This window comes from Paenirhizobium selenitireducens ATCC BAA-1503 (assembly GCF_900492185.1).
GTDB lineage: Bacteria > Pseudomonadota > Alphaproteobacteria > Rhizobiales > Rhizobiaceae > Allorhizobium > Allorhizobium selenitireducens_A.
Window position 1 is genome coordinate 451,638 of sequence record NZ_UEYP01000003.1, and the last position, 55,141, is coordinate 506,778.

Consider the following 55,141-nt stretch of genomic DNA (forward strand, 5'->3'; position numbering starts at 1 on the left):
CCGGCGCTCTTCCTGTTCGTCATGCCCAAGCTCGGCATCTGGGACAAGAAGCTGAAGGGTCTCTGGGAAAACGAACCGATCCCGTCCAACGTGCTGACCGAGGTCTATTGGGAGGAGTGAGGGCGGTAGCTAGACCGAGTTCCAGGATGCCTGTCTCCCCCTCTGGCCTGCCGGCCATCTCCCCCACAAGGGGGAAGAAGACCAAACGCAGAGCTCACCGTTCCAACGTCCACGATCGCGCGGTGGTGGGGTTTCGCTCAAGCACGGAGACATCAGACTGGAGGCGGGACGCCTGCCTCACATGCTCTCTCCCCTTATGGGGCAGATGGCCGGCAGGCCAGAGGGGGTGCCGCGCCACGGTGAGGGAACACCGATGCTGACCCTCATCGCCCGGCGGCTCGGAAGTCTCGTCCTGACGCTCGCCGCAGTCTCCGCCCTGATCTTCTTCATCATGGACGTGCTGCCCGGCGATCCGGCGGCGATCATGCTCGGCACCTCGGCAAGCCCGGACACGCTGGCTGCCCTTCGCCACGAGCTCGGCCTCGATCAGCCCTTGCCGGTGCGCTATTTCTTGTGGCTCGGCGGCCTGGCGACCGGGGATCTCGGCACGTCCTATACCTATGGCGTGCCGGTGGCCGGCCTGATCGCCGAGCGGCTCGCCGTCACCCTGCCGCTCGCCATGATGGCGATCCTGATCTCGGTGGCGATCGCCATCCCGCTCGGCGTCGCTTCGGCGGCCAAACGCAATTCGAGCTTCGACTATCTCGCCGGCGTGCTGTCCCAGCTGTTCATCGCCGTTCCCGGCTTCTGGGTGGCGCTTCTTCTGATCCTTGCCTTTTCGATCTCGCTCGGCTGGATGCCGGCCGGCGGCTTTCCCGGCTGGGATGCCGGCCTCATCGCCGGGCTTAAGGCCCTGCTCTTGCCGGCTGTGGCCCTTGCCCTGCCGCAGGCCGGCGTGCTGACGCGGGTGACGCGGTCCGCGGTGCTCGAAGTGGTGCACGAGGATTTCGTCCGCACCGCCCGCGCCAAGGGCCTGCCGCGACAGGCCGCGCTCTGGCGCCATGCCGTGCCCAATGCGCTGGTGCCCGTCATCACCATTCTCGGCCTGCAATTCACCTTCCTGATCGCCGGCGCCATCCTGATCGAGAACGTCTTCAACCTGCCCGGCCTCGGCCGCCTCGCCTATCAGGCCCTGACCCAGCGCGACGTGATCGTCATGCAGGACGTCGTGCTGTTCTTCGCCGGCCTCGTCATCGTCATGAACTTTCTGGTCGATCTTTCCTATCTGGTGCTCGACCCGCGGCTGAAGGGGCATGGCCGATGAGCGCGCCCGTCGACAAAACCACCACAAAGCCTGCGGCCTACAGCCCCTGGCTCTTGCTGCGCCGGCCAAATCTGGCGATCGGCGGCGCGATCATCCTGGCGCTCGTGGCGATCGCCCTGCTCTCGCTCGTGTGGACGCCGCTGCCGCCGGCCAAGATGCAGATCATCCACAAGCTGAAGCCGCCGCTCGCCTACGGCCTTCTCGGCACCGACCAGTTCGGCCGCGACATAGCCTCCATGCTGATGGTCGGCGCGTGGAACTCGCTGTCGACGGCCGCCGCCGCCGTGGCCCTCGGCGGCTCGCTCGGCACGGCGCTTGGCGTGCTGGCTGCCGCCCGAAGGGGGCTGACCGAAGCCTTCGTCATGCGGGCAAACGACGTGATCTTTGCCGTACCGCCGATTCTTTCGGCGATGATGCTCGGCGCGCTGATGGGCTCCGGCCGGTTCACCGCGATTATCGCCATCGCCGTCTTCATGGTACCGGTCTTTGCCCGCGTGACGGCCAGTGCGGCGCAGCAGATCTGGTCGCGCGACTATGTGCTCGCCGCCCGCGGCGCCGGCAAGGGGCCGTTCCTGATCACGCTCGAACACGTGCTGCCCAACATCTCCAACCAGATCATCGTCCAGGCGACAATCCAGCTCGGTTTAGCAATCCTGACAGAAGCGGGCCTGAGCTTCCTCGGCCTCGGCATGCCGCCGCCGGCCCCGACCTGGGGCCGCATGCTGGCCGACGCCCAGACCTATCTGGCGACGGCGCCATGGCTCGCCATTCTGCCGGGCCTTGCCATCGCTTTGACCGTCTTTGGTTTCAATATGCTGGGCGACGGCTTGCGCGACCTGCTCGACCCTCGTGAGAAGGGGAGGATGTGACGATGACCGACACCCCTCTCCTTTCCGTTCGCGATCTCTCGGTCTCCATCCGCCACGGCGACGGACGCCACCTGCCAATCCTGACCGATGTCGCCTTCGACCTGGAAGCAGGGGATACGCTCGGCGTCGTCGGCGAAAGCGGGTCGGGCAAATCGCTGCTCGCGCTGGCGATCATTGGGCTCTTGCCGGGCGTTGCGGAAGCCAGCGGCACGATCGCGCTTGCCGGCGAAAACCTGCTCGCCGCGTCGGAAGGACGGCTGTGCGAGATCCGCGGCGACCGCATCGGCATGATCTTCCAGGAGCCGATGACGGCGCTCAATCCGGCGATGACCATAGGCGACCAGATCGCTGAAGGGCTGGTCTGGCATCGCGGCCTATCCTGGCGCGATGCACGGGCGCAGGCCGTGGACCTGCTCGACCAGGTGCGGATCCCGGATGCGAAACGCCGGGCGAAGACCTATCCGCATGAAATGTCCGGCGGGCAGCGCCAGCGCGTCGGCATCGCCATTGCGCTGGCACTGAAGCCCGCCCTGATGATCGCCGACGAGCCGACGACCGCACTCGACGTCACGGTGCAGGCGGAGGTGCTCGACATTCTGGACGAACTGGCCCGCGAATACGGCATGGCGCTGATGCTGGTCAGCCACGACCTCGGCGTCATCGCCCGCATGTGCCGGCGCACCATCGTCATGTATGCCGGGCGCCGGATGGAGGAAGGCGGAACCAGCGACGTCCTGACGGAACCGCGCAATCCCTATACGCGCGGCCTGATTTCCGCCGTGCCGAAACGCATCGGCGAAGGCGGCCGGCTTTCAACCATTCGAGGCTCCGTGCCGCGCTTCGACCGGCTACCGGCCGGATGCGTGTTTTCCGACCGCTGTCCGGACGTGATCACCGCCTGCCATGCCGGCGAACCCGGATGGACCCGCTTTACCGACGAACGCGGCGTGCGCTGCATCCGGGTGGAAGAGGAGGTGAGATGATGGGTTGGTCCATTCCGAAGCTTTCCGTTTGTAGAGATGCCCCTCACCCTGACCCTCTCCCCGTAAACGGGGAGAGGGGACGGCCAAGGCAGTGCCGCTCGTCCCTTCTCCCCGTCCCGACGGGGAGAAGGTGCCGGCAGGCGGATGAGGGGCCAAGCCGATGCAAGCCATGACCCGTCCCCTCCTCGATATCCGCGCCCTCACCCGCGACTATGCGAGCCACTCCCTGTTCGGCGCTCCACACCACACCCGCGCCCTCGACGACGTGTCGCTCGCCGTCGATGCCGGCGAGATCTTCGGCGTCGTGGGCGAAAGCGGTTGCGGCAAGTCGACGCTTGCGCGGCTCGTTATGGCACTCGACAGACCGACCACCGGGCATGTGATCTTCGATGGCGACGATCTCTTTTTGCTGCCGCCGAAGGACCTCATGCGCAAGCGCGAGAATTTCCAGATGGTGTTCCAGGACCCGTTCGGCTCGCTCGATCCCCGCCAGAAGGTGGGCCGCATCGTCGCCGAACCGCTGCATGTGCTGGCCCGCAAGCCGGGCCGGGCCGAAATCAAGGACCGCGTCGTCGACATGCTGGAGAGCGTCGGGCTGAAGGCCGAGCACGCCGAACGCCATCCGCACGAGTTTTCCGGAGGCCAGCGCCAGCGGATTGCGATTGCCCGCGCTCTCATCACCGAACCGAAGCTGGTGGTCGCCGACGAGGCCGTCTCGGCGCTCGATCTGTCGGTGCAGGCACAGGTGCTCAACCTGCTGATGGACCTGCGCGAAAAGCGCGGCGTGACCTTCCTGTTCATCAGCCACAACCTCGCCGTGGTCGACTGCATCGCCGACCGGGTCGGCGTGATGTATCGCGGGCGGCTGGTGGAGACGGGGCCGGCGCATGCGGTCTTCGAAGAGCCACTGCATCCCTATGCGAAGGCGCTGGCCGACGCGGAGCCGAGCATAGAGCGGTTCGGCCGGCCGCAGCCTACTGAACGCGCGCCACCCCCTGCCCCGCTCGCCGAGACCGGCGGCTGCGCCTTCCGCAGCCGCTGTCCACTCGCCATCGCGCGCTGCGCCCACGAGCGGCCCGAGTTGCGGACGATCGTGCCGGGACGCCAGGCCGCCTGCCACAGGGCCGAGGACATGGCTGCCCGACCACGTTCGGCGGACTGACCAGAGACGATCAAGCCATTGCATTTGAGCAGAGACGGAATGTCGACATGACCGATTTACTGCATTTGACCATCAAGGGTCTCCTCGCCAATTTCCGGGCGAAAACGCTGTCCCCTTACGAATACTGGCTCGCGGTGGAAGCGCGTATCGAAACCTTCGAGCCGCACGTCGCCGCCCTCTATGCCTATGACCCGGAGAGCGCCCGCGCCCAGGCGAAGGCGTCGACGGAACGATGGCTGCGCGATGCGCCGCAGGGCATGCTCGACGGCATTCCCGTGTCGCTCAAGGAACTGATCGCCACCAGGGGCCAGCCGGTGCCGCTCGGTACGGCGGCGGTCGAACTGATCCCCGCCGAGACCGACGCGCCGGTCGCCGCTCGGTTGAAGGAAGACGGCGCGGTGATCTTCGGCAAGACCACCTGCCCCGATTACGGCATGCTGTCCTCCGGCCTTTCGAGCTTCCACCCCTTGAGCCGCAATCCCTGGGATCTCAGCCAGAATCCCGGCGGATCGAGCGCAGGGGCAGCGGCGGCCGGCGCCGCCGGCTACGGCCCCTTGCACATCGGCACCGACATCGGCGGTTCCGTGCGCCTGCCGGCCGGCTGGACCGGGCTGTTCGGCTTCAAGCCGAGCCATGGCCGCATTCCGGTCGACCCCTATTATGTCGGCCGCTGCGCTGGGCCAATGACCCGCTGCGTCGACGATGCGGCCATCGCCATGGCGACGCTGTCTCGGCCCGACTGGCGCGACGGCACCAGCCTGCCGCCCAACGACTTCGACTGGATGGACCACGAGATCGACGTGCGCGGCATGCGGATCGGCGTGATGCTCGACGCCGGGTGTGGCCTCGAGGCAGAGTCGGAGATCCGCGACGCGGTGCTGGCGGCGGCCAAACTCGTCGAGGATGCGGGCGCCTTGGTCTTCGAGGTCGAGCCGGTGATGACGCGCGCCATGCTCGACGGGCTGGACATGTTCTGGCGGGCCAAGTTCTGGGGCGACATTCGCAACCTCCCCGACGAGCGTCGCGCAAAAATCCTGCCCTATATCCACCAATGGGCGGAAAAGGGCGCCGATGTCACCGGCGTCGAGGCGGTGCAGGGTTTTGGTCAGACCATCGAGATGCGCAAGACCTGCGGCCGGCTGTTCACCACGGTCGATGCGGTGCTGACCCCGACCAATCCGATCGTCTCCTACCCGGCCGACTGGGCCTCGCCCACAAACGACCCCGAACGGCCATTCGAGCACATCGCCTTCACCGTGCCGTGGAACATGTCGGAACAGCCGGCCGCCTCGATCAATTGCGGCTTCTCGAAGAGTGGCATGCCGATCGGCCTGCAGATCGTCGGCCCACGCTTCGACGACATGCGGGTGCTGAAGCTCTCCAAGCTGTTCGAAACCTGGACCGGCGGCATCAAGACGTGGCCACAGCCTCCCGGAATATAAGCGCGGCGGCACTGTCGCATGCCTGTTCCAATTCGCTTCGGATTTCGTCGAACTGTCACGTTCGCACTATTGCACCTGCGAAGATGATGCTGTTTTAATCGAGTGATTAGAAATAAAGCTGAACCGCTCCCAGGGTCGGGAGGGTCCCGCTCTACAGGAGATCGAAGCGGTGAAACCAGCCAGCCGAAACGCGATCATTGTCGCCCTCGTCCTCGCATTGGCGGCCGGAGGCGGTTATTATCTCTGGCAGTCGCTGCAGGCCTCGGAACTGGCGGACGGCATCGCCAGCGGCAATGGCCGGATCGAGGCGGTCGAGATTGACGTGGCGGCCAAGACGGCCGGTCGCATCAGCGAGATTTTCGTCGACGAAGGCGATTTCGTCAAAGCTGGGCAGAAGCTCGCCCAGATGGATATCAAGCAGCTGGAATCGCAATTGCGCCAGGCCGAGGCCGAGAAGCGCCGGGCCGATATCGGTATCGAGACGGCGCGGGCACTGGTCGAACAGCGCAATGCCGAGAAGAAGGCAGCGATCGCCGCCGTCTCGCAACGTCAGATCCTGCTCGATTCGGCCGACCGCAAGATGGTGCGCTCCAAACAGCTCGCCAGTTCCAGCACCATTTCGCAACAGACGCTGGAGGACGACCAGGCCGCCGCCGAAGGCGCGCGCGCGGCCCTTGCCGCCGCCGAGGCACAGTCGGCCGCAGCCGATGCCGCCATCAGCTACGCCAAGGCCCAGGTGGTGAACGCAGAGGCCGCGGCCGATGCCGCGAAGGCCGCGATCGACAACATCGAAACCGTGATCGCCGACAGCACGCTCACCGCCCCGCGCGACGGCCGCATCCAGTTCCGCGTCGCCCAGCCGGGCGAGATCGTCGCCGGTGGCGGCAAGGTCATCAACCTGGTCGACCTCGGCGACGTCTACATGAGCTTCTTCCTGCCAACCGACCAGGCCGGCCGGGTGGCGATCGGCGCGGAGGTGCGGCTGAAGCTCGACGCCGCCCCGCAATACATTATTCCGGCGACCGTCTCCTTCGTCGCCAATGTCGCGCAGTTTACGCCGAAGACGGTCGAGACCCAGATCGAGCGGGAAAAGCTGATGTTCCGGGTCAAGGCCAAGATCAACCCGGAACTGCTGCTCAAGCACATCGAGATGGTCAAGACCGGCCTGCCGGGCGTCGCCTATGTGCGGCTTGACCCGACGGCGCAATGGCCGGCCGGCATCGAGGGCGACGTCGTCCGATGAGCGAGCCCTCGCGCCACGAGGTGGCCGATTTCTCCGGCCCGGTGGTCGGACTGAAGGACGTGTCACTGTCCTACGGCAAGACCCAGGCGCTCACCAACATCACGCTCGACTTGCCGAGCGGCCGCCTGATCGGCCTGATGGGACCGGACGGGGTCGGCAAGTCGAGCCTGCTGTCCCTGCTCGCGGGCGCCCGCGCGGTGCAGGCCGGCACGGTTCAGGTGCTCGGCGGAGACATGGCCGATTCAGGCCACCGCGCGCGCACCTGCCCGCGCATCGCCTATATGCCGCAGGGCCTCGGCAAGAACCTTTATCCGACGCTCTCGGTTTTCGAGAACCTGGACTTTTTCGCCCGCCTGTTCGGTCATGGGCGCAAGGAACGCCAACGCCGCATCGCCGAACTGCTGAAGAGTACCGGGCTTGCTCCCTTCGCCAATCGCCCCGCCGGCAAGCTGTCCGGCGGCATGAAGCAGAAGCTCGGCCTGTGCTGCGCGCTGATCCACGATCCCGACCTTTTGATCCTCGACGAGCCGACGAGCGGCGTCGACCCGCTGTCGCGCCGCCAGTTCTGGGAACTGATCGATCGCATCCGCGAAGGGCGTCCCGGCATGACCGTGGTGGTCGCGACCGCCTACATGGAAGAGGCCGCCCGCTTCGACTGGTTGGTCGCGATGGACGACGGCAAGGTCCTGGCGACGGGCACGCCGAAGGATCTGCTGGAGCGCACCGGCGCACCGAACCTCGACAAGGCCTTCATCGCCCTTTTGCCGGAGGAGAGACGCCGCGACCACGGCGAACTCTCCATTCCGCCGCGCAATCCGGAACTCGACGGTGAGATCGCCATCGAGGCCAGCCACCTGTCGATGCGGTTTGGCGATTTCACCGCCGTCAACGACGTGAGCTTCCGCATCGAGCGCGGCGAGATCTTCGGCTTCCTCGGCTCGAACGGCTGCGGCAAGACGACAACGATGAAGATGCTGACCGGACTCCTGACCGCCAGCGAGGGCACGGCGCAACTTTTTGGCCACGCCGTGGACGGCTCGGATCTCGCCGTCCGTCGCCGCATTGGCTATATGAGCCAGGCCTTTTCGCTCTATGGCGAACTGACGGTTCGACAGAACCTCGACCTGCATGCCCGCCTGTTCGACCTGCCGAAGGAACGCATCGCCCCGCGCGTCGCGGAAATGGCGCAACGCTTCGACCTCATCGACGTCATGGATGCCATGCCGGATGCGCTGCCGCTCGGCATCCGCCAGCGCCTGTCGCTCGCCGTCGCCATGGTCCATGCGCCGGAAATCCTGATTCTCGACGAGCCGACCTCCGGCGTCGACCCGATCGCCCGTGACGATTTCTGGCAGATCCTCGGCGAGCTTTCGCGCAAGGACGGGGTCACCATCTTCGTCTCCACCCATTTCATGAACGAGGCCGAGCGCTGCGACCGCATTTCGCTGATGCATGCCGGCACCGTGCTGGTCAGCGACACGCCGGACGGGATCGTTAAGAAGCGCGGTGCGGCCTCGCTGGAGGAGGCCTTCATCGCCTATCTCGAGGACGCGATCGCCGGCAATACCGAGTTCGCAGCCGAAGCGGCGCCGCAGACGGTCGAAGTCCCCGAGCCGGCGGCGGTGGCCAAGGCCGCGCCGCAGCAATCGCTGCTAAGCCGCTTCTTCGATTTCAGGCGGATGATGAGCTATTCCCGCCGGGAGGCGCTCGAACTGCAGCGCGATCCGATCCGCGGCACGCTCGCGACCATCGGCAGCGTCATCCTGATGTTCGTCATCGGCTACGGTATCAATCTCGACATCGAGAAGCTGAGCTTCGCCGTGCTCGACTACGACCGAACCACGATCAGCGACGACTATGTCGCCCAGCTTTCCGGCTCGCGCTACTTCGTCGAGCATCCGCCCCTCAAGGACTATGACGACCTCGACAAGCGCATGCGCAGCGGCGAAATCAGCCTGGCGATCGAGATCCCGCCGAATTTCGGCCGGGACGCCCTGCGCGGCGACGCGGTCGAGATCGGCGCCTGGATCGACGGCGCGATGCCGACCCGCGCAGAAACGGTGAGCGGCTATGTACAGGGCATGCACGCCCACTGGATCACGGAAAAGATCCGCGAAGCCTATGGCGAGGAGGCGACCAAGGGCAATTACACGCTGGAAACCCGCTATCGCTACAATCCCGACGTCAAGAGCCTGGTGGCCATGGTGCCGGCCGTCATTCCGCTGCTCCTGTTGCTGATCCCGGCCATCCTCGGCGCGCTCAGCGTCGTGCGGGAAAAGGAACTCGGCTCGATCATCAATTTCTATGTCACGCCGACCACGCGGCTGGAATTCCTGATCGGCAAGCAGCTTCCCTATGTCGTGCTCGCCATGATGAACTTCGTGCTGCTGACCGCCTTCGCCATCCTGATCTTCAAGGTGCCGTTCACCGGAAGCTTCGTGACCTTCGCCGTCGCCGCCCTCTTCTATGTCGTCTCGACCACGGCGCTCGGCATGCTGGTCTCGACCTTCGTGTCGAGCCAGATCGCCGCCCTGTTCGGTACGGCACTCCTGACCCTCATTCCCGCGGTGCAATATGCCGGTATCATCGACCCGGTTTCGTCACTCAAGGGCGCGGGCGCCTTCATCGGCAGCATCTATCCGACGACCCATTTCGTCACCATCGCGCGAGGCACGTTCTCAAAGGCGCTCGGCTTCGCCGACCTGCAGCAACAACTGATCTATCTGCTGATCGCCATCCCGATCCTCCTCGGGCTGACCGCCGTTCTCCTGAAGAAACAGGCGAGGTAAGGCCATGCGCATCCGCCATATCGGACATCTCATCGTCAAGGAATTGCGCGGCCTGGTGCAGGACCGCATGCTGCTGGTCTTCATCCTCTATTCCTTCTCGCTGTCGATCTACACCGAGGCGCGGGCGCTGCCCGAGACGCTCAACATGGCGGCCATCGCCATCGTTGACGAGGATCTTTCGCAGCTGTCGCTGCGCATCCAGGATGCCTTCTACCCGCCCTATTTCACCAAGCCGGAAATCATCACGGCCAACGAGATGGACAAGCGGATGGATGCGGGCCTCTCGACCTTCGCGCTCGACATCCCCACCAACTTCCAGCAGGACGTGTTGGCCGGGCGCGTTCCGACCATCCAGCTCAACGTCGACGCCACCCGCATGACCCAGGCCTTCAGCGGCTCGGGCTACATCCAGAGCATCGTCAACAGCGAGGTGAGCGAATTCGTCAACCGCTATCGCAGCACGGTCGACCTGCCGGTCGATCTCACCCTGCGGGCGCGCTTCAATCCGCAGCTGAACAATGTCTGGTTCGGGGCGATCAACAACATCATCATGAACATCACCATGCTGTCGATCATCCTGACCGGCGCCGCCCTCATCCGCGAGCGCGAGCACGGCACCATCGAGCATCTGCTGGTCATGCCGGTGACTGCCTTCGAGATCATGGTCAGCAAGGTGCTTGCCATGAGCCTGGTGGTGCTGGTGGCGTCGGCCTTCTCGCTGGTCGTCGTCGCGCACTGGATTCTCGAAGTGCCGCTGCAGGGTTCGCTGCCGCTGTTTATGGCCGGCACGGCGCTGCAGCTCTTCGCCACCACCTCGCTCGGCATCTTTCTGGCGACCGTCGCCGGCTCCATGCCGCAGTTCGGCCTGCTGCTGATGCTCATCCTCTTACCGCTTCAGGTGCTTTCCGGCGGGCTCACGCCACGCGAAAGCATGCCGGAGATCATCCAGCTGATCATGAACTTCGCACCCAACACGCATTTCATCGCCATGGCTCAGTCGATCCTGTTCCGCGGTGCCGGAATGGATGTCGTCTGGCCGGATTTCCTCTGGCTGATCGCGATCGGGACGGTGCTCTTCCTCTTCTCTCTCGGCCGCTTCCGCGCCTTCCTGAAATAGGCAGGCGGGATCAGCCCACCGATTCAGCCGGGGGAAAGGTGACGGTCGCCTTGAGGCCGCGCCCACTCGAACCCTGCGCGAGGTCCAGACTGCCGGCAAAGAGGCGGGCGATCTCCTCGACGATCGGCAGGCCGAGGCCGGCACCTTCGCCCTTTTCGCCGCGGGAAAAGCGCTGCCGCACCGAGGCGAGTTTTTCCGCCGGGATGCCCGGACCATCGTCCTCCACCTGGAGGCAGACGCCTTCGGGACGGGTAAAAACCCGGACCGTGACCTCCGTTCCCGATCCGGCATAGGCGATCGCATTGGAGATCAGGTTGCCGAGCAGTTCGCCGATCAGCAGCGGCTCAGCCAGCACGAAGGCCGTCCCCTCGCCCTCGAAGCCGAGATCGATGCCGCCCTGGGTGGCCTTCGGTACGCTGTCGGCCGTCACCTCCTGCGCCACCCGGACGAGATCGATCCGACCAACAGGCGGACGATGATCCGAACCGGCGGCATCGATCTTCGCCATCAGCAGCAATTGCGCCAGCACGTGCTCGGCATGGCCGACGGCCCGGTCGCCCTTCAGCGCCGCGGCCCTCGCTTCCTCCAGCGTCGTCGCCCGGGCCGAGAGCGCCAGCTGGGTGCGTATGATGGCGAGCGGCGTGCGCAGCTGATGGCTGGCATTGCCGGTGAAATTGCGCAGTGCATCGAGCGCCGAGCCGAGGCGGATCATGAAGGAGTTGACGGTGTCGACCAACCCCTGGACTTCGGTCGGCACGGATTGCTCGATCGGGTGGAGGTCGTCGGGATTGCGTTCGGCGATGGCCTCGCCGAGGCGATAGAGCGGCCGCAGGGAATAGGTGACCGCAATCCAGACGATTGCGCCCGCGCCGCCGATCATCAGCGCCAGACGGGCGGCCGAGCGCAGCAGGATCGCCTGCGCCAATTGCTGGCGGGCGATGGTGGTTTCCGCGACGGTGACGGAGAACGGCACGGAATCGATGCCGGTCGAGGCCGAGCGTTGCAGCACCGCGACCCGGATCGGCTCGCCGCGGAAGATCGCGTCGGTGTAGAAGGAGGACTGACCGCCGAGGTCGGCGAAGGTCGGCAGGTTCTGGTAGCCGGTGATGAACTCGCCGGGTGGACCGTCGACGCGATAGAACACACGGTCCTGTGCCGCCGAGGTCAGCATTTCGAGCGCCACATAGGGAATGTCGACTTCGAGCGTCCCGTCCTCGGCGACGATCACCCGCTCGGCGATCGCCATGGCGGAGCCCGCGAGCACCCGGTCGGAAACCGTGTTGGCGGTGCGTACTGCCTCGCGATAGGTATCGATCAGGGCGACGATGCCGAGGACGGCGGTCGCCAGCAGAAGCCAGCCCAACAATCGCCTGCGCAGCGAATAGGCGGCGGCGGTCATGCCGGCTCCGCCGCCTTGTCGAGATAATAGCCGATGCCGCGCGCGGTGCGCACGGTGAGGCCATAGGGCCCGAGCCGCTTGCGCAGGCGGCTGACATATTGCTCGATGGCATTGGCACTGAGATCGTCGTCGAAGCCGGCCAGCGACTGGATGATCGCATCCTTGGGCACCACCTTGCCGGCCCGCATGAACAGAACTTCGAGAATGCCGAGCTCGCGCGCCGGCAGGTCGATCAGCACGCCATCGGCGGAAAAGGTGCGGGAGGTCAGGTCGAGGGACACATTGCCGTATTGCACGGACGAGGAATGCAGCCCGGCGCGCCGGCGCAGCAGAACCCGCACGCGCGCCTCCAGCTCGCTGACGTCGAAGGGCTTCGTCATGTAGTCGTCGGCGCCGAGATCCAGCCCCTTGACCCGCTCCTCCGTCGTGCCGCGCGCCGTCAGGATCAGCACGGCCGCCTTGTCCTGGCGCGCCCGCATGGCGCGCAGCACCTGAAGGCCACCCATTTCCGGCAGGTTCAGATCGAGGATGACAAGATCGAAAGTTTCCGTGGCCGTGACCGCGTCGGCGGAAGCGCCGTCACGCACCACGTCCACGGCATAGCCGCTGCTACGCAGGATGGAGCTCAGGCCGTCCGCCAGCGTCTCATTGTCCTCGACCAAAAGTATGCGCAAGATCGTCCCCCTCGCCGCCACTCTAACGGCGACCCTGCGGCTTGTGAACGCCTGCCAGCCACGGCATTATCAAATAATGCGCACAGTCCTCCTCATCGTCCTTTTCATCCTTCTTCAGTCATGGGCCGCCCGGGCCGGCACGACGCTCTTTCCCGCGCGCTCGGCAGGCGGCGACGCGCGCACCCTCGTCGTCTATTCCTCGCTCGACGAACCGGTCGCCCAGCCGATGATCGAAGCCTTCCAGCGAGCCCATCCTGACATCGCCGTGCGCTACGAGGACATGCTGACCGGCGAGATCTACGACCGCATCGTCAAGGAGACCGACAGCGGCGCCCGCACCGCCGACTTCGCCTTTTCCTCGGCCATGGACCTGCAGGTGAAGCTGTCCAATGACGGCTATGCCCAGCGCAGCGACCTGCCGATGAGCGCTCGCTGGCCAGCCTGGGCCAACTGGCGCAACACGGCTTATGCGCTGACCTTCGAGCCGGCCGTCTTCGTCTATCACAAGCCGAGCTTCACCAAGGAAAAGCCGCCCGCCACCCGCGCCGAATTCGTCGACTACCTGAAACGCCAGGGCAATGCCGTCTACGGTCGCATCGGCACCTACGACATAGAACGCTCCGGCGTCGGCTTCCTGTTCATGGCGAGGGACCAGGAGCAGTTCGGTGACATCTGGTCGGTGATCCAGACCATGGGGGCCGCCGGGGTGAAGCTCTACTCGACCAGTTCCGCCATCCTCGAGCGCATCGCCGACGGCCGCTTCGTGCTCGGCTACAACATCCTCGGCTCCTACGCCGCCGACTGGGCCTCGCGCCATCCCGATCTCGGCATCGTCCTGCCCAAGGACTACACGGTCGTCATGTCGCGCATCGGCCTGGTGCCGCAGGCCGCCGCCTCGCCCGACCTCGGGCGGGCCTATCTCGAGTTCTTCATGTCGCGCGAGGGCCAGACCATCATGGCGCGGCAGTTGCAGATTGCCGCGGTAAGCCCCGACGTCGCCGGCGAGAACACCGCCACCACGCTGCAGGAACAGCTCGGCAAGCAGCTCAGGCCCGTCCCGGTCAGCCCCGGCCTCATGGTCTATCTCGACCAGGTGAAGCGCGCGCGGCTGATCAGCCGCTGGAACGAAGTCTTGCGGCTGCAATAGTCCGGCGTATGCTTTTCCCCAGTCCCGGTCGCATGACGCGAGAGCGTCCGCGATGTCAGGCAAATGTCAGCTTGATATGATCTTATTCGAGTGCAGTCACGCGTGGAGGCGTTTGGCTGGCAAGGTCGGGAGGAGACCTCTAGGATCCGGCACCTGTCCGCCTGGACATGATCCAGCCGCTTGCCGGAACGCTCCCCCCGTCCGCTCAACGAGAAATGCACTGCCGCTGAGCAGTGCCTGACGGAGGAGTTCATCTTGAAACACTTTATCCTGGCAACCATCCTGGCCGGCGCCATGGCGCTGCCGACCTTTGCCGCCGACTACACCATCATGGCGCCCGCCAATCCGGGCGGCGGCTGGGACCAGACCGCCCGTTCGATGCAGACCGTCTTGCAGCAGGAAGGCATCTCTCCGGCCGCCCAGGTGCAGAACGTACCGGGCGCCGGCGGCACCATCGGCCTTGCCCAGTTCGCCAACCAGTCCAAGGGCAACGCCAATGCGCTCATCGTCGGCGGCTATGTCATGGTCGGCGCTATCCTCACCAACAAGTCCCCAGTCTCGCTGACCGACGTCACCCCGATCGCTCGCCTGACCGGCGAGTATGAAGCGATCGTGGTTCCCGCCGCTTCGCCGATCCAGACGATGGGCGACCTGGTAGAGGCCCTGAAGAAGGATCCGGGTTCGGTCTCCTGGGCAGGCGGCTCCGCCGGCGGCACCGACCATATCGCCGTCGGCTTGATCGCCAAGGCGGCCGGTGTCGATCCGACCAAGATCAACTACATCGCCTTCTCCGGCGGTGGCGAGGCTCTGGCCGCCATCCTCGGCAGCCAGGTGACCGCGGGCATTTCCGGCTATGGCGAGTTCGAGGCCCAGGTCAAGGCCGGCACGCTGCGCCTGCTGGCCGTCTCCAGCGCCGAACGTCTCGCAAACGCCGACGCCCCGACGCTGAAGGAAAGCGGCATCGACGTGGTTGTGGAGAACTGGCGCATGGTCGCCGCCGCTCCGGGTCTCACCCCGGAACAGACCGCCGCCGTCTCGGCCGACATCGAGAAGATGGTCAAGTCCGCCAGCTGGCAGGAAATCCTCAAGACCAAGGGCTGGCAGGACACCTACCTCGCCGGCGACGCCTTCAAGGCCCAGCTGGAAAAGGACGTTACCGCCACCGAAGCCGTCCTCAAGGACATCGGGCTGGTGAAATGAGCGAGGCACCAACCTCCACGACAAAAACACGCCGCCCCGACGGGGCGGCGCTTGTCATCGCCCTCGTGCTCGCGGGCCTCGCCGCGCTGATCTTCTGGGACGTTGACCGTCTCGGCGACGTCGTCGGCTATTCGCCCGTCGGCCCGGCCACTGTGCCGCAATGGATCGCCTTCGGCCTCGTGGGTCTTGCCGTCTGGACAGCCGTCGCCGCCTTCCGGCGCGACTTTCCCGAGCGCGAGCATCAGGAGATCGCCCCGGTCGCCTGGATCATCGGCGGGCTTGCCGGCCAGATGCTGCTGCTTCCGACGCTGGGCTTCTCTATTGCCACAGGCGTGCTCTTTGCCGCGACCGCCCGCGCCTTCGGCAAACGCCAGCTATGGTTCTCCCTACCGCTCGGCATCGCGATCTGTCTCGCCGTCTGGCTCGTTTTTGCCCTCTTGCTGCAGCTCTCCCTGCCGGCCGGACCGCTCGAACACCTGTTCCTCTGAGGAGTAGCCATCAATGGATACCTTCGACTTCCTCTGGCAGGGCCTGCTCGTCGCGGCCCAGCCGATGAACCTCTTTTACGCGCTCGTCGGCGTGACGCTCGGAACCGCCGTCGGCGTTCTGCCGGGCATCGGACCGGCGCTCACCGTCGCGCTGCTCCTGCCGATTACCTTCAAGCTCGACCCGGCCGGTTCGCTGATCATGTTCGCCGGCATCTATTACGGCGGCATGTATGGCGGCTCGACCACCTCGATCCTGCTCAACACGCCGGGGGAAAGCTCGTCGATCGTCACCGCGCTCGAAGGCAACAAGATGGCCCGCGCCGGACGCGGCGGCCCCGCCCTTGCGACCGCCGCCATCGGTTCCTTCGTCGCCGGTCTGATTGCCACGATCGGGCTTGCCTTCATCGCGCCCTACATCGTCAAGCTCGCCCTCGTCTTCGGCCCGCGCGAATATTTCGCCCTGATGGTGCTGGCCTTCGTCACCGTCTCCTCGGCCTTCGGCGACTCGACGCTGCGCGGTCTGACCTCGCTGTTCATCGGCCTGACGCTGGCCACCGTCGGCATCGACCAGTTGACCGGTCAGGCCCGCATGAGCTTCGGCGTTCCCGACCTGCTCGACGGCATCGAAGTGACGACGCTGGCGGTTGCCATGTTCGCCATCGGCGAGAGCCTGTTCCTGGCGGCCCAGGGCGACCGTGGCCCGGACAAGGTCGAGGCCGTGCGCGGCTCCATCTGGATGACCGCCGCCGACTGGAGCCGCTCCTGGAAGCCCTGGCTGCGCGGGACAGCGATCGGCTTCCCGATCGGCGCCATGCCGGCCGGCGGCGCCGAGATCGGCACCTTCCTGTCCTACGCCACCGAGAAGCGGCTGACGAAGCATCCCGAAGAGTTCGGCAATGGCGCCATCGAAGGCGTCGCCGGTCCGGAAGCCGCCAACAATGCCTCTGCCGCCGGCACCCTCGTGCCGCTCCTGACGCTCGGCTTGCCGACGACGGCGACAGCCGCGATCATGCTGGCCGGCTTCCAGCAATACGGCCTGCAACCCGGCCCGCTGCTGTTTGCCACCAATCCGCAACTCGTCTGGGGCCTGATCGCCAGCCTGCTGATCGCCAACTTCATGCTGTTGATCCTCAACCTGCCGCTGATCGGCCTGTGGGTCCGCCTGCTGACCATCCCCAAGCCCTGGCTCTATGCCGGCATCCTGCTGTTCGCGACGCTCGGCACCATCGGCGCCAACCCCTCGGTCTACGAACTCGGCATGCTGCTCGCCTTCGGCGTGATGGGCTATATCATGCGGATCTTCGGCTATCCGATCGCCCCGGTCGTCGTCGGCCTGATCCTCGGGCCGCTCGCCGAGCAGCAGTTGCGTCGCGCGCTTGCGATCAGCCAGGGCGACGTGACGGTGCTCTTCACCTCGCCGATCGCCGCCGGCCTGTTGCTGCTGGCCGCAACGGCGCTCGTCCTGCCGCTGATCCTGCGCGCCCGCGGCAAGGGCGAAGTTCTGTCGCATCTGGCCGCCAGCGAGGACTGACCCCGATAGACATGACGAAGATCAAGACGGGCTGGAACCCAACAGTTCCGGCCCGCATTTCTTGCATGGCTGCACTGAACTTATCGCCATTGTAGAAATCGCTCATGAGGACCATCTTTCTCTTGTCAACACACAGAGAAAGCAAAGACAATGTCTGTCCTCACAGGTTCCATGCATAAGGGTTTCCTTGGTAGGGCCTTCGCCGTCATCGGAGCAGCAAGCGCCGCCGCAGCAGCCGTCGAGGCTCATCGCAGCCCGCGCGAACGCGATCTGCGCACGCTCGGCATCGATCCGGAAGGCTTCCGCAAGGTTCGCCTCTAAAGGCTGAACGAAATTACTAGTACCCAAGAACAAGGCCGACGTTTTCGCCGGCCTTTTGTCTTTTCAGGCATTGGTTTCCGCGGCATGACGCCGCCGCGCCGCAACCGGCGTAATGGCGAATTCCTTGCGGAACTTGCGGATGAAGTGCGAGACGTTTTCAAAACCCGTCTCCAGCGCGATGTCGATCAACGCCTTGTCGGTGAATACCACCAGCCGCCGGGCATGCTCCAGCCGCAAGCGGATATACATGGCGACCGGGGTCGCTCCGAACTCGGTACGAAACAGCCTTTCCAGCTGGCGCCGCGACAGACCGACCGCATCGGCGACATCGTCGATCGACACGACGTCCTCGATATGCTGTTCCATCATCATCAGCGCCATGTTGGTGCGCTTGTCCCTGACCGGCGTCGTGCCGAGCGGATTGCGGGTCTGCATCTCGCTCGCATCGCGCCGTCGGGTGATCTGCATGATCTCCAGCGCATTGCGCTCGGCCGCCTCCCCGACATGGCGGCGGATCAGATAGGTGGCGAGGTCGGCGACGCTGGAACCGCCGGCGCAGGTGATGCGGCCGTGGTCCTCGACGAAGAGACGCTTGGAGGTGGCATCGATCGAGGGAAAGCGCGAGCGGAACTCGACATAGTGCAGCCAGCTGACACAGGCACTGCGGTTCTCGAGCAGTCCGGCTTCGGCCAGAATAAAGCTGCCGGTGCAGACCCCGATGATCGGCACGCCGGCCGCGGCGGCCTCATGCAGAAAGGCGATCGCTTCGCGGTCGATCGGCTCGGCGACATTGAGCCGCCCGCCGACCACTGCAATATAGTTGAACTGCTTCGGATTGCCGAGCGGCGCCGTCGGCGCCACCTGGATGCCGCAGCTCGAGGTGATGAAGTTGCGCGTGCTGCCGAGCACGGCCCAGTCGCAATGGACGCGGCCGGACCGGTCCTCGACGTCGCTGCCCAGCCGTAGCGCATCCGCAAACAGCGAGAACGCGCTGAGCGTGAAGCTGCGCGCCAGGATGAAACCGATGCGCAGCGCCGGTTGCCCCTTCTGTTCCTTCGCCTTGCCGGCCATCGCCTGCGTCATCACTTCGTCGCGGCCCCAATCCTAACGGTCTGTCGCAAATAGCAAAGACCGCTGCGCTTATCCACCATTCTCGACAGACAGCTTGAAATGCGGCCGCCCGGCGGGTTGCAGCCAGCCGGGCGGTCAGACGTCATGGATCTGTGTCGTCTGGATCAGCCAGCCTTGGCGACCGGACGCACGCGCTTGGCCATGCGGGCGCGGATCGATTCCACGTCGGCGCGCGGCGTCGCAGCAAACAGCGTCCTGGTATACTCGTGCTTGGGATCGGCAAAGACCTCTTCGCGCGTGCCGTATTCCACCGCCTCGCCATAGTACATCACCATCACCTCGTCGGCGATATAGCGCACCACCGACAGGTCGTGACTGATGAAGACGTAAGTCAGGCCGAACTCTTCCTGCAGGTCCGCCAGAAGGTTGAGCACCTGCGCCTGAACCGAAAGGTCGAGAGCGGAGACCGGCTCGTCCAGCACCAAAAGCTTCGGGTTCAGCATCAGCGCACGGGCAATGGCGATGCGCTGGCGCTGGCCGCCGGAGAACATGTGCGGGTAGCGATTGTAGTGTTCCGGGCCGAGGCCGACCTTGACCAGCATCTCGGTGGCCCGTTCGCGCCGTTCGGCCGAACTCATCTTCGTGTTGATCAGAAGAGGTTCGCCCAGCACGTCGCCGATCTTCTGACGCGGATTGAGCGAACCATAGGGGTTCTGGAAGACGATCTGCACCTTCTGGCGCATCTCGGCCGTCAGATGACCGGGACGGGTATCGACGGCCTTGCCGTCGATCAACAATTCGCCGGAGGTCGGCGGATCGATGAAGGTCAGGATGCGGGCAAGGGTCGACTTGCCGCAACCGCTCTCGCCGACGATCGCAAGCGTCTTGCCGGCATCGAGCTTGAAGGACACGCCCTTAACCGCGTGAACCACCTTCTCAGGCTTCATGAAGCCGGTCGGCACGTGATAGTCGCGCGTGATGTTGCGAATCTCGAGCATGGGGACGGTCTGGCTCATGCGTTCTCTCCTGCTGCCGCGCCCGCCATGAAGTCGGATACGGTGGTGAGGCGGTCGCCGGTCGCATTCTCTGGCAGGGCCGAAAGCAAGGCCTTGGTATAGGCGTTCTTCGGCGCCTCGAAGAGCGAAAGCACGTCGGCCTCCTCCATCTTCCGGCCTTTGTACTGGACGATGACACGGTCGGCGGTTTCGGCCACCACGCCCATGTCATGGGTGATCATGATGAGGCCCATGCCGGTTTCGGCCTGCAACCGCATCAGAAGGTCGAGGATCTGCTTCTGGATGGTCACGTCGAGCGCGGTGGTCGGCTCGTCGGCGATCAGAAGCTTCGGATTGCAGGCGATCGCCATGGCGATCATGACGCGCTGGCACTGGCCGCCCGACATCTGGTGCGGGAAGTGATGAAGCCGCTCGGCCGGATCGGGCAGGCCGACCAGCTTGAACAGTTCGATCGCCCGCTCGCGCCGCGCCGTCTTGCCGAGCCCCATGTGGATTCGCAGCACTTCCTCGATCTGGAATCCGACGGTGAAGCAGGGGTTGAGGCTCGCCACCGGCTCCTGGAAGATCATGGCAATATCCTTGCCAATCAGCTTGCGCCGTTCGGCAGGCGAAATGCCATGGATGTCACGGCCCTGGAACAGCATCTTGTCGGCGGTGATCTTGGCCGACCACGGCAGAAGCCCCATCACGGCCAGCATGGAGACCGACTTGCCGGAACCGCTCTCGCCGACGATCGCCAGCACTTCACCGGCTTCTACCGACAGCGAGACGCCGTCGACGGCCTTGAACCAGCCGGTCGCCGTCTCGAACTGGACGGTCAGGTTTTCGATTTCGAAAAGCGCCATGTCAGGACCTCTTCAGCTTGGGATCGAGGGCATCGCGCAGGCCGTCGCCCATCAGGTTGATGGCCAGAACCGTGATCAGGATGGCAAGGCCCGGGAAGGTGACGACCCACCAGGCGCGCAGGATGAATTCGCGCGCTTCGGCCAGCATCGTGCCCCATTCCGGTGCCGGCGGCTGGGCGCCCATGCCGAGGAAGCCAAGCGCCGCCGCGTCGAGGATGGCGTTGGAGAATGACAACGTCGCCTGGACGATGAGCGGCGCCATGCAGTTCGGCAGGATGGTGCGGAACATCAGGCGGATCGGACCGGCCCCGGCGAGACGTGCGGCGGTCACGTAGTCGCGGCTCTTCTCGGTCATCACGGCGGCGCGCGTCAGGCGCACGAAATGGGGCTGCAGCGTCAGCGCAATGGCGATCATCCCGTTGGTCAGGCTCGGGCCGAGGATGGCGACGAGCACAAGTGCCAGAAGCAGCGACGGGAAAGCGAGGATGATGTCCATCAACCGCATGATAACGGTGTCGATCCAGCCGCGATAATAGCCGGCGATCAGGCCGACCAGAATGCCGGTCGTCAGCGACAGGGTGGTGACAAACACACCGATGAACAGCGAATACTGCGCGCCGTAGATGAGCCGCGAGAGAATGTCGCGGCCGACCGGATCGGTGCCGAGCAGAAACGAGCTGTTGCCGCCCTCGAGCCAGGACGGCGGCAGGAGGGTCGCGTCGCGATACTGCTCGAACGGCGAATGCGGCGCGACCAGCGGCGCGAAGATGGCGATCAGCACAAGCGCGATGAAGACGAACAACCCGATCACCGCGCCGCGATTTTCGGAGAAGTAGAACGAGAATTCGGCCAGCATCTGTCGGCGCAGCGCCGCGGTGGAGACCGGTTGATTGGTGGCGGTATCGGCCATGGGATTTTCTCCTTCTAGTGGCGGATGCGCGGGTTGATCAGGCCATAGAGCAGATCAACGATGAGATTGACGACCATGATGATGCCGGCGATCAGCAGCAGGCCGCCCTGGATCACCGGATAGTCGCGACGGAACACGCTGTCGACCATCCACTTGCCGATGCCCGGCCAGGAGAAGATCGTTTCGGTCAGGATGGCGCCGGCGAGCATGACGCCGATCTGCAGGCCGATCGTGGTGATGACCGGGATCAGGGCGTTTCGGAGCGCATGCAGGCCGACGACGCGCAGCGGCGACAGGCCCTTGGCGCGCGCCGTGCGGATATAGTCCTCGGAAAGGACCTCCAGCATGGCCGAGCGCGTCTGGCGGGCGATGACGGCGAGCGGGATGGTGGCCAGCACGATCGACGGCAGCGCCAGATGACTGAGCGCCGACATGAAGGCGCCCTTCTGGCCAGACAAAAGCGAGTCGATCAGCATGAAACCGGTGACCGGGGGAAAGAAGAACATCAGCGAGATGCGGCCCGACACCGGCGTCCATTGCAGCATGCCGGAGAAAAGGATCATCAGCAGCAAGCCCCACCAGAAGATCGGCATGGAATAGCCCACGAGGGCCACGCCCATGACCGACTGGTCGAAGAAGGAGCCACGCTTGATCGCCGCGATCACGCCGGCCGGAATGCCGAGCACGATGGCGATGATGATGGCGCACAGCGACAGCTCGACCGTCGCCGGGAACAGCGCCAGGAACTGATCGAGGATCGGCGACTTGGAGACGATCGAAGTGCCGAAATCGCCGGTCAGCACGCCGCCCAGATAGTCGAAATATTGGATGACGATCGGACGATCAAGCCCGAGATTGGCGCTGATCTGCGCATGCCGCTCGGGCGACATGACGCGTTCGCCGGACAAAAGTGCGACCGGATCGCCCGGCAGAAGCCGGATGAAGGCGAAAGCGATGATGGAAACCCCGATGAAGGTCGGGATCAGGACGGCAAGCCGCCGCAAGAGAAAGCCAAACATGATGGACCTGCTGTTGTTCTTCTTGGAGGTCTGTGGCCGCTGGTCACGCAGCGGACGTATCTTGCCCGCAAAGGACATTGCCTTTCCGGAGGATCGCGGCCCGGCCGCGGATTTCCGATTGTCCTAATGCAAGTGCCGCGGGACAGGCAAGCTGTCCCGCGGCAAATTCTTCAAGGATCAACCGTTACTCGGCGATATCCACGTTTTCGAAGGTGAAGTCACCGAGCGGGCTCTGAACGAAACCGGAGACTTCCTTGCGCATCGGAACGACGGACAGGGAGTGGTCGATGGTAGCCCAAGGAGCTTCGCGCTTGAAGACGAGCTGAGCCTCTTCATAGAGCTTGGTGCGCTCGGCCTGGTCGGACGTGACCTTGGCCTTCTTCACCAGGGCATTGAACTCCTCGTTGCACCACTGGGCGCGGTTGTTGCCACCGACGGCTTCGCAGCCGAGCAGCGTGTCGAGGAAGTTGTCCGGATCGCCGTTGTCGCCGGTCCAGCCGAGCATGACGGCACCGTCACGATCCTTGGCCTTCGAACGGTCGAGATATTCGGCCCATTCATAGGAGACGATCTCGACCTTGACGCCGATCTTGGCGAAGTCGTCCTGCATGATTTCGGCCGCACGGCGGGCGTTCAGCATGTAGGGGCGCGAAACCGGCATGGCCCAGATCTTCATCGACAGATCCTTGACGCCGGCTGCCTCGAGTTCCTTCTTGGCAGCATCGAGATCGTAGGCGTCGTCCTGGGTCGCTTCGTTATAGGACCACATGGTCGGCGGGATCGGGTTCTTGGCAGGCGTCGCCATGCCCTGGAACACGGCGTCGACGATGGCCGCCTTGTTGATCGCCTTGTTCAGCGCCTTGCGGACTTCCGGCTTGTCGAACGGAGCCTGGGTGGTGTTGTAGGCGAGGTAGGCGACGTTCAGGCCTTCCTGTTCCATGACGGTCAGGGCCGGGTCGGTCTTCATCGCCGCAACGTCAGCAGCGTTCGGGAACGGCATCAGGTGGCATTCGCCGGCCTTCAGCTTCTGGTAGCGAACGGCGGCATCGGTGGTGATGGCGAAGACGAGGTCGTCGATCTTCGGCGCGCCACCCCAGTAGTCGGCGTTCTTCTTGTAGCGGATGACGGCATCCTGCTGGTAGCCAACGAAGGAGAACGGACCGGTGCCGACCGGCATCTGGTTCAGCTGTTCCTTCTTGCCTTCGGCTTCGAGCTTGTCGGCATATTCCTTCGACACGATCGAGGCGAAGGGCATGGCGAGGTTGGCGAGGAACGGCGCTTCCGGACGGTTGAGCGTGATCTTGACGGTCAGGTCATCGACCTTCTCGATGGTCTTGATCAGTTCCGGGAAGCCCATGCCGGCGGCATATTCCCACGAGGTGCCGGCGACGTACTGGTTCCACGGATGGTCAGCCTTGATCTGGCGCTCGAGCGAGAAGATGACGTCGTCCGCGTTCAGTTCGCGGCTCGGGGTGAAGAATTCGGTGGTGTGGAACTTGACGCCCGGGCGCAGCTTGAAGGTGTATTCGGTGCCGTCGGCATTGACTTCATAGCTTTCGGCCAGGCCGGCTTCCGCTTCGGTCGTGCCGGGCTTGAATTCCATCAGGCGGCTGTAGATCGGATGTGCCGAGGCATCGAACGTGGTGCCGGCGGTGTACATACCCGGATCGAAGCCTTCCGGCGAGCCTTCCGAGCAGTAGACGAAGGTCTTGGCGCTTGCTGCGCCGGAAAGGAAGGTGGCCGCGAGCAGGGCCGCTGCGGCAAAACCGAACTTGTACTTCATGACATTCTCCCCTTTGCGTTCTTTCGGCCAGGCCGAAGACGCTGGTTTCGTTGGCAAACGGCGCGCCCCAAAATCGCGCCATGGTTCTTATGTCCGTGAGGCAAATCACGTGGAGCGGAGCCGATAGACAGGACAAACAGGCATCCACAGGCATCCGAAGCGCTTGCATGGACGTCTGAAGCCGTGCCGACCGACACACTTCTTTCGTCTTATCCGTTGTTGCACGCTTGTAAAGAGAGATTCTGCCGCAGTTTTGCTGCATCTTGGCCAAGTTTTTGTTATTTCGCGGATTCTTTAGACGCTTCGCATTGCACAAATGTGAAATGGAAAGCGAAGGCGAATCGAAACCTGGCGATATGGGCAGGTCCGGGCGGCGGATCTTCGCACCTGGCGCCCAGGGGCAGCCGCCTGGCCGCTCGAACGCGGGGCGCCTGTTATAATTATTGGCTAGGTCGTTCTTCTAAGGAGCGACATCGGCGATCAACTCCAGCATGCGCTTCTGCGCATTGGTCGGCCGCCAGTTTTCCCGGCACGTCAGTCCGATCGGACGGATGAGATGATCCGTCGGATAGGTCAGCGTGACCAGCAGCCCATGATCGCATTCGCGTTGCGACTGATGGCGGGAGAGGCAGCCGAGATGGTCGCTCTCGTTCAGAAGCTCGCGCATCAGGAGCAGCGATCCGGATTCGATCAGCCTGTCGGGCGCTTTTTTGTCGTGCGAGGTAAAGAGCGTCTCGAACTGGTCCCTCGTTGGCGTGCCGCGGCGCGGAACGACCCAGGGAAAGGTGAGCAGGTCATCGACCGTCAGCTCTGTTCTTGCGGCGAGCGGATGGCCCGGTCGCGCCAGAAGGGCCAGGCGGTCGTCGAACAGTCGTTGCTGGACCACATCGCCGATCGGCGCCGGTTCGCGTAGTGCGCCGACCAGGAAGTCGATCGATCCACGACGGAGCGCGCTCAAGAGTCCGTCATAGGGACCATCGTGAATCCGCACTGGATAGGTCGGCCGTTCGGCGCGGAAACGGGCAAGCGCCTGCGGCAGAATGTCGGAGCGGGCGAGCGGCATGGCGCCGATGACGATCGCGCCCGCCTCGCCGCCGTTGAATTCGGCGAGTTCGGTATCGGTCTGGTCGAATTCGTAGATCGCCAGCCGCGCCGCCTGGGCAAGCGCCTGGCACAGGCGCGTCGGCAGGATGCCGAAGGACGTCCGCTCGAACAGGCTGCGCGCGGCCTCCTGTTCGATCTGTGTGACGGCCCGGTGGACGGTTGGCTGCGCCAGGCCGAGGCGGCGTGCGGCCAGCGTGAAATTCTCGCTTTCGCTGACGGCGATCAACGCCTGCAGCTGGGCATAGCTCAACGACATGCGCAGGCGCGGCGAGATTTCGCCGAGGACGGAATCGAGTAGCCCGAAGGCTGCCTCGACGCGCCGCAGCAGCACCTCTCCGCGGGGCGTGAGGAAGAAGCCATGCCGGCTGCGCTCGAACAAAGCACCGCCCGCCTCGCGTTCCAGCTTGTTGATGGCCTGGGTCACGGCGGGCTGGGAGATGTGCCATTTTTCCGAGGTCAGCGTCAGCGACTTCAGATCCGCCACTGCCGCAAACAGGCGCAAATGCCGAAGGTTGCGGGAAATCATAGCTTGGACAACACGGCGTCCGCGCGCCTTGCCAGATCGTCCGCACCCGGATCGATCTCCAGCGACGCCAGGCGACGCTGCCACTCCACTGTGCCGCGGCTCATCCAGTCCGGCAGGCCGAAGGCGCGGAGCGTCGCGCAGACCTCCTCGACCTCGGCGGCCCGCCGCGCCCCGTGTACCAGCATGCGCTCCATGTTGTAGGTGGCGCGTGACCGCCAGTCGATTCCCGGATCGGAGGCCTGCAGCGAGGCGAGCACGGCATCCTCGACCCCGGCCCGGCGGGCCGCCAGAACACATTCCGTCGTCAGCGCCTCCAGGCCCTTGATCATCACCGAGCGCAGCATCTTCACGCTGGAGGCGTCGCCCACGCGCTCGCCGGCGAGCTTCGGACGCAGGCCGAGGGCCTCGATCCGAGCCGCCGCCAAGGCCGCATGCGGACCGGAGAGCAGCAGCGGCACCTCGTGGCGCTTGGGATAGACTGGCGCCATGACCGCGACGTCGACATAGCGCCCCCCGACCGCCTCGATCACCTCGGCCGCCGTCTCCTTTGTCTGCGGCGCGCAGGAATTGCAGTCGAGCCAGAGGGCGCCCGGAAGGAGATGGGGCGCGCAGACACGGGCGGCTTCGAGCGCCTGGTCCGCCGTGACCAGGCTGAACACCAGACCCGCCTTGCCGAGCGCCCGGCCAGGATCCAGCTGGGGCTCGACGCCCGCCTCCGCGCAACGCTTAAGAACGATGGCGGACGTGGCGGCCTCGCAAAGCTTGATGTCATAAGCTCTGGTTGTTCCGCGCGCCGGACGTATCCAGCTCGAGGCCAGGGCATGGCCCGCCTCGCCGAAGCCGACAAAGGCAATATCGGGGAATTTTTCCGTGATATCAGTCATCTCTCTTCCGTCTCCGTTTGTCGGAGACTGTGGCAAATGCCGCACGTCAAATCCAGCGTCTATAGCTTGAACTTATACACATTGGCAGCCTTTCGATTTGATCTGCGGCGACCGCGGCAGCACCTATTAGGGCGACGGAGAAAAATCAGGGAGGTATATTCATGACCACGGAAAATGCAGCGCCCAAGACCGCCTTGGTGATCAGCGCGCATGCGGCCGATTTCGTCTGGCGCTGCGGCGGGGCGATCGCGCTGCATGCGGCGCTCGGCTACAAGGTCACCGTGGTTTGCCTGTCCTTCGGCGAACGCGGCGAAAGCGCAAAGTTGTGGAAGCAGGCTGGCATGACGCTCGACCGCGTCAAGGCTGCTCGCCGCGCCGAGTCCGAACGGGCCGCAGAGGCGCTCGGCGTGCATGACCTGGTTTCGATGGACCTCGGCGACTATCCGCTGGAGCTTAGCCGCGACAACAAGAACGATCTCGTCGACGTGATCCGCAAGGTGCAGCCGCGCTTCATGCTGTCGCATTCGCAATATGACCCCTACAATACCGACCATATGTATGCGACCCAGGTGGCACTGGAATGCCGCATGATCGCCCAGGCCTGGGGCCACAATCCGGGAGAAAAGGTGCTCGGCGCGCCGCAGCTTTACCTGTTCGAACCGCACCAGACCGAACAGATGGGCTGGAAGCCGGATACCTTCCTCGACATCACGCCGGTCTGGGAGAAGAAGCGCGCCGCCATCGAATGCATGGAAGGCCAGGAGCATTTGTGGGAATACTACACCCGCGTCGCCATCAACCGCGCCAACCACTTCACCCGCAATTCCGGCGGCCAGGCCGGCGGCCGGGCCTGCAAGTACGCGGAAGGCTTCCAGTCGATTTTCCCGCGCACCGTCGACGAACTCTAAAGGGAGAGCGAGCCATGGAACCCTGCTTCGACATCGCCCATCTCGCCCATGTCGAGATGTATACCGACAAGTTCGAGGAAAGCCTCGACTTCTTCACCCGCGTCTACGGCCTGAAGCTCTCCGGCCAGGACGAGACCTCGGCCTATCTAAGGGCCTGGGACGACTACGAATACTGCTCGCTCAAACTGACCCGGTCGCACACCACCGGCGTCGGCCACGTCGCCTACCGCGCCTCCAGCCCGCAAGCGTTGGAACGGCGCGTCAAGACGATCGAGAAAAGCGGGTACAAGGTTATCGGTTGGGTCGACGGCGATCTCGGCCATGGCCCGGCCTTCCGCTTCGAGGACCCGTTCGGCCACGTCTTCGAGATCTACTGGGACACCGTGAAATACCAGGCGACCGGCGCCGACGTGCCGGCGCTGAAGAACACCGCTTCCGCCTTTACCGGCGCGGCACCCCGCCGCCTTGATCACCTGAACCTCTTGTCCTCGGACGTGTCCGAATTCCGCCGCTTCATGCAGACCTGCCTCGGCAGCCGCGTGACCGAGATGATCCAGCTCGACAACGGCCGGATCGGTGGCTGCTGGTTCACCATCAACAACAAGACCTATGACCTTGCCTGCACCGAAGAACATGGCGGCGGCGTCGGCCGGCTCCACCACGTCACCTATGCCACCGACCAGCGCGAGGACATCCTGCGGGCCGCCGACATCTTCCTGCAGAACGGCGTTCACATCGAGACCGGCCCGCACAAGCACGCCGTTCAGGGCACCTTTTTCCTCTACGTCTGGGAGCCGGCCGGCAACCGCGTCGAGCTTGCCAATTCCGGCGCGCGTCTCATCCTCCAGCCCGACTGGGAGCCGGTCATCTGGACCGAAACCGACCGCAAGAAGGGCCAGGCCTGGGGCCTGAAGACGATCGACACCTTCCACACCCACGGCACACCGCCGGTCAAGAAGGAGCACTGACATGGCCGTCGTCGTGCAGAACATAGAGCGGGCCGATCCGGCCGTGATCGACGGCCTCGCCCGCGCAGGCGTCGCCACCGTGCATGAGGCCCAGGGGCGCAAGGGCATGCTGGCGAGCTACGTGCGCCCGATCTATGCCGGCGCGCAGATCGCCGGCTCGGCCGTGACCATTTCGGCGCCACCCGGCGACAACTGGATGGTGCATGTCGCCATCGAACAGTTGAAAGCCGGAGACATTCTGGTGCTGGCGCCGACCTCGCCGTGCGACAACGGCTATTTCGGTGACCTGCTGGCGACCTCCGCCCAGGCGCGCGGTTGCCGCGGCCTCGTCATCGACGCCGGCGTGCGCGACATCCGCGATCTGACCTCCATGCAATTCCCGGTCTGGTCCAAGGCGGTTTCAGCCCAGGGAACGGTGAAGGAGACGCTCGGCTCGGTCAACGTGCAAGTGGTCTGCGCCGGCGCGGCGATCGAGGCGGGCGACGTGATCGTCGCCGATGACGATGGCGTCGTGGTGGTCAAACGTACCGAGGCTGCGAACGTGCTTGAGGCGGCGAACAAGCGCCTCGCCGCCGAAGAGGCAAAGCGCAAGCGGCTCGCCGCCGGCGAACTCGGGCTCGACATCTATGCGATGCGCGAGCGGCTGGCCGAGAAAGGCTTGAAATATGTCTGAGGACTATGCCGACGGCATTCCCTGCCTGTGGATGCGCGGCGGCACGTCCAAGGGCGCGGTCTTTCTGGCTTCGGACCTGCCTTCCAATCCGCAGGAGCGCAACGCGCTCCTGCTCCGCGTCATGGGATCGCCCGACGCGCGACAGATCGACGGCATCGGCGGCGGCGATCCCCTGACCTCGAAGGCGGCCATCCTGTCGCCCTCGTCCCGGCCCGACGCCGATGTCGACTATCTCTTTCTCCAGGTCTTCGTCGACCAGGCGATCGTTACCGATGCGCAGGGCTGCGGCAACATGCTGGCCGCCGTCGGCCCTGCCGCCATCGAGCGCGGACTGGTCAGGGCCGAGAATGGCACAACGCCCGTGCGCATCCACATGCTCAACACCGGCGAAGTGTCGCTCGCCCAGATCGCCACGCCGGACGGCCGGGTCACCTATCAGGGAGATGCGCGGATCGACGGCGTTCCGGGACGCCATGCGCCGGTGCCGCTGTTCTTCCAGAACACCGAGGGCTCGATGTGCGGCGCCCTTCTGCCGACCGGCCGGGGCCGCGACGTGATCGACGGCGTCGACTGCACATTGATCGACAACGGCATGCCGATCGTCATCCTGCGCGCCGCCGATTTCGGCCTGACCGGCAATGAGAGCCGTGAGGATCTGGATGGCGACAACCCGCTCAAGGCACGGCTCGAGGCGATCCGCCTTCAAGCCGGGCCGCTAATGAGGCTTGGCGACGTGAGGGAGAGTTCCGTGCCCAAGATGACCCTGGTCTCTGGGCCACGCAATGGCGGGACGATTGGCACCCGCAGCTTCATTCCCCACCGCTGCCACGCCTCCATCGGCGTCTTTGCCGCCGTCAGTGTCGCCACCGCCTGCACGCTGGAAGGGTCGGTCGCGGCGGAAATGGCGCAGATCCCCGCCGACGGGCGTTTCCGCATCGAACATCCGACCGGGGCAGCCGAAGTCCTGGTCGAGCGCGGGCCAGCCCGAGAGATTACCGGCGTCGGCACCTTACGGACGGCGCGAAAACTGTTCGACGGCCGGGTCTTTCCGGCTCCCGTACCGTCTGCCACCTAGGTCCGAGCTAGCACCCTTTGGGCCTGTCGCGCGGTTTCGTCCACCGCGCACAGATCGAGAAGGCGATCGCCCGTCTCCTCGCCCTTAAATCCCTCCCCTTCGCGGCAGTCGCTTCGGTTTTCCTGTTGCAGCGCAGCAGGCACGGTGTCAGCCTGAACGAAGTACCCCTTCGACAGATCGGCGCCGGCATGGCGCGCAAGAAGGAGATGCCCATGCCGCATGGAATCGTCTCGCGCCGGCGCCGGCTTTTTCCGGCGGTTCTGATTGCCGTGGCTTAGCTTCTTCCTGCCCATGGAATTCGCGCCGAGCCGGCCATTTTTTGGGCCAGCGATCCAGTCAAGCCCGGCCAGACCGTACAGATGACCGGCATCGACCTTGCGGGGTTCGAGACGGTCGATATCACGCGCGTCCCCGACACAAGCGGCGATGCGGCCAGCGGCGCTCGGGCCGCCCATCCGGCGCAGGTACTGGCGAAGTCCGACAACACGTTCGCCTTCGTCGTGCCGGGTGACGATCGTGCCGATGCAGGAGAACTTCCTCATCGTCGACAACGCATTCGAGGATGTCGGCAGCGCCCAGATTTTCGGCACGGGCCACGGCCATGTCTTCTCCGACAACCGTTCCCTTCGCAGCAGCGGTTTCGCCGCCATTTCCCTCGATTGCCGTCATCCGCAGCCGAACTTCTACATCCAGTTTCTCGGCAACGAAACGCTGTCCGCCGGTTTCAGGCGGTCCGCGGAAATCGCCGCGATCGGCCGGCAGTTCAAAGGCAACGACACGCTGCCGACCTTCGGCCTGGTGATCCGGGACAACAGGCTGCGCGCCGCCTCGAGCATTCGCGTCAACGGCGGCTCGGCAGCGGTCCCGGCGGTGCGCGGCGTGCTGATCGAGCAGAATCGGATCGAAAACACGGACACCGGCATCGAGGTCGGCCCGGGCGTGGAGGAACTCGTCCTGCGCGACAATGCCATGCGCCATGTTCAGGTCCCGCTGAAACACCCGTGACACTCGGCGGCAGCAGTCGTCGAACGCCACCAATCCCCCCTCAGACAAATTCTTCTCGCGTTTTCCCCACTCCTCCACGGCCCCGTACAATCGGGCGAGCAGCGGCACGGAACCTGTCGGTCCCGGCGTCTCAAGACATGAAACAGAAAGGGAAATAACCATGAATGAATTCAAGATCGGTCTCGGTCTCGCCCTGCCGGGCGCTTCAGCCGGCATTGGCGATTTCTCCTGGCTCCCGAGGGACGGCAGCGGCAATCGCGCGATCCTCTATCTGGATCTCGCCAGGAATCGCGGCTGGTATGACGGGCAAGCCTTTGCGACAGAGGCCCTGGCCCTCGCGGCGGTCGACGGCGTGGCCTCCGGCGGCACGCGCCGGATCGGCGGCTACGTCGCCTCCGACGCGCCGGAACTCCTGGCGAACGGAGACTTCGCCGCCGGCATCGGCGACTGGACCGCCCTCAATGGCGCGACGGCGGCGGTCGTTTCCGGTCAACTGGAGATGAGCGGCGCGAACCTGACCAACGCGACCGTGCGCTCGGGTGCGGCTGCGACGCAACAGGGCAAGACGTATCGCGCCGGGGCCACCTACCGGAAGGGAACGGCGAGCAGCAGCGTCTTCGCCTTTGCCTCCCGATCCCCGTCAATGAGCCCGCCGGGAAACGGTCTGCCCGCCAATGCGACGACCACTCCCCTCGTCGCGACAAGAACCTTCGCCGGCGAAGGTACAACGCACTATCTGGGCCTACGCATGGCATCCGGTCCAAACGGCACAGTCTATGGCGACGATTTCTCGATCAGGGAGGCCCTTGCTTTCAGAGGATTTTCAACACCCGCCTTTGCTGCCGTCATCACCTTTCGCACTCCTGCCAGCCTGCCGGTTTCCGCCAGGGTGCTTTTCTCCTTCGACGACGACGGCGCGCGCAATCGCTACCGTGCCGCGCTGAACCCGGACGGCACGATCACCGTCGTGGCCGACGCCAACGGCGTCAACCAGATCAGCCATGTGATCGCTGCCGGCCTTGTCACGCTCGACGCCGAACACAGGCTGCATGTTTCGAGCGATGGCGCGGCCCGCTATCTGGTCGCGCTCGATGACGTCAACCTCTACGGTCAGGACGCCGCGTTCACGCCTGCCGGTGCCTGCTGGGTCCGGCTCGGCGCGTCGCCGACGCCCGGCGAGGAATGGACCGGCGAAATCCTCTCGGTCGCCCTGTTCGCGCATGAATATGCGCCGCCGCGCTTTCTTTGGGCGGTTGGCGACAGCTATGTCGGCGGCACCGGCGGCGTTGCCCTTCCGGCGGCTGTCGAGACGACAGGCGCGAGCCGCCAGGTCGTCTCGACCGGTATCGGCGGCAGCGATCTCGCGGCGCAGCTGGCGGCCATGCTGGCCGCTCCCGGCCTTCACGGCTGCCTGCTGGTTCACTGGGACGGCGATGCGAACGGCGCGTCACTGGCGGCGGACCAGGCGGCGTTCGAGCAGATGGCCTCGCTGGTATCTCGGCACATTTTCATCGGCTCCGGCCGGCGGGCCAATAGCGGCGCCGACAAGATCGCCGCCACCCATCAACGCAATGACTGGCTCTCGTTGCGCTTCGGCCCCCGTTATCTCGACCCCCATCCGACGCTCCAGGGGCTCGCGACCGGATCGGCCGAAGACATCGCCGCCGTCGCCGCCGGCCTCATCCCGCCATCCTGCCTGCAGGCAGATGGAACCCACCTGACCCTTGCGGCGATGAACGCCGTGGCGGCCGCGATCGTGGAAAGGCTGGATGCGCTGGGCTTCTGACGCAGCGACAGCACCGGCCAGGCCGGGTGATCGCTGCGCACCCCTGTTGGGCTGCGAAGAGGAGGGGCCTAAAGCGCAAGCCCTGTCAGGCGGGCGAGAGCTTGACGCTTCTCGTCCGCGCTTTGCAGGTGGCTGATCGCCCGGTCGAATTCCAGCACCTTGGCGCCGACCAGGAAGCGATACCAGTAGCCCTGCAGGAAATGGTAGATGAGCCCCTCGCGACCATCGAGAAAGCCGAACTGCAACACATAGCGAAAAAGAAAATACCCGAGCGTGGAGATCGGAAAGGGAATCCGGTTGTAGATTCTTTCCTTGATCAGGCGCTTCACCGCGGCCTGCAACGAACTGCCCTCGCGCGTCGGCCCCGCATCCTCGGCAAACAGGCGATAGCGCCGATTGAGCACATCGACCGCCTCACGGGTCGCATATTTGTTATGCTTGTCGGTGAAATAGCCGAGATTATGCAGATTGTGGTCGCTGAATGGATTGTCGAACAGCACGGTCCGCCCGCCCTGCACGATCACGTGCTCGTCCATCCACCGGTCTTCGACGCGTCCCTGTCCGCGCCGCCAGATGCGTGTCAGGATGAGCGGGTAGCGCCCACCATGGCGAATGAAGCGATCGAGGAAGATATGCTTGCGCTTCAGATTGACGCCCGCGACGTCCGGGCCGAGCTTCGGCAGCTTTTCGCCGATCTCCCGCGCCAGTTCCGGCTCGATGACCTCATCGGCATCGAGCCGCATTACCCAGTCGCAACGGATCGGCGCGTGGTCGAGCCCCCACTGGAATTGCCTGGCCTGGTTGACGAACGGATTTTGCAGGACCGTGGCGCCAAGTGAACGGGCAATCTCCACGGTCTGGTCGGTGGAGAAAGAATCGATGACGAAGATCTGACCAGCGAAGGAGGAGACGCTGTCGATCGCCCGGGCGATATGAAGCTGTTCGTTATAGGTGAGGATCAGGACGGCGATCATCAGTAGAAATAGACGTCCGTTCGGGTGATACCCCAGCGCCCCGGCCCGGGCCCCTGGAACCTGCGAACGTCGCGCGGCTCGCCGACATCAAATGCGATGTCGTCATAGCGCCAGGCATCGTCCACCACGATGATTCCGCCCGGCCTGACATGGGATCTGGCCTTCTCGAAACATTTGAGACGCAGCGGGCGCAGGCTGGACGCAGTGACATCGTCGAGGCCATCGACCAGGATGATGTCGTAATCGCCGTCAATCGCGTTGACATAGTCGAGCACGGGCGTCCCGTCGTCAGACGTCGCTTCCACGGCCTTCAGGATTACCCTCGCCTCCGGCGCATTCCAGCCCTTCTGCTGGAATGCGTACCAGTTCGCGTCATGCTCCACCGACCTTACCGAGTGCGCCCGCTCCGCGAAGAACAGCGTCGATCCGCCGCTGCCATACTCGAACACATCCATGTTTTTCCTTACATGGCCGGCGAGGAAGTCAATGGCCGGCCAGGAAATCCAGGGCTTGCCGAGCTGCAACGGGAATGCTCGAGCGAACCGCAGATAGCGCGGCAGTTCGGAAGGATGTCCGATGAAGTAATCCGCCAATCTGCCTACTTTGGTAAGCGCACTACCCTTCATGAGGATCTCTCCTTTTTCGACCGATGGGTTTTGCCGGATTGCCCGCCACGTATGTCAGGGCGGCCACGTCTCTGGTGACGACGGAACAGGCGCCGACGACGGCGGCCCTGCCTATGGTGATGCCCGGCATGACGAAGGAACGGGCACCGACGAAGGCGTCGGCCTCGATCGTGATCTTCGCCGTGACGAGATGAAGCGACGGATCGCCGAAACTATGCGTCCCAGTGCACAGATAGGCCTCCTGCCCGACCGTCGCGCGCGCACCGATCTCGATCTCGCCGAGACTGTAGAGATTGGCGCGGTCACCGAGGCAGGAGCGATGATGCAGTGTCACATGCCAGGGGATCTGGATTCTGGCGCGCTGGTGGACAAACGGGCGTCCGTCGATGCGCGCCCCGAAGGCCCGCAGGATCATCAGGCGCCAAGCATTCGCCGGCTTCGGCGTCCACGCACACAGTATGAGCCAGCAATATTCCCAGGCCAGCATGGCGATGCGCATCCGCAAGGTCCAGGGGCTCTGGTTGGGGGTCTTCTGGTGACTGAAGTGCCTAGCGGTCGTCATCGGCAACCAGCCTTTCGAAATCCTCGAGCATAGCCTGGGCGATGCGTGCCGGCGTAAAACCGAGCGCCGTCCGCATGGCCGCCCGTCCCAGCCGCTCGCGCAAGTCGGCATCTCCCAGCAGTCGGTTGAGCACCTCGGTGAGGTTGGCCACGGCATTCCGGCCGTGGTCGAAAACAAGACCGTTCTGCTCAGGCGCAACGAAATCCTCGAAGCATTTCAGCGCCGAGAGGATGATTGCACAGCCGCAGGCCATGGCCTCGACCGGCGCCACGCCGAAGGCCTCGCCCTTTTCGGCGACGGACGGATAGACGAACACATCCGCCGCCCTCAGTCGCGCGACGATCGCCTGGCCGTTGTAGATTGGCCCGGTGAAAGTCACGCGCTCCCCAAGCTCCGGAGCAATGACCTTCAACTCGTCAAGAAAGGCGCCGCCATCGCCGCCGCTCGCCACGTCCCACGGTCCGATCAGGGTCAGCCGCCAGTCGGGATAATGCGGCGCTATAGCCTGGAAGGCCCGGATCAGGATATCCAGGCCCTTCTCGCGGCTGATCCGGCCGAGATAGACAATCTCGGTCTGGCGGGGACCTCGCTCGGAAGTGATCGCCTGGGCGAAATCATGGCTGATGGCATTGTTGACCACATGCACCCTGGAGCGCATGGACGGGGATTGTTGCACGATCGCCTGGGCAATGTATGTGGACGCCGCGTGCAGTCGCGCCGCACGGCGGTAGAAGGCCATTTGCCCCTTCGGATAGCGACCGACGCTGACCGCGATCCTGCCAGCTTTTCGCAGAGGCAGGATCAGCGGGGCGCTGACGCTGTTGGTCACCGTCACGTCCGCCTTCGGCAGCCTGAGGCCGACGATCACGCTGTAGAGCGCGTCCATCAATCGGTAGGTGAGGCCCGGCTTGGGCGGATCGAAGGACGGGACACGGATGTGCCGCACTCCATCCTGCATTTCGTGGTTCGGGAAACCGTCAAAACGCCTGGAGATCATGGTGACCTCATGGCCTGCCTTGGCATATTCCAGGGCCATGGCATATTGCCGCTTTTCCACCGCGAGGCCGCGCACCGGCGGGATCGGGTAGAATGGGCCCATGACGATGTTGATCTTCAGCTTTCGCGTCATGGCTCGCCCGGCCCCTGTATCTCCCCGTACAGCAGGGCGTCCTGACAGGCCACCGCCTCCGGCGCAAAACGCTGCCGCAAGGTTCTCGCCGGATTGCCACCCACAATCGCATAGGGCTCCACATCCTTGGTCACCACGGCACCTGCCGCGATGACGGCGCCGCGTCCGATTCTCACACCCGCGCGGACGATCGCCCCATGACCAATCCAGGCGTCGGCTTCGAACACGGTCACGTGGTGTTGCCAGCGGAAGGCGAGGCGCATGGGCGTCTCAGGGTCATCGACCCCGTGATCGTTGGCGACGATCGTCACATTGGTCGAGATCATGCAGAAGTCGCCGACGCTGATCGGGCTCGGAGCACGAAATCCGCTGCCGATATAAGCGAAGCGGCCTAAACGGCTGCCGACGGGGACCCGTGTTTCCCACGCCAACTGGGCGCCCTCTCCCATTTCGGCCAACCCATTCCTGCGGATCAAAAGCCAGTTGGCGGCTTGCCGCAGCCGACGCTTCAACGGCCGATCCACCATCTTGCGGCATCGCTCGAGAATGGCCGGCGACACCCGCATGGGTTCGGGAACAGGAGGGATCGCGCCGCGTCTACGCATCGCCGCTCCCCCGAAATGCCGTGACCCGGTCAATGGCCTCCTCGATGAGCATACGCTGCCTGCGGGGGTTCCAATTACCGGCGATCATGTCGTAGCAGGCCCGGCGGACCTCGCTTCGGATCTTCCCGGACGTCAGCCAGGCCCTCATCACATCCGCGAGATCTCCGGCGTCGCCCCTGCGGAAGAAGGCACCGGTGCTGCCCGGCACGATCGCCTCGACTTCCGGCATCTGCGCATCGAGATCCCCATGGGTGATCGCCGGGGTGCCGTAGCTCAGGCTGTGAATGACGGTAAGCCCTATCTTGCCGGGAGATACCGTGAGGTCGGCGAAGTAGATCAGCCGCGCCAGAACCTCTTCGTCATAGCAGGCGCCATAGAAATGCGCCTCGACGCCGAGTTGGCGGGCCAGCGTTTCGAGAGACCGGCGCTCCGCACCATCCCCAACGAGCAGTGTGTTGACGGGGCTACCCTCCCTCTTCAGCCGGGCTGCCGCTTCGAGCAACAGGTCGAACCGGCAATGCCGGGTCAGCCGCGCCGTGCAGATGACGAGAGGGCGATCTCTGTCAATGAAGAGGTCCTGCGGTCGCTCCACCGACGGAGCGCCTTCGGCCTGCGCGACGAGCCGTCTGGCGCGGTCGAAATCGAGGCTGTTGTAGATGACGGTGATCCGATCCGCCGGATAGCCGAGCGAAATCCCGATCTCGCGTGATCGCTCGCCATAGACCAGCATTCCATGCGCCAGACGAAAGTAGAGATTTCGTAAGCGCCTTTTGACGAACCCTTCCCGCTTCAGCCATCCATGCGCCCAGAAGAAGACCTTCTTGCCCGTCGCACGGCCGACCATCGCCATCAACCAACTGGCCGGCATGTTGGGATTGGCGAGCACGATCAGCACGTCGCAGCGACGATCAAGGAGCGCCGGCCAATACCCCTTGAGCAACCACAGCCCACGCCAGACCCGGAAGCGGAGCGGGATCACGGGAACCTCGTCATCCCCCGCGAAAGCGACGATCCCGGCAATCGGCTCGGTGCTTCCCCAGAAGCGGTACCTGTGTCTGCCATTGGCCACAAGTTCGGCCATTATCGGGCGGCGATAGTGTGGGTAATGATGGTAGACGACGTTCACCTCTGACACGTATTGCCCTCCATCCAGGATCGCGGCGGCATCCGGCCGCCGATCACGGCCGGAGGTGCCCTGAGGGGCCTGCGATGCCTGCTTCGGCTTCGGGCGAAGAACCTGTTGATAAGGGTCCAGGCGACGATCACCCCGGACAGCCCCAACAGCGAGATGAAGGCAAAGGACATGTCAAATCGCCAAAGAGCAAACCCGACAAAGAACGAGGCGCCATCGATGAACGGCCACCGCCGCGACAGTCTGGTGAAGATGAAACTCAACACCAGGAGCATGAGAAAGAGCGGAATCGGCCAGAAATAGTAAAAGTTTCCGAACGCCTCTCCAAAGATCGTCGAGTTCAGCGCAAGGCCCGATATCCCCTGAAGGTGGCCACCGACCATGACGCCGAATACGCCTGGTTTTTCCGGCCAGAAGAACGAAGGTATCAATACGGTGATCGGACGGAGAAAGAACGTATATCCATAAAGTATCGGAAACTGTTCACCGGTGTTCTTCACGATCCAGTCAAGAACGATGATGTTCTCGGAATCAAATATCCCATTGATGGACTGGCCAAACTGCATCGCACCGCTCGTGATCGCCGAATTGACCACGCTGGCTGCATTGGCAAAACCACTCAGGCTATAGCCGTCGACGATGGCCAATCCCCGCAAGGAGGACCAGATCATGCTGAGGTAGCCGACCACCGGCAACACCGGGATCGAAGCCAGAGCAATGACTGGAAAATGGCGACGATAGACGAGAAGCAGGGTGATTGCGTAATAGGCTGCCGTAATTCGATTGAACGTCGTCAACACATCGAATGCGACGACCATGAAGCCAACCAATATGACCGTTTTCTTGGTCGCGAGATTCTTTGTGTAAGAATTGTAGAGGACACCAAAGATGGCGCCTCGAAAGACATTCGAGAAGTTTCCTATCACGATCAGGAGCAAGTTGTTCTTGAGGCCGACTTCGAGGTTTCCCTGCCAATGGCCACCGGCGATCTTTCCCGATGAAAGGAAGTAGATCATATTGCAGACAACATAGATCGCCATGAAGAGGCCGATGACGAGCTTACCCCCATGCTTTCGATCGACAGGACCGCGGCCCCTCCTGGCGGGTCGGATGAGACGGCGGGTAAGCCAATGAAAGGCAATGATCAGGAAGCAGCCGATGCAGATCTGAACAGAAGTGACATGGTCATGCAGGGGGCGGAACGGCCCCGCCAGCATGCTGAGGCTCGATATTCCTCCCTCGATCAAGGCTATCGTGACCGGAGCCAGAATAAAGAACAGCAGGCCAATGAGCACACCATCCTCAAAGCCGATGTGATCGAGCCTGATGGAGCACGCATAAGCGATGGCGCAGGAAAAGGTAACGATATAGACGACAAGAAGGACGCCATCCATGCTTCACGCCCTCCCGCTCATGGCGAATTCTCCGCATCGGCGCGGGCAATCCTTGCGGAGCTTTGGAAACACACCTTCTGGGAGACGGTCATTCACCGGAGGTCCTCTATCTCAATACTTGCGATCAGCGCTGTCATGGCGAGGCCGTCTGCGCCATCCGCCCTCCCGGTATCGCGACAGGAAGGCGACCGTCGTCGCGGCCAGGCACAATAGCTCTCCGGATATGACCGCGATCGCGGCTCCGTTCAGGCCGATCGATCCGCCGAGGACCACGGCCAGCAGGAGGGTGATGGCGGAGGCACCCAGGATGTACTTGGCAAGGGAAACATGGGAATTCGTCGCCAACAGCATGTTGGACAGGAAGTACCAGGCGCCGTGCACGAGCGTTGCCAACGCCATCAGACTGACGAAGGTGCGCGACGGCGACAGGCTGCCCCGGCTCCATAGCTCGACGAATTCCTTGCCGAAAGCGGCGAACAGCAGGGTACCGGGCAGCAGGACCGCACCGATCAAGAGGCCGTTCATGCTCAGGATCGCGCCGAGACTTCTGTTTTCCGAGGATGCAAAGGCCTTCGCCACTTCAGGCATTGTCGCACGGTTGACCACGCCGACGACCTGGATCATCAGCCTGCTGCAGGTTCGCACGGCCGAGTAGACGGCCACCGCGGCAGGCGACACGATCGCACCGACAACCAGCACTGCGCCATGGAGACTGGTCGCCAGTGCCACGGGTATGACCATCCCGGCGATTGCCGGCTTGAACAGGCGTCGGATCTCGCGGATGCGGGCTTGCGCCAGGCCATAGCGCAACCACGTGACCTGCCGGCTTAGAAGCATGTTCAGCACGGCCATGTTGACGGTTCGCATGCCCAGCAGACACAGGGCGACGGCGGAAAAATCCCCGCCGGCATGGGCGGTCAGCAAAGCCGCCAGCCCTTCCAGCAGAACCAGGAAATCATAGACCAGAGTTCCGAGCGCATAATGGCCGGTCGCCCTGAGCGCACCCAACGGAAGCCGGGAAAGGAGAGTGAAGGCCGAGAAAAAGCACAGCAATACGATAAGCTGCATATTCTGTGTGACAGTGACATAGCCCATGGCTGCCACAGCCGCGGCAATTCCAATCAGAAGGGCGACGGCCGCTGCGCAGATAGACGCGATGAGCGCCGTGGTGCTTTGAAAGACCCCGAGAGCCGCGTCCCTCTCGCCCTTGGCGACCTTCATCGTCATTTCGCTGGTGGCGACCTGGACGAAACCGAGGTCGGTCAGGGCGAAGTACATCGGGATGGTGGTCAGCATGATCCATATGCCGTACTTCTCGGCTCCCCAGGCGCCGAGGAGGATCGGCACGGACAGCAGTTGGGCGAAGGCGCTCATGCCGATGCCGGCCGTGTTGGCCAATGATCCCGACAGGATTCGCCGCCCGATTCCCGTGGATGTAATCGCTTCGAGCATTCAACTGCCCGCCTGAGTATCTTGGACCAGACCCGAGACCAGCTGCGTGAGACCCTCCCGCCGTGAGAGCCGAAGCGCCAGTCGCAGCCGCTTCTGTCGGCCAAGATCCCGTTCCGGGCGCTGACAGGATGCGATCGCCGCAGCGAGCGCCGCGACATCCCCGGGGGGCGTGATCATCGCCGCATCACCGAGGAAATCCGCCAGCTCCGTTCCGGGATCGGCGGTCACCACGATCGGCTTGCCGGAGGCAAGCATGCCGCCGAGCTTGGACGGCAGGACCAGATCGGCTGTGCCCTTGTCTTGCGGAAGGGCATGAAGATCCGCCATGTTGAGAAATTCGTTGAGCCGGGAATAGGGCTGGAACGGTAGGAAATTGACAGCCGGCAGATGCCCGTAGGCTGTCGCCAGTTCCCGCTTCACCGGCCCCTCCCCGGCGATGACGAATTTGATCCGCGTCTGGCCGGCAAGCAGCTCAGCCGCATCGAGCAATACCTTAAGGCCCTGTTTCGCACCGATATTGCCGGAATAAAGGACGACGAAATCCTCATCGGTGAAGCCGAGCTCGGCCCGGTAGGGACTGACCTCCGCCATCGGATGGATATGCGCGAGATCGACCCAGTTGCGAACGATCGTTACGCGGTCGGAAGCGATGCCCTTGTCCAGAAGTCGCTCGGCCATGCGGCCGGAGATCGTCACCACCTTGTGGAAGCGGCCGAGCGTGAAACGCTCGAAGGTAAGGCCCAGCGCCCGCAGCCATCGGAAGCCGGCGAGGTGGCCGACGGCGAAGGCCGCATCGACCTCCAGATCCTGCACATGCAGGACGATCCGCGCACCGACCAGCCAGCCCGCCAGTTGCGCCACGGGCGCGGCAAAGAGGGTCGGCTCGACACAGAAGATGGTCGCCGGCCTGCGCTTGACGATCTGCCAGAACACCACGGGGCCGGAGGTGAGCGCGAAACTCAAGGGCGCGAGCAAGCGCCAGATGCCGCCCATCTTCTGACGCAGCAGAAGCGGAGCACGAAACACCATGACGCGGCCTTCATTGGCCCTGGAATAACGATTGGAATGCCCGGCCTGCACCTTCCAGCCGGGATAATGGGGCGGAGTGGTGACCACGGTTACATCGGCGCCGAGTTCCGCCAGATGTTCGGCGATTTCGCCGGTATAGCGACCGACACCGGCCATTTCCGGCGCATAGTTCATGCCGTAGACGACAACCTTGCGGGCCGACAGGCTCGCATCGCCGGCCACCGGTTTGGCGACGGCAACATTCTCGAACTGCGCCACCGAGAAAGCGTCGCTCATCCGGAAACACCTTCCTTGCAATGGATGGACCGACCGGCGAGAAACGCCTCGTAGGCTTTTGCAATGCCGTCGGCGAGGGCAATCCTCGGCGCCCAGCCCATGGCCCGCAGTTTCTCGACGTTCAAAAGCTTGCGCGGCGTACCGTCCGGCTTTGACAGGTCATGGTCAATCACTCCGTGAAAACCGACAATGTCGCAGACGAGCCTTGTCAATTCGAGAATGGTGATGTCCTTACCGGAGCCGACATTGACATGCCCTTCCGCCGAATAGGACTTCATCAGGAACACACAGGCATCGGCACAGTCATCGACATGAAGAAACTCGCGGCGCGCCGTGCCCGTGCCCCAGACGGTGATGGTCGAGTCGCCGGCACGCTTGGCGTCATCCGCCTTGCGGATCAACGCCGGCATCACATGGCTGGACGTCAGGTCGTAATTGTCCCCCGGCCCATAGAGATTGGTCGGCATGGCGGAGATGAAATCGCAGCCGTACTGACGCCGATAGGCCTGGCAGAGCTTCATGCCGGCGATCTTGGCGATCGCATACCATTCGTTCGTCGGCTCGAGCGCCCCGGTCAGCAAGGCATCCTCGGTGATCGGCTGCGGAGCGAACTTGGGATAGATGCAGGACGACCCGAGGAAGAGCAACTTCTCCACGCCGGTGCGATAGGCCGCGTGGATGATGTTGGTCTCAAGGATCAAGTTATCATAGAGAAACTCTGCCGGACGCGTGTCGTTGGCCAGGATGCCGCCAACCTTCGCGGCCGCCAGGAAGACCGCATCCGGGCGGCTCCTCTCCATCCAAGCCTCGACCGCGCCCTGTCGGCGAAGATCCAGTTCGGCGCGGTCGACGGTGAGCGTCTCGCAGCCTTCCGAGGCAAGCCGGCGCACAAGCGCCGATCCGACCATGCCGCGATGGCCCGCGACCCAGACGCGCTTTCCCGAAAGCGAATACATCGTCAGGCCTCTTTCATGATCGTCGCGGTCTGCATCACCTTGAGATCCTCGTTGACCATTTCGCGGCACAGAGCCCTGACACTGGTCTCGTGCCGCCAGCCGAGCTTCTCGTGGGCCTTGCGCGGATCGCCGATCAAAAGATCGACTTCCGTCGGGCGGAAATAGCGGGGATCGACCTCGACGATGCATTTGCCGGTCACCGCATCGAAACCCTTTTCGTCCACGCCATGCCCGCGCCAGTCGAGCCGCATGCCGACATCCTCGAAAGCCCATTCGACGAACTTTCTGACCTCGGTGGCCTCCCCAGTCGCCAGGACATAATCGTCGGGAATGTCCTGCTGCAGCATCTGCCACATGCCGCGCACATATTCCTGTGCGTGGCCCCAGTCTCGCTTGGCATCGAGATTGCCGAGGTAGAGTTTCTGTTGCTTTCCAAGGCGTATGGCGGCGGCCGCGCGCGTGATCTTTCGCGTAACGAATGTTTCGCCGCGCAGCGGGCTTTCGTGATTGAACAGAATTCCGTTGCTGCAATGCATCCCGTAGGCTTCGCGATAATTGACGACGATCCAGTAGGCATAGAGCTTGGCGGCAGCATAGGGACTGCGGGGATAGAAAGGGGTCCGCTCGGTCTGCGGCACTTCCTGGACGAGGCCATAGAGCTCCGATGTGGAGGCCTGATAGAAGCGGGTCTTGCTCTCCAACTTCAGGATGCGGATTGCCTCCAGAAGGCGAAGCGCGCCGACGGCATCGGCATTCGCCGTGTATTCGGGCGTCTCGAAGGAAACGCCGACATGCGACTGGGCGGCGAGATTATAGATTTCGTCGGGCTGGCATTCCTGCACGACGCGGATGAGATTGGTGGAATCCGTAAGGTCGCCATAGTGCAGGATGAACCGCTGGTCGATCTCATGCGGATCCTGATAAATGTGCTCTATTCGACCGGTATTGAAGGACGAAGACCTGCGCTTGATCCCGTGGACGATATAGCCCTTCGACAGCAAAAGTTCGGACAAATAGGCCCCATCCTGACCGGTTACGCCGGTTATGAGAGCAACTTTGGCCATTTATTCGCCCCTTCACTGAAATTCTACAGGTTTTCGTATACATTTCATTTCAGCTATATAAATCTTGTGCATCAATACTATATCTATGGATGCTGCGACGCAATAAGGCAGCTTACAATTGGTTAAGTTGAGGCCTTATCTTTGATTTTTCTGAAATAATGCGAAAGCTCCATCGTGATTCCTATAGGCGCGACGAACCTTTATTGAAAAGAAAACAAAACACACAACATATAAATTCAAAAAAGCGCCGATCACAAATAGCACTTTACAGCATGTCAGAAATTCTACGTCTGACCGTTTACTTATAGTTTGATGACGACGAACTCCTTAGGCTAAGATGATGCTCGGAACTGCAAAGGTTCCCTAGCGCCCCAATATAAAAGGGATCGGCAGGCCGACATGTCGATGAAAGCCATGTTGAATCAGGGGGATAGACATGTGCGAAGGCCATCTTATCTGACCACAAATGGAGCACATCGGCGCAACGCGCCCATGGGCGGATCTCGAACGGCAACGGAGTGAGCAATGCCGGCCAAAAGCGAGCAAAGCCAAGCGCAGGCGACCGCCGGTCTCTCGAACCGGGCGTTGTGCGCCGCCTTCGTTGCGGCAGCGGTGGCGGCCCTGCTGCCGCGCGGGTCGGTGTCCCTCGAAAGCGCCAATGTCTTCACCTCGCTCATGTCGATCGTGGCCATCGCCGCCGCGACACAGGCTCCCGCACGACAGCGAACCGACATGGTGTTTCGCATCGCCTTGGCGATACTCGTCGCGATGGCGCTGATGATCGTGCTGCAGTCTTCCCGCCTCCCCTGGACAGGGCTCGCAAATCCCGCCTGGCCCGAGGCAAATGCGGTCAGCGGCCGAAGCGGCGCAACAATCTCGGTGGCACCCGCCGACACGATGACTGCCTTGGTGTCCCTTGCCGGTCCCTTCATTACCTTCATGGCCGGACTTCTGCTCTGCCATTCGGACGAACGGGCGGAAACCATGTTTCGGCGCCTGGCCATCGCCGCCGGCTTCCTCGCGGCACTCAGCCTCGCGCAACACCTCGCATTTCCCGGCTATCTGCTGCTCGCGGAAAAGCAGTTCTACCTCGGACAATTCACCGCTGTGTTCGTCAACCGGAACACTGCGGCGACGTTTCTCGGTCTCGCGACGATCCTTTTGACGGGCCTGCTGTGGAAGTCGGCGCAGGAAGGCGCGCCGGCCGGGCTGCTCACCCGCCTGGCCGATGGAAAGGCCGCACGCGGTCGGCGCGGTACCGGCCAGTTCGTTCTGCTTCTCGGCCTCGCCGCGACAGCCTTCATCGGCTTGACCCTGACCCAGTCGCGCGCCGGCATCGCCAGTTCGTTGATTGCCCTCCTGTTCCTTCTCGCCTATCCCGCGGCAACAGGCCTGGATCTGGCGCGATACCGTTTCTCCACCCCGAACAGGCGAGCGGGCTCCCGATTGGTCGCAATCGCCGCGGTGATTGCCGGGCTGGTCGCGATCGGCCTGACCTTTGCCGGGCAGACCATGCTCCGAACCGAACTCAGCGGACTGGACGACGACCGCTTCTGTACCGCGACCGCCATCGTCGACGCCCTGTCCGACTACCCGGTCGCGGGCATGGGTTTCGGCACATTCGAGGCCGGCTTTCCCGCATACCGGCGGGCAGAATGCTCCATCCGGGGTGTTTGGGACCGCGCCCACAACTTCTATCTGGAAGGCCAATTGGGACTGGGCTTGATCTTCCCGATCGGCCTCATCCTTGCTGTCGGCGTCCTGTTCAAGAGTTTCGTGACCGGGCTTCGGGAGCGTCGCAAGGCCCGCATCTATCCGGCGGTGGGGATCGCCATCGTCATTCTCGCCCTGTTGCACTCCGCCTTCGATTTCTCCCTGCAACTGCCCGGGCTGAGCATGTTCCTGGCCGCAGTCCTCGCTCCGCTCGTGTCCATTTCGCTTGGCCGGCCGCGAAGATCCGGAGCAGTGGACTAGGAGCAACGGCGCGCTGGCCAAAGGTTTGGCAAGTCGCGGCGGTGCGGCACGAGAGCCGATGATTGGCATTGGAAGATGCGGCAGCGTACGACCTCCCTCTTCTTGTGCATTTCCGGACAAATATGCGCGTCGCATCGGAAAACCCGCTAGAAACCGGTGCCACCCCTCAGTTCGGAGAGGATTGTTCCGAAGATGATGCGCAGGTCGAGCCAGATCGAAAAATTGTCGATATAGAACAGATCGCAGGCAATGCGGGCCCGCGCCTTTGCCTGACGGTCCGTCGGACCTCGCAGACCCCGCATCTGCGAAAGACCGGTCATGCCGGGTCGCATGACATGGCGGCGATGGTATTCGGGCACGAGTTCTTCATAGGCAAGTCCGGCGGCCAACATGCCGATCGCATGACACCTGGGTCCGACCAGCGACATTTCACCCCTCAACACGTTGAGCAACTGCGGCAACTCATCGATATTGGTGCGCCGGATGATCGCGCCGATCCGGGTAATCCGCGGATCATCACGCACCGTCTGGTTGACGCCACTGACATCACACCGATCGGTTCTCATCGAGCGGAACTTGTAGACCTTGATCCTTCGGCAGCCCATGCCCCATCGCTCCTGCTTGAAGAGAACAGGGCCGGGACTGTCCAGCTTGATCAAAAGTGCAACAACAAGAAGGAAAGGCAACAATATCAGGATCGCCGACATGGATACACCTATGTCGATCACACGCTTTGCGGCATGCTGAAAAGGTTTGTTTCGGCTCCTCAACAAGGTGCCGTTAAATACATTTAAATTCTTTAATCTATTAAGCTCAAACACATCACCACGACGATCTGAGCACCCGGGTCTATCGAGAATCGCCAATGGAAACCTCTACAATTTACGCAGGTAAGAATAACGTCATTTAGATGGTAATGCGTATATTATCGAAAGTCATCTGCAAAATTAATCTTTGATTAACCGAAATTGATTCCAGACAATAAAGTATTGCTCCTAGGCAACACTGAGCTGATCGCGTTGCCAGCAAAAATCCACCCAATCCCTTAGCGATGTGAGGTGGGAAGGGGCGCATCTCTACCGCGGACCCCAATTCCATCGGAATTTCTACCCATGGAGGCGGCTCATAACCCGATCTTGGCGCCAGCCAGCACAGCGCGGCGCTCGGTGCTGAGCGAAGAAACGGCAGCCTCCACCAGGGGCCGGAGGGAATGGCCCGGCTTCTGCAGGATCTGGCGGATCAATGGCAGCTCCCCGTACCGCAATACGGTGGCGAGATCCGTCTCCACAGCGGATCGCGCGGCTTGGAGCGTAGTCGCCGCCGCGTCATTCCACACGGCAAAACGACCGACGAGCACACCCTGCTCGGCCGGCGCGTAGTAAACCGATTGCTGCATGAGGAAGGCGATCTCGGTCGGCTGTTCGGCAACCGCGCGCCGGACCATGGCGAACCGCAGCCACAGGTTTCCGTCCGTCGGACGGCAGCCGATCGCGTGCCGCAGATAATTCTCGGCTGCGGCAAGCGCGCCGGCCCAGGCATCATAGTCGTGGTAAGAGTTCCGCTGGTCAAGCTCCGCAAGCTTCACCGTAAGTCCGGCGCGGACGATATCGGCGCGACAATAGTCCCCCGAAACCACCTCGTCGGCCATCTCCGCAATGCCGGTAACAGTCCCTCGACTGACGGGACTACCGGTTTCCAGATGACGGGCGAGCTGCATCACGCGACCAAAACGCACCGATGCTGCGAGGTCCTGGATGCTGACGACCAGCAGGATCGAGCAAATGACGACAAGCAGGGCGATCGAGGGCCGGACGCGCAACATCAGTAGATCCTAGTCCTCATGATAATAGGAGGAGTAGCGGGAATAGTAGTATTCGCTCGACCCGTAGGTGCGATACAGCTTCATCTTCTCTTCATCGACCTTGTTAAGCACGACCCCGACACATTTGCGGACGATCGCCTGATCGGCGAACAATGCGGCAGCCACCGCCTTGCGCGAGGTTTTGCCCCATTCAATCACACAAACGAAACTGTCGACCCGATGGGCGATGGCGCGCGCGTCGACGACCGGAGCGAGCGGCGGAAGGTCGAGAATGATATAGTCGAAATTGTCCTTGGCGGTCTCGATGATCGCATGCATGGCCTGCGATGCGAGAAGTTCAGAGGAATGCGGGACGCGGCGGGTAACCACGGCCGGAAGGAAGGCAAGTTTGGTCTTCGGATCGAGCAGCAAGAGATCGCGGATCGGACGGTTGTCGATAAGCGCCTCCAGCAGCCCGGCCTCGGCATGGCGACCGATGGCACGGGTGGCGCCTGGGTTGCGAAGGTCAGCATCGATCAGCAAGGTCTTCGCACCCTGCATCGCCAGCAGTTCGGCGAAATTGATCGCAACAGTTGACTTGCCCTCGCCGGGCAGGGTGGAGATCATACCCACGACCTTGGCTCCGCCGGCATTGGCGCCGAGGTCGATGGCGATCTTGGTGCTGCGCAGTGTCTCGGCGAACATCGAAAGCGGATGGTCGAGCACATAGCTGGCAATCACGGTCGCCCGACGGATATTGCGCGGATGGTCGCCGCCCTTGGCAGCCGCCGAATTGCCATCCGCGACCAGAGGAGCACTTCCGAGATATTCGAGACCCAGGACTTCGCGGATCTGGTCGCCGGTCCGGAAGAAGCGGTCGCGGAACTCGCGGAACGCGCTGATCGCGCCGCCAACGCCGATACCGAGCAGAAGCGCCATGGCAAGGGTCAGCGCCTTGCGCGGATGGCTCGGACTTTCCGGGATGTTCGCGACAGAAATGACACGCGCTTCAGTCACGGGGAAGGACTGCTGCTGGGTCGCCTCCTGGAACCGCTGGAGAAAGGTCTGGTAGAGGCTGCGGTAGGACTCGGCATTGCGTTCCAGCTCGCGCAGTTGGACCTGGCTCTCGCCGGCGATCGCACTCGCCCCTTGTGCCGCCGCGACATTCTCCTGCAGGGACTTGAGGCGCGACTGGGCAACCGTCACCTCGCTCTGGTAGCTTTCGGCGATCCGGCCGAGTTCCTCGAACATCAGCCGCTCGAACTCGCGCATTTCGGAGCGCAACCGCACGGCCTGTACGTGGTTCGGTCCAAGGCGACTGGAGATCTCCGCCTCGAGCTTGGAGGCTTCGAGATATTTCTTGCGCAGATCGTTGGAGATCGAGCTGTCGAGAACGTCGGTGACGATCGCATCGGTGCGGCCGGAATCGATGATGGATCTGATCCGGTCATGGCGCGCCTGGGCCTTGGCGACATCCGCCTGCGCGACGATCAGGGCACTGTTCAGCTCGGTCAGCTGCTGGTCGCTGATCAGGCGGCCATCCGCCGTCACCAGCCCGTTCTCGGCCCGAAACTTCTGGACGGCCAGGTCGGATTCGACGGCCTTTTGCTTCAGCTCATCGATACGTTCCTGCAGCCAGATGCTGGCGCGGCGGGTGGCATCGTATTTCGATTCCAGCTTGTCGACCAGATAGGCATCGGCGACCGCCCTTGCGATCGCGGCCGCCTGCCGCGGGCTGGGCGAAGTGTAGCTGATCTTGAGAACGAAAGTGCGGCCGATCCGCGAGACTTCAAGGCCCGACAAGAGCTTCGAGATGGCGGCATTCTTCCTCCTCTCAAGCTCCTCCGCGGTCTCGACGGCAGGCGAGAACCAGTTCCAGACAGTCATAACGCTGCGAACGGCACCCTTGACCGCCGTCAGCGGGGTGCTGTTCACCGCGTTGAAGGTCGGATCATCGACAAGCTGCAGCTTGGTCACGACGGCCCCGGCAATCGTGTCGGAACGCAACAGCTCCACCTGGCTGAGAACCGTCGCCTCGTCGGCATCGACCCCGCCCATTGCGGACAACTGGTCGACGATGTTGCTCTTGCTGCGGTCGATGAGAACGGTCGTATCAGCCGTATAAAGCGGTACGGCCGTCAGGACGTAGCCGATCGCCAGGAAGACGCTTGCCGCCGCGGACAACGCCACGACGCGCCACTGACGGCGTCCAATCGCAATCAGCCGTTCGAAATCGAGCGAAACTTCCGGTCCAGTCTCCGATCCCCACTCATCTGCATCTCGCACGGCGATCTTATCTGGCGACAGCAACAAAGCACCTCATAAAACAAGCGACATAAGATGCCGCCGCCACTTGTGACGGCTGCTGGATCATTGCACCGAATCGGTCAACGAGTGGGGCTGACGCTGCCGTTGCCATCCGTCGTGGAACCGAAATACTGGCCGCTTCCACCGGTCGAGAAGCTGCCGGCATTTTGGGTATAGACGCTATCGCCGCCCATTCCCGCCGTGCCGCCGCCGGCATTGCCGCCGCCGCCGATACCGGCAGCCGCACCACCGCCACCCGTCGCGCCGCCCGTCAGGCCACCGAGCGCAGCGGTCTGCACTTCGTTACTGGCAGCCAGGAAGGCGGTCACGAGTTCGGCCGAACTGGCGCCGGCGACCTTTTCCTGGATCAGCGCGGCATATTCCGGATTGGTCGCCGCGCAGGCACGGGCGGCACGGGCAAGACCGGAACCGATGGCCGCCTTCTGGTCGACATTCGCATCGGTCACCAGGGCGAGAATGGCGTCGATCGTCGCGGAACTGGACCCGGCGAGAGCGCGAACGCGGCTCGCCAGCGGCAGACCGCCATTCGGGTTTTCCGTCAGCAACGAGGCCGGGCTGGAAAGAAATGCCGATATATCGCCCTCGTTGAGCTTGGCCGGCGGCTGGAAGCAGGCAATAACGGGCACTCCCTCCTGGGCCGACGCACCAGACACCAGTTGTGAGGAGGCGAGCATGGCGACAGCAACGCTTGCGGCGAACTGGCAGGTTACCTCATACATTGTCATCCTGATCTCTCCACAAGAACAACAGTTAATAAAACACTAATACCCATAACCTCATCGACGGCGTTTTGCAACGCAAGCAAGAATATCTGGAAAATACAGTTTATCGCGACTCGGATATTCTTGTTCTTCAATCAATCCGCAATCTCCCGGACAGCATCTCGCGTCGCAACGACGTCGGACGAAACACCGGACGCGGTAGACGAAACGGAATTGACGATGTCGAGGAACTTGATCAGTTCGACCGAGTCATGGTTCGAAATGTAGATGATGTCCTTATCCTGCATCGCGAACTTCTGCACGGCGAAGAAGGCGGACGGATCGCGCAGGTTGGCGCGGAAGATCACCGGGATCTCCTCCGACTGGAACGCCGTAGTATCGATGTTCAACTTGTGCAGTGTCTTTGCGTCGACCGTTCGGTAGAGCGCGACCTGCGCGGGCTCGGCCCGACTGTCGAGCAGGCCGCCCGACTTGGCGAGGGCCTCGCCCATCGACAGGCTCGATTCCTCGAAATCGAAGCGCCCATTGGCGCCGGATGCGCCGAAGGCCAGGAATGTACGGCGCTCGCGATTGACGAAGATCGTGTCGCCGGGCGCGACATAAATGTTCTCGGCCGGCGTATTCGACAGCTTGTTGTAGGAAATCGTCGCAGTGCGGCCCTTGCGCTGCAAGGTGATGTAGGTCTCGATACCGGGCGCACTGATGCCGCCGGCCGTCGAGACCACATCCAGCACCCGCTCGCCGCCCGACGATATCTCGACCTTCTGCGGATCATTCACGTCGCCGAGCACGGCCACCTGGCTCGACTTGCGTTCCGTCACTGTGATCACGACCTGAGGCTCGATGGCGCGATTGGCCAGCAGGTCCTCGATCTCGCGCTCGACCTGTTCCTTCGCGCGCCCCGCCGCCCGGATGCGGCCGGCATAGGGAACGGAAATATTGCCGTTGCTGTCGATCTGCTGGGGCGGCAACGTGATGAAATTGCCGGGGCGGCTACCGGCGTCGCTCGGAATGAAGAGGCCACCCGCCTGGGCTTCGAAGATCGACACCTCCACGGCATCGCCAATGCCCAGCGGGATCGAGGGCGCCCCGCCGCGCCCCCCTCCGAAGCCATCCTTGAGGGAGGAAATCGTCTCGGACTGGAAGTATCCCAGGATCGATTTGTTGATGTCGATCAGCACGTAATCAATGCCGACCTTCTTTTCTTTTGTCGACAGCTTGACCGCCGCCTGACTCTCGATCGCATGGTAAGACGGCCCGGCATTCGGCACGGCCGCACAACTGGCCAATAGAGATGAAATGACGGCGACTGTCAGCTTAGACGACATGGAGCTCATATGATCATCCTAAAATTCATCTTTGAGTAACCGACATGCATTCGACTTACGCAACAGATTTGTAGAACGACTCGACGTTAATTCACAAAACTATACAATAGTGTGACTACAATACAACATAATTTTAACATATAGACTCTTGTTGAATCAAAAATGCCGAACTCGACTTTGATATGAATTTTCCTATACGACGAATATTAGGTACTTGTTCATTCAAGCAGTATGTCATGCCGAAATTTTTCGCTTTCATGTTGATATATTGAACATCACTCAATATTCTGAGCATAATATGTGCAAAACGCCCGAAAAACAGTCAAGCGTCGCTCGTTTTCCTCTGCAGGTTACGAAATTCTGACGAATTTATTAGGAGCGGTGCGACTTCGCCGCTTGAGAACTTCCCCTTCCCGGCCGCCGACTCTTCTTGCACCGCGGTCCTCGGCGAAACCGCCCCGCAGCGGCACGTCCGCTCTGGCCGCCTCGTGTTCCGGAATGGGAAAAATCGGCAATTCGCTAAAATTGTCGGGATCGGTTTAAGCGCACCGAAAAGCGCCCCCGGCTAATCTCTGTTCGAAGCCGCGGAGAACCCTTGCAGCGAAATGCGGCAGGACATCCGAACGGAAGCAAATCCGCGATCAACAGCCTGCAGCCAAGCAGGCGGATACCGGCCGAACAGGGAACGAGGACATGCTGAAGACACTGCTTGCAACCGCCGTCGTCGCGCTGACCGCGCTCACCCTGGCCCAGCCGGCCGCTGCCGCCGGCCCCGGCGGCTTCGCCCGCAATCTCCGCGACACGCCGCCGGTCAGCTTCATCGCCGCCGCCAGGCCGACGCTCGCGCCCTTCGCCCATGTCAAGTTCTGCATGCAAAACCCTGCGGAATGCAGGAAGAATGCCGGCTCGCCGGTCGTCGCGCTGACTGCCTATCGCGAAAGCCAGCTCAAGCGCATCAATGCAAGCGTCAATCGCCAGCTCCGCGCCGAAAGCGATCCCCTTGCGGTCGACGGCGGCGACCTCTGGCAGGTCTCCGGCACCAGCGGCGACTGCGAAGACTTCGCCCTGATCAAGCGCAAACGCCTGATCGCCATGGGCTGGTCGCCGCGGGCCCTCAGGATCGCGGTGGCCCGCACCGGCTCCGGCGAAGGCCATGCCGTGCTCGTAGTCAAGACCAGCAAGGGCGATCTCGTGCTCGACAACCGCACCAGCGCCATCCGCCCGTGGAAGAACACCGACCTGCGCTGGGTCAAGATCCAGTCTCCGGACAATCCCCGCCTCTGGCTGGCGATCTGAACAGGCGATATCCGACATCCGAGGCGGCCGGCATCCCCCATGCGTCGACCGCCGCACGATCCGACCCGCCCTCGCCGCCAACCGCCCCCTCTGCCGTAATCTCCCTTCGTCCTCCATCATGGGGTGACGGTCACCCCTTCGGCATGCGATGCATGGGGAAGAAGCGGGGCCGCTTGCCGTCACGGATCGTGCCGGCCGGTTCCCTGATCACGCCGAGTGAAGAGTAATGAGCGGACAGGAATGAGAAGACTACTGAACAAACTGCTCGGAATGCGGCCGGGCGGCCCCACCGGGGAGAGAACTAGGCTGTCGCTCGGCGATCAGGCAGACTACAGCGTCATCTATGCCATCGGCGATGTCCATGGCTGTCACGCGACCCTGCTCGATGCCGAAGCGCGAATTCTCGACGACGCGGCGGCTTCGGACGGCAGGAAGCTCCTCGTCATGCTCGGGGACTATATCGATCGCGGCCCCAACTCCCGCCAGGTCATAGACCATCTTCTTATATCACCACCGGCGGGTTTCGAACGGGTCGCCCTTTGCGGCAATCATGACGACCTTTTTTACCGCTTCCTGCTCGATCCTGCCGCACACTTGAGCTGGCTGCAGCTCGGAGGGCGCGAGACCCTCTTCTCCTACGGCATAGATGCCAGCCATAGCCTCGAGCGGCCCCGCGGTCTGGAACGTCTGGCGGCATTGACGAGGGAAGCGGTGCCGCAGCACCATGTCGACTTTCTGCGCTCGCTGCCGTCCTTGCTGACCATCGGCCCCATCGTCTTTGTCCATGCGGGGCTCAGGCCCGGCCTCCCGCTGGTCGAACAGAGCGACGAGGATCTGCTGTGGATCCGGGAGCCCTTTCTCAGTCGCGGCCCTGAACTGCCGGTCCTGGTGGTGCACGGGCACACACCGGCGCCGGAGGTCAGCCATGGAAAGGGCCGCATCTGCATCGACACCGCCGCCTTCGCCACCGGGCATCTGGCCGTTTTGAAGATCGCGAACGGCAAGACCGAAGTCATTTGACGACGAAACGCACCGGATGACGCTGTCACCGGCCGCCCCGCAACAACGGCGGCACAGGGTTTCCCCGCAGCTTGCCCTTCCTCTCTCTGGCCGCCTCGTGTTCCGGAATGGGAAAAATCGGCAATTCGCTAAAATTGTCGGGATCGGTTTAAGCGCACCGAAAAGCGCCCCCGGCTAATCTCTGTTCGAAGTCGCGGAGAACCCTTGCAGC

The 55,141-nt window shown here is 63.2% G+C and carries 49 protein-coding genes and 1 pseudogene (1 of these 50 running past the window's edge); 23 read left to right on the top strand and 27 right to left on the bottom strand.

Going from position 1 to position 55,141, the window contains the following annotated elements:
- The 9 genes from RHIZ70P_RS08305 to RHIZ70P_RS08345 form a co-directional block, all read left to right on the top strand.
- Positions 1-120, top strand: partial view of an ABC transporter substrate-binding protein gene (locus RHIZ70P_RS08305; protein WP_115669905.1) — the final stretch only. The gene continues 1,404 nt to the left of window position 1, outside the view; 120 of the gene's 1,524 nt are visible here — the last part of the coding sequence; its start codon lies beyond the left edge, outside the window; its stop codon occupies positions 118-120.
- 253 nt (positions 121-373) lie between these two features.
- Positions 374-1,324: an ABC transporter permease gene (locus RHIZ70P_RS08310; protein WP_115669906.1), complete on the top strand. Its 951-nt coding sequence runs from the start codon at positions 374-376 to the stop codon at positions 1,322-1,324.
- Entirely contained in the window at positions 1,321-2,193 is an 873-nt protein-coding gene (locus RHIZ70P_RS08315) for an ABC transporter permease (protein ID WP_115669907.1), read from the top strand. Before RHIZ70P_RS08310 ends, RHIZ70P_RS08315 begins: the two co-directional genes overlap by 4 nt.
- Positions 2,194-2,195: 2 nt before the next feature.
- Complete coding sequence (locus RHIZ70P_RS08320; protein WP_115669908.1) at positions 2,196-3,176, top strand: ABC transporter ATP-binding protein; 981 nt, start codon at positions 2,196-2,198, stop codon at positions 3,174-3,176.
- 169 nt (positions 3,177-3,345) lie between these two features.
- Complete coding sequence (locus RHIZ70P_RS08325; RefSeq protein WP_115669986.1) at positions 3,346-4,338, top strand: ABC transporter ATP-binding protein; 993 nt, start codon at positions 3,346-3,348, stop codon at positions 4,336-4,338.
- Positions 4,339-4,385: 47 nt separating this feature from the next.
- Complete coding sequence (locus tag RHIZ70P_RS08330) at positions 4,386-5,780, top strand: amidase (protein ID WP_115669909.1); 1,395 nt, start codon at positions 4,386-4,388, stop codon at positions 5,778-5,780.
- Positions 5,781-5,949: 169 nt separating this feature from the next.
- Complete coding sequence (locus RHIZ70P_RS08335; protein WP_181903978.1) at positions 5,950-7,023, top strand: HlyD family secretion protein; 1,074 nt, start codon at positions 5,950-5,952, stop codon at positions 7,021-7,023.
- Positions 7,020-9,812, top strand: a complete 2,793-nt coding sequence (gene rbbA, locus RHIZ70P_RS08340; RefSeq protein ID WP_235842178.1) for a ribosome-associated ATPase/putative transporter RbbA — start codon at positions 7,020-7,022, stop codon at positions 9,810-9,812. Before RHIZ70P_RS08335 ends, rbbA begins: the two co-directional genes overlap by 4 nt.
- A gap of 4 nt (positions 9,813-9,816) precedes the next feature.
- Positions 9,817-10,929 carry an ABC transporter permease gene (locus tag RHIZ70P_RS08345; protein WP_115669911.1) on the top strand — a complete coding sequence of 371 codons (1,113 nt, stop codon included), beginning with the start codon at positions 9,817-9,819 and terminating at the stop codon, positions 10,927-10,929.
- Positions 10,930-10,939: 10 nt separating this feature from the next.
- On the opposite strand, the gene RHIZ70P_RS08350 is transcribed toward RHIZ70P_RS08345, so the two are convergent.
- Together RHIZ70P_RS08350 and RHIZ70P_RS08355 are read right to left on the bottom strand one after the other, a co-directional pair.
- Positions 10,940-12,328, bottom strand: a complete 1,389-nt coding sequence (locus RHIZ70P_RS08350) for a sensor histidine kinase (RefSeq protein ID WP_115669912.1) — start codon at positions 12,326-12,328, stop codon at positions 10,940-10,942.
- Positions 12,325-13,002, bottom strand: a complete 678-nt coding sequence (locus tag RHIZ70P_RS08355) for a response regulator transcription factor (RefSeq protein ID WP_115669913.1) — start codon at positions 13,000-13,002, stop codon at positions 12,325-12,327. Before RHIZ70P_RS08355 ends, RHIZ70P_RS08350 begins: the two co-directional genes overlap by 4 nt.
- 76 nt (positions 13,003-13,078) lie before the next feature.
- Between RHIZ70P_RS08355 and RHIZ70P_RS08360 the strand changes: the two genes are divergently transcribed.
- The 5 genes from RHIZ70P_RS08360 to RHIZ70P_RS22955 all read left to right on the top strand — a co-directional run bounded on the left by RHIZ70P_RS08360 (position 13,079) and on the right by RHIZ70P_RS22955 (position 17,689).
- Positions 13,079-14,149: an ABC transporter substrate-binding protein gene (locus RHIZ70P_RS08360; RefSeq protein ID WP_115669914.1), complete on the top strand. Its 1,071-nt coding sequence runs from the start codon at positions 13,079-13,081 to the stop codon at positions 14,147-14,149.
- A gap of 255 nt (positions 14,150-14,404) precedes the next feature.
- Complete coding sequence (locus RHIZ70P_RS08365) at positions 14,405-15,349, top strand: Bug family tripartite tricarboxylate transporter substrate binding protein (protein WP_115669915.1); 945 nt, start codon at positions 14,405-14,407, stop codon at positions 15,347-15,349.
- A complete protein-coding gene (locus RHIZ70P_RS08370) occupies positions 15,346-15,837 on the top strand; it encodes a tripartite tricarboxylate transporter TctB family protein (protein WP_115669916.1) in 492 nt (163 codons plus the stop codon). The genes RHIZ70P_RS08365 and RHIZ70P_RS08370 overlap by 4 nt, the downstream gene beginning before the upstream one ends.
- Before the next feature lie 13 nt (positions 15,838-15,850).
- Positions 15,851-17,368, top strand: coding sequence for a tripartite tricarboxylate transporter permease (locus RHIZ70P_RS08375; RefSeq protein ID WP_115669917.1), 1,518 nt, complete (start codon positions 15,851-15,853; stop codon positions 17,366-17,368).
- A gap of 150 nt (positions 17,369-17,518) precedes the next feature.
- Entirely contained in the window at positions 17,519-17,689 is a 171-nt protein-coding gene (locus RHIZ70P_RS22955; protein ID WP_154719560.1) for a hypothetical protein, read from the top strand.
- A gap of 63 nt (positions 17,690-17,752) precedes the next feature.
- On the opposite strand, the gene RHIZ70P_RS08380 is transcribed toward RHIZ70P_RS22955, so the two are convergent.
- The 8 genes from RHIZ70P_RS08380 to RHIZ70P_RS08415 all read right to left on the bottom strand — a co-directional run bounded on the left by RHIZ70P_RS08380 (position 17,753) and on the right by RHIZ70P_RS08415 (position 26,847).
- Positions 17,753-18,772, bottom strand: coding sequence for a GlxA family transcriptional regulator (locus tag RHIZ70P_RS08380; RefSeq protein WP_115669918.1), 1,020 nt, complete (start codon positions 18,770-18,772; stop codon positions 17,753-17,755).
- Between the two features lie 152 nt (positions 18,773-18,924).
- Complete coding sequence (locus RHIZ70P_RS08385) at positions 18,925-19,776, bottom strand: dipeptide ABC transporter ATP-binding protein (protein ID WP_115669919.1); 852 nt, start codon at positions 19,774-19,776, stop codon at positions 18,925-18,927.
- Positions 19,773-20,621, bottom strand: a complete 849-nt coding sequence (locus RHIZ70P_RS08390) for an ABC transporter ATP-binding protein (RefSeq protein WP_115669920.1) — start codon at positions 20,619-20,621, stop codon at positions 19,773-19,775. Before RHIZ70P_RS08390 ends, RHIZ70P_RS08385 begins: the two co-directional genes overlap by 4 nt.
- Before the next feature lies 1 nt (position 20,622).
- Entirely contained in the window at positions 20,623-21,531 is a 909-nt protein-coding gene (locus RHIZ70P_RS08395; RefSeq protein ID WP_115669921.1) for an ABC transporter permease subunit, read from the bottom strand.
- Between the two features lie 14 nt (positions 21,532-21,545).
- Positions 21,546-22,550 (bottom strand): ABC transporter permease subunit, encoded by a 1,005-nt coding sequence (locus RHIZ70P_RS08400; RefSeq protein ID WP_115669988.1) that lies wholly within the window; start codon positions 22,548-22,550, stop codon positions 21,546-21,548.
- A gap of 184 nt (positions 22,551-22,734) precedes the next feature.
- On the bottom strand, positions 22,735-24,333 hold the full coding sequence (locus RHIZ70P_RS08405; protein ID WP_115669922.1) for an ABC transporter substrate-binding protein: 1,599 nt from the start codon (positions 24,331-24,333) through the stop codon (positions 22,735-22,737).
- A 460-nt stretch (positions 24,334-24,793) separates the two neighbouring features.
- Positions 24,794-25,963, bottom strand: a complete 1,170-nt coding sequence (locus tag RHIZ70P_RS08410) for a LysR family transcriptional regulator (protein WP_115669923.1) — start codon at positions 25,961-25,963, stop codon at positions 24,794-24,796.
- Positions 25,960-26,847 carry an NAD(P)-dependent oxidoreductase gene (locus RHIZ70P_RS08415; protein ID WP_115669924.1) on the bottom strand — a complete coding sequence of 296 codons (888 nt, stop codon included), beginning with the start codon at positions 26,845-26,847 and terminating at the stop codon, positions 25,960-25,962. The genes RHIZ70P_RS08410 and RHIZ70P_RS08415 overlap by 4 nt, the downstream gene beginning before the upstream one ends.
- 161 nt (positions 26,848-27,008) lie before the next feature.
- Here RHIZ70P_RS08415 and RHIZ70P_RS08420 point away from each other — a divergent pair, with 161 nt between their 5' ends.
- The 4 genes from RHIZ70P_RS08420 to RHIZ70P_RS08435 are packed head-to-tail and all read left to right on the top strand — an operon-like array spanning position 27,009 to position 30,471.
- Positions 27,009-27,755, top strand: a complete 747-nt coding sequence (locus tag RHIZ70P_RS08420; RefSeq protein WP_115669925.1) for a PIG-L deacetylase family protein — start codon at positions 27,009-27,011, stop codon at positions 27,753-27,755.
- Positions 27,756-27,769: 14 nt separating this feature from the next.
- Positions 27,770-28,723 carry a VOC family protein gene (locus tag RHIZ70P_RS08425; RefSeq protein WP_115669926.1) on the top strand — a complete coding sequence of 318 codons (954 nt, stop codon included), beginning with the start codon at positions 27,770-27,772 and terminating at the stop codon, positions 28,721-28,723.
- A 1-nt stretch (position 28,724) separates the two neighbouring features.
- The gene (locus RHIZ70P_RS08430; protein ID WP_115669927.1) at positions 28,725-29,396 is read left to right on the top strand and encodes a 4-carboxy-4-hydroxy-2-oxoadipate aldolase/oxaloacetate decarboxylase; all 672 of its coding nucleotides are present in this window, start codon (positions 28,725-28,727) and stop codon (positions 29,394-29,396) included.
- Entirely contained in the window at positions 29,389-30,471 is a 1,083-nt protein-coding gene (locus RHIZ70P_RS08435) for a 4-oxalomesaconate tautomerase (RefSeq protein WP_115669928.1), read from the top strand. Before RHIZ70P_RS08430 ends, RHIZ70P_RS08435 begins: the two co-directional genes overlap by 8 nt.
- Here RHIZ70P_RS08435 and RHIZ70P_RS08440 read toward each other — a convergent pair.
- Positions 30,468-31,013, bottom strand: coding sequence for a hypothetical protein (locus RHIZ70P_RS08440; protein ID WP_115669929.1), 546 nt, complete (start codon positions 31,011-31,013; stop codon positions 30,468-30,470). The two genes, RHIZ70P_RS08435 and RHIZ70P_RS08440, sit on opposite strands and share 4 nt — an antisense overlap.
- Here RHIZ70P_RS08440 and RHIZ70P_RS08445 point away from each other — a divergent pair.
- Positions 30,994-31,476, top strand: coding sequence for a hypothetical protein (locus RHIZ70P_RS08445; protein ID WP_115669930.1), 483 nt, complete (start codon positions 30,994-30,996; stop codon positions 31,474-31,476). The two genes, RHIZ70P_RS08440 and RHIZ70P_RS08445, sit on opposite strands and share 20 nt — an antisense overlap.
- Positions 31,477-31,636: 160 nt before the next feature.
- Positions 31,637-33,262 carry a hypothetical protein gene (locus tag RHIZ70P_RS08450; protein WP_115669931.1) on the top strand — a complete coding sequence of 542 codons (1,626 nt, stop codon included), beginning with the start codon at positions 31,637-31,639 and terminating at the stop codon, positions 33,260-33,262.
- A gap of 68 nt (positions 33,263-33,330) precedes the next feature.
- Here the strand turns inward: RHIZ70P_RS08450 and RHIZ70P_RS08455 are convergent, their stop codons facing one another.
- The 11 genes and pseudogenes from RHIZ70P_RS08455 to gmd form a co-directional block, all read right to left on the bottom strand.
- Entirely contained in the window at positions 33,331-34,236 is a 906-nt protein-coding gene (locus RHIZ70P_RS08455; RefSeq protein ID WP_115669932.1) for a glycosyltransferase family 2 protein, read from the bottom strand.
- Positions 34,236-34,862, bottom strand: coding sequence for a class I SAM-dependent methyltransferase (locus RHIZ70P_RS08460; protein ID WP_115669933.1), 627 nt, complete (start codon positions 34,860-34,862; stop codon positions 34,236-34,238). Before RHIZ70P_RS08460 ends, RHIZ70P_RS08455 begins: the two co-directional genes overlap by 1 nt.
- On the bottom strand, positions 34,852-35,424 hold the full coding sequence (locus RHIZ70P_RS08465) for a DapH/DapD/GlmU-related protein (protein ID WP_115669934.1): 573 nt from the start codon (positions 35,422-35,424) through the stop codon (positions 34,852-34,854). The genes RHIZ70P_RS08460 and RHIZ70P_RS08465 overlap by 11 nt, the downstream gene beginning before the upstream one ends.
- Positions 35,411-36,553: a glycosyltransferase family 4 protein gene (locus tag RHIZ70P_RS08470; protein ID WP_115669935.1), complete on the bottom strand. Its 1,143-nt coding sequence runs from the start codon at positions 36,551-36,553 to the stop codon at positions 35,411-35,413. Before RHIZ70P_RS08470 ends, RHIZ70P_RS08465 begins: the two co-directional genes overlap by 14 nt.
- A 47-nt stretch (positions 36,554-36,600) precedes the next feature.
- A pseudogene (locus RHIZ70P_RS23470) lies at positions 36,601-36,783 on the bottom strand (DapH/DapD/GlmU-related protein); the annotation flags it as partial.
- A gap of 367 nt (positions 36,784-37,150) precedes the next feature.
- Positions 37,151-38,293 (bottom strand): glycosyltransferase family 4 protein, encoded by a 1,143-nt coding sequence (locus RHIZ70P_RS08480; protein ID WP_147293976.1) that lies wholly within the window; start codon positions 38,291-38,293, stop codon positions 37,151-37,153.
- Positions 38,281-39,684 carry a hypothetical protein gene (locus tag RHIZ70P_RS08485; RefSeq protein ID WP_115669938.1) on the bottom strand — a complete coding sequence of 468 codons (1,404 nt, stop codon included), beginning with the start codon at positions 39,682-39,684 and terminating at the stop codon, positions 38,281-38,283. The genes RHIZ70P_RS08480 and RHIZ70P_RS08485 overlap by 13 nt, the downstream gene beginning before the upstream one ends.
- 111 nt (positions 39,685-39,795) lie before the next feature.
- Complete coding sequence (locus tag RHIZ70P_RS08490; protein ID WP_147293977.1) at positions 39,796-41,136, bottom strand: lipopolysaccharide biosynthesis protein; 1,341 nt, start codon at positions 41,134-41,136, stop codon at positions 39,796-39,798.
- Positions 41,137-42,441: a WcaI family glycosyltransferase gene (locus RHIZ70P_RS08495; RefSeq protein WP_115669940.1), complete on the bottom strand. Its 1,305-nt coding sequence runs from the start codon at positions 42,439-42,441 to the stop codon at positions 41,137-41,139. It abuts the gene before it with no gap.
- A complete protein-coding gene (fcl, locus tag RHIZ70P_RS08500; protein WP_115669941.1) occupies positions 42,438-43,397 on the bottom strand; it encodes a GDP-L-fucose synthase in 960 nt (319 codons plus the stop codon). Before fcl ends, RHIZ70P_RS08495 begins: the two co-directional genes overlap by 4 nt.
- Positions 43,398-43,399: 2 nt before the next feature.
- A complete protein-coding gene (gmd, locus tag RHIZ70P_RS08505) occupies positions 43,400-44,461 on the bottom strand; it encodes a GDP-mannose 4,6-dehydratase (protein WP_115669942.1) in 1,062 nt (353 codons plus the stop codon).
- A gap of 525 nt (positions 44,462-44,986) precedes the next feature.
- Between gmd and RHIZ70P_RS08510 the strand changes: the two genes are divergently transcribed.
- Positions 44,987-46,435 (top strand): O-antigen ligase family protein, encoded by a 1,449-nt coding sequence (locus RHIZ70P_RS08510; protein ID WP_115669943.1) that lies wholly within the window; start codon positions 44,987-44,989, stop codon positions 46,433-46,435.
- 146 nt (positions 46,436-46,581) lie between these two features.
- On the opposite strand, the gene RHIZ70P_RS08515 is transcribed toward RHIZ70P_RS08510, so the two are convergent.
- The 5 genes from RHIZ70P_RS08515 to RHIZ70P_RS08535 form a co-directional block, all read right to left on the bottom strand.
- Positions 46,582-47,208, bottom strand: coding sequence for a sugar transferase (locus RHIZ70P_RS08515; protein ID WP_328588179.1), 627 nt, complete (start codon positions 47,206-47,208; stop codon positions 46,582-46,584).
- Between the two features lie 350 nt (positions 47,209-47,558).
- Complete coding sequence (locus tag RHIZ70P_RS08520; RefSeq protein ID WP_115669945.1) at positions 47,559-48,257, bottom strand: hypothetical protein; 699 nt, start codon at positions 48,255-48,257, stop codon at positions 47,559-47,561.
- Positions 48,258-48,266: 9 nt separating this feature from the next.
- The gene (locus RHIZ70P_RS08525; RefSeq protein WP_115669946.1) at positions 48,267-50,546 is read right to left on the bottom strand and encodes a polysaccharide biosynthesis tyrosine autokinase; all 2,280 of its coding nucleotides are present in this window, start codon (positions 50,544-50,546) and stop codon (positions 48,267-48,269) included.
- A 77-nt stretch (positions 50,547-50,623) separates the two neighbouring features.
- Positions 50,624-51,283 carry a hypothetical protein gene (locus RHIZ70P_RS22960; protein ID WP_181903979.1) on the bottom strand — a complete coding sequence of 220 codons (660 nt, stop codon included), beginning with the start codon at positions 51,281-51,283 and terminating at the stop codon, positions 50,624-50,626.
- A gap of 137 nt (positions 51,284-51,420) precedes the next feature.
- Complete coding sequence (locus tag RHIZ70P_RS08535) at positions 51,421-52,623, bottom strand: polysaccharide biosynthesis/export family protein (protein WP_235842179.1); 1,203 nt, start codon at positions 52,621-52,623, stop codon at positions 51,421-51,423.
- A 684-nt stretch (positions 52,624-53,307) separates the two neighbouring features.
- On the opposite strand from RHIZ70P_RS08535, the gene RHIZ70P_RS08540 reads away from it, so the two are divergent.
- Positions 53,308-53,910: a transglutaminase-like cysteine peptidase gene (locus RHIZ70P_RS08540; protein WP_115669947.1), complete on the top strand. Its 603-nt coding sequence runs from the start codon at positions 53,308-53,310 to the stop codon at positions 53,908-53,910.
- Positions 53,911-54,150: 240 nt separating this feature from the next.
- A complete protein-coding gene (locus tag RHIZ70P_RS08545) occupies positions 54,151-54,930 on the top strand; it encodes a metallophosphoesterase family protein (protein ID WP_115669948.1) in 780 nt (259 codons plus the stop codon).
- The last annotated feature ends 211 nt before the right edge of the window (positions 54,931-55,141 follow it).

Bases quoted from the DNA above. Each gene is read 5' to 3' on its own strand.
- RHIZ70P_RS08310 (WP_115669906.1), top strand. From the start codon at position 374: ATGCTGACCCTCATCGCCCGGCGGCTCGGAAGTCTCGTCCTGACGCTC.
- RHIZ70P_RS08315 (WP_115669907.1), top strand. From the start codon at position 1,321: ATGAGCGCGCCCGTCGACAAAACCACCACAAAGCCTGCGGCCTACAGC.
- RHIZ70P_RS08320 (WP_115669908.1), top strand. From the start codon at position 2,196: ATGACCGACACCCCTCTCCTTTCCGTTCGCGATCTCTCGGTCTCCATC.
- RHIZ70P_RS08325 (WP_115669986.1), top strand. From the start codon at position 3,346: ATGACCCGTCCCCTCCTCGATATCCGCGCCCTCACCCGCGACTATGCG.
- RHIZ70P_RS08330 (WP_115669909.1), top strand. From the start codon at position 4,386: ATGACCGATTTACTGCATTTGACCATCAAGGGTCTCCTCGCCAATTTC.
- rbbA (WP_235842178.1), top strand. From the start codon at position 7,020: ATGAGCGAGCCCTCGCGCCACGAGGTGGCCGATTTCTCCGGCCCGGTG.
- RHIZ70P_RS08345 (WP_115669911.1), top strand. From the start codon at position 9,817: ATGCGCATCCGCCATATCGGACATCTCATCGTCAAGGAATTGCGCGGC.
- RHIZ70P_RS08350 (WP_115669912.1), bottom strand. From the start codon at position 12,328: ATGACCGCCGCCGCCTATTCGCTGCGCAGGCGATTGTTGGGCTGGCTT.
- RHIZ70P_RS08360 (WP_115669914.1), top strand. From the start codon at position 13,079: ATGCGCACAGTCCTCCTCATCGTCCTTTTCATCCTTCTTCAGTCATGG.
- RHIZ70P_RS08370 (WP_115669916.1), top strand. From the start codon at position 15,346: ATGAGCGAGGCACCAACCTCCACGACAAAAACACGCCGCCCCGACGGG.
- RHIZ70P_RS08375 (WP_115669917.1), top strand. From the start codon at position 15,851: ATGGATACCTTCGACTTCCTCTGGCAGGGCCTGCTCGTCGCGGCCCAG.
- RHIZ70P_RS22955 (WP_154719560.1), top strand. From the start codon at position 17,519: ATGTCTGTCCTCACAGGTTCCATGCATAAGGGTTTCCTTGGTAGGGCC.
- RHIZ70P_RS08380 (WP_115669918.1), bottom strand. From the start codon at position 18,772: ATGACGCAGGCGATGGCCGGCAAGGCGAAGGAACAGAAGGGGCAACCG.
- RHIZ70P_RS08385 (WP_115669919.1), bottom strand. From the start codon at position 19,776: ATGAGCCAGACCGTCCCCATGCTCGAGATTCGCAACATCACGCGCGAC.
- RHIZ70P_RS08390 (WP_115669920.1), bottom strand. From the start codon at position 20,621: ATGGCGCTTTTCGAAATCGAAAACCTGACCGTCCAGTTCGAGACGGCG.
- RHIZ70P_RS08395 (WP_115669921.1), bottom strand. From the start codon at position 21,531: ATGGCCGATACCGCCACCAATCAACCGGTCTCCACCGCGGCGCTGCGC.
- RHIZ70P_RS08400 (WP_115669988.1), bottom strand. From the start codon at position 22,550: ATGTTTGGCTTTCTCTTGCGGCGGCTTGCCGTCCTGATCCCGACCTTC.
- RHIZ70P_RS08405 (WP_115669922.1), bottom strand. From the start codon at position 24,333: ATGAAGTACAAGTTCGGTTTTGCCGCAGCGGCCCTGCTCGCGGCCACC.
- RHIZ70P_RS08410 (WP_115669923.1), bottom strand. From the start codon at position 25,963: ATGATTTCCCGCAACCTTCGGCATTTGCGCCTGTTTGCGGCAGTGGCG.
- RHIZ70P_RS08415 (WP_115669924.1), bottom strand. From the start codon at position 26,847: ATGACTGATATCACGGAAAAATTCCCCGATATTGCCTTTGTCGGCTTC.
- RHIZ70P_RS08420 (WP_115669925.1), top strand. From the start codon at position 27,009: ATGACCACGGAAAATGCAGCGCCCAAGACCGCCTTGGTGATCAGCGCG.
- RHIZ70P_RS08425 (WP_115669926.1), top strand. From the start codon at position 27,770: ATGGAACCCTGCTTCGACATCGCCCATCTCGCCCATGTCGAGATGTAT.
- RHIZ70P_RS08430 (WP_115669927.1), top strand. From the start codon at position 28,725: ATGGCCGTCGTCGTGCAGAACATAGAGCGGGCCGATCCGGCCGTGATC.
- RHIZ70P_RS08435 (WP_115669928.1), top strand. From the start codon at position 29,389: ATGTCTGAGGACTATGCCGACGGCATTCCCTGCCTGTGGATGCGCGGC.
- RHIZ70P_RS08445 (WP_115669930.1), top strand. From the start codon at position 30,994: ATGCAGGAGAACTTCCTCATCGTCGACAACGCATTCGAGGATGTCGGC.
- RHIZ70P_RS08440 (WP_115669929.1), bottom strand. From the start codon at position 31,013: ATGAGGAAGTTCTCCTGCATCGGCACGATCGTCACCCGGCACGACGAA.
- RHIZ70P_RS08450 (WP_115669931.1), top strand. From the start codon at position 31,637: ATGAATGAATTCAAGATCGGTCTCGGTCTCGCCCTGCCGGGCGCTTCA.
- RHIZ70P_RS08455 (WP_115669932.1), bottom strand. From the start codon at position 34,236: ATGATCGCCGTCCTGATCCTCACCTATAACGAACAGCTTCATATCGCC.
- RHIZ70P_RS08460 (WP_115669933.1), bottom strand. From the start codon at position 34,862: ATGAAGGGTAGTGCGCTTACCAAAGTAGGCAGATTGGCGGATTACTTC.
- RHIZ70P_RS08465 (WP_115669934.1), bottom strand. From the start codon at position 35,424: ATGACGACCGCTAGGCACTTCAGTCACCAGAAGACCCCCAACCAGAGC.
- RHIZ70P_RS08470 (WP_115669935.1), bottom strand. From the start codon at position 36,553: ATGACGCGAAAGCTGAAGATCAACATCGTCATGGGCCCATTCTACCCG.
- RHIZ70P_RS08485 (WP_115669938.1), bottom strand. From the start codon at position 39,684: ATGGATGGCGTCCTTCTTGTCGTCTATATCGTTACCTTTTCCTGCGCC.
- RHIZ70P_RS08490 (WP_147293977.1), bottom strand. From the start codon at position 41,136: ATGCTCGAAGCGATTACATCCACGGGAATCGGGCGGCGAATCCTGTCG.
- RHIZ70P_RS08495 (WP_115669940.1), bottom strand. From the start codon at position 42,441: ATGAGCGACGCTTTCTCGGTGGCGCAGTTCGAGAATGTTGCCGTCGCC.
- fcl (WP_115669941.1), bottom strand. From the start codon at position 43,397: ATGTATTCGCTTTCGGGAAAGCGCGTCTGGGTCGCGGGCCATCGCGGC.
- gmd (WP_115669942.1), bottom strand. From the start codon at position 44,461: ATGGCCAAAGTTGCTCTCATAACCGGCGTAACCGGTCAGGATGGGGCC.
- RHIZ70P_RS08510 (WP_115669943.1), top strand. From the start codon at position 44,987: ATGCCGGCCAAAAGCGAGCAAAGCCAAGCGCAGGCGACCGCCGGTCTC.
- RHIZ70P_RS08520 (WP_115669945.1), bottom strand. From the start codon at position 48,257: ATGTTGCGCGTCCGGCCCTCGATCGCCCTGCTTGTCGTCATTTGCTCG.
- RHIZ70P_RS22960 (WP_181903979.1), bottom strand. From the start codon at position 51,283: ATGTATGAGGTAACCTGCCAGTTCGCCGCAAGCGTTGCTGTCGCCATG.
- RHIZ70P_RS08535 (WP_235842179.1), bottom strand. From the start codon at position 52,623: ATGAGCTCCATGTCGTCTAAGCTGACAGTCGCCGTCATTTCATCTCTA.
- RHIZ70P_RS08540 (WP_115669947.1), top strand. From the start codon at position 53,308: ATGCTGAAGACACTGCTTGCAACCGCCGTCGTCGCGCTGACCGCGCTC.
- RHIZ70P_RS08545 (WP_115669948.1), top strand. From the start codon at position 54,151: ATGAGAAGACTACTGAACAAACTGCTCGGAATGCGGCCGGGCGGCCCC.